The organism is Streptosporangium sp. NPDC000396 (genome assembly GCF_042898655.1).
Lineage (GTDB): Bacteria > Actinomycetota > Actinomycetes > Streptosporangiales > Streptosporangiaceae > Streptosporangium.
Window position 1 is genome coordinate 1 of sequence record NZ_JBIAZA010000012.1, and the last position, 56,211, is coordinate 56,211.

The following is a 56,211-nucleotide window of genomic DNA, read 5'->3' on the forward strand; positions in this document are numbered from 1 at the left end:
TGCTTTCGACACGTCATCAGTGGTTCACTCGCGTTCGCCTTCCCGGTCCCCACCTGACGCCTCGCGGGCGCCTTTTCCTCATCGCTCACCACGACAGTCTTCAGCCAACGCAGCATGAGGCGGTTTGAAGCCTCCCTCCGCAGGGCGGCTCCGAAGGGCCACAACCTTCATCGTTCGAGCAGCATCGCTCCAGATCATTCGCCTACATCGAACTCTCCTTCACGTTCAGGACACACGAATACGGCAGATTGACTCTCGGGGAGGGACGGAACGATCAGTGGCGCCAGCGTGTGCAGGAAACTGCGCGCTCGTTTGCGTCCGGTCGCGGCTATCCGTCCAGGATCTTCAGCATGGCGGGCAGCGGATGCCGGACAGGACCCCGGCCGCCCATAGCGAGGCTATGGGCGGCTCCTCCTTACGGGGTGTCTTCTGTGGTCATCACCCGCGACGGACCAGCCCTCGGGACACTGTTCAGGTCAGAAACACGATCAGACCGATCACGAGCAGCACGGCGACTGCCAGGATCGCCACGATAAGGCCGGTCCGACCGAACCTCCGGCGGATCAGGCGAGGGTTGTGTGCCATGGTCGCTCTCCTTTCTCATGTACGGCTTTCGCGGACGGCGTTCTCATGGACGGTGTTCTCATGGACGGTGTTCTCATGGACGGTGTTCTCGTGGACGGTGTTCTCGTGAGCGGCTTTCGGGGACGGCTCTCGCGGATGGCGGCGGGCGCCGGAAGGTTTCAGCGGTCGGGATGACCCGCGTTCATGGCGCTCCCCGCTCGCTCAACTCCCGCTTGCGCCGCAGCAGGGCCGCGCGCCGGGCATGAGCGCGTACGGCGAGCACCACCGCCACCACGACGAACACGGCGTTGACCGCCAGGATCGGGAACACGCCGGTGCCCCGGGTGGCGGCGATCACCACCATGACCACCGTCATCAGCAGTGCGGCGGCCAGGGCGAGCCAGGCGGCGATCACCCGGTCCAGAGCGAACAGCGGCGCCCGCCGCGTGATCGCCCAGGCGCCGTAGCCGGTCCACGCCAGGCAGAACAGTGTGAGCAGTGCGAAGGCCAGATGAGTACGGCCCGGCAGCGGCCCGGGCTCGGTGGACCACAGGGCCGTCACGAAGATCGATCCGGTCAGCCCGGTCAGCAGGGCCGCGACGGCGCGGATCCGCCGCCGGGGGGACAGGATCGGTGACAGCCGACCGATCATCTCCTCCGCCCGTGGGCGAGGCTCCTCATTCACGGCCGTATCCCCTCTCCGTCAGATGGTCGTACAGCAGGCGACGGGCCCGGTTGAGCCGGGACTTGACGGTGCCGACCGGGATCGCGCAGATCTCGGCGCAGTCCTCGAGGGAGAGATCCTCCAGGTAGAACAGGACGAGGATCTCCCGTTCCCGCACCGGCAGACCGGCCAGCCCGGCGATCAGCTCAGCACGGTCCACCACGGCTCCGGCCGGGTCCTCGGCGACCGGTTCGTCGTCCGGCCGGATCTCGGCCCTGCCGTACTCCTCACGCAGCCGGTTGGTCACCGCGCGTCTGGCGATGGTGAACAGCCAGGGCGCGAACCGGCCGGGTTCCGTCAGCCGGGGCAGCCCCCGGAACACGGCGAGCCAGATCTCCTGGGTCACGTCGTCGGCTCGTTCGCCGTCCAACATGCGCCGCACGTACGTCCACACCGGTTCGTGCCAGGCCCGGACCAACTCGGCGAACGCCTCGCGCTCACCGAGCTGGCAGCGGACCACAAGCAGCTCGTCGGTCATCCCGGCCTCCCGTCACCCCATACAGTCGGAGAACACGACCACCAGGTTCACGACATCGGCGCGAAACATCTGTCAGGCGAACACGATGTTCCGTTCGGGCGCGTCCGGGGCGACGAAGGCGAGCAGGTGCTCGGCTTCTTCCCGCACCGCCGTGGCGGTCGCGGCGGTCAGCGGCCGGAACGGGGAGATGAGCAGCGTCGAGTTCTTCACCGACCAGGTTCCGTGGACGAACCCGTCGACGAGGAAGGTGGGCAGCACCATCGCGCCGCCGGGCATCACCTTCTTGCGGTCCTCGTCGCTGATCACCCGGGTCCGGTCGGCGTGCCCGAGGAGGATGTTGTCGAAAGCGGGCAGAAAACGCACCGGAACGGGCATGCCCGCCTCGGCGAGCGGCGCGCCGGGCAGGTCGAAGAGCTCCTTGCCCCGCTCGTCACGGAAAACGCGCAGCTGGGAACGCATTCCGTCGACCACCTCGCGCAGCCGGGTGAGCCCGGACCAGGCCTGGATGTCCATGACACCGGCCGGGCCGAAAGCCGCCAGATAGCGGCGGATCATCGTTTCGACGTGCGACGACGCCTCCAGAGCCCGGCCGAGCCACTCCTCCGCGAGGGTGACGGAGATGGCGCGGTTGCCCCAGCCGCCCCAGGCACCGGTCTCCGGCGGGTGCACCATCGGCACCTGGAGCTCCACCGTCCCGGCGAGCACGCGCCCGTCACGGCCCGGGTAGCGCTCGGTGAGCAGCTTCGCGAGCTGTCGGCGGGGAAGCGTCTGGCCCGCCACCAGTTCCCGCCCGGCGCCGGCGATCTCGGCGAGGTCCAGCCCGGCGGCCTCCCGGGTGAAGTACGCCGCCCGCGCGGTGCGGTTCAGGACGGGCTGAACCGTCGGGCGCAGCCAGCGGTAGTCGTCGCCACCGGCCAGATGCTGGGTGCTGCGCAGCATCGTGGAACGCACCACGCGACGCTCACGGAGCAGGACCTCCAGATCGTCGTGCCGGAAACCGGCCAGCCGGGTCCACAGTCCCACATACGGCCAGTTGGGCTCCTGCCCCTGCAACGCGACCAGATGCTCGACGGCCTGGAGCGCGGAGTGGGAGGTACGGCGCGTCAGCAGCTGGCGTTCGAGCAGGGTGCGGTTGAGGGCTCGCTGGGAAAGCACGGGCACGTCAGTCACTGTCGGCAGACTCCTTCGATAACGTTCGACCAGCGCCGGGCGGCGGCCCGGGGCCTTCATCACCGGGGACCAGCGCCGGGCAACCCGGGCCTCCTCACCGGAGGCCGGCGCCAGTCGGCCCAGGCCCTCCATCGCCCGAGACGGATACCAGGCCCGCGCTGTCCGGGTCCTTCATCGCCGGGGAGGAATGCGGGCCCGCGCTGCCCGCGCCCGTTCCTCCCCGCCGAATCCACCGAATCCACCGAATCCACCGAGTCCACCGAGTCCACCGAGTCCACCGATGTTCGTCGCTCTCCTCATGTCGATCGGCTCAGCGAGGTGTTTCCGGACTTCGCTTCGTCCCGAGATCACTCTATGCCTGATATAGGTCACTTTCTGACCTTAATTTCCGGCATGCTGAAGATATGGCGAACACGAGCTCACGAACGCTGCGGCTGCTCTCCCTGCTGCAGAATCACCGCTACTGGCCGGGCGCGGAGCTGGCCGAGAAGCTCGGGATCTCCGCCCGCACCCTGCGCCGCGACATCGACCGGCTGCGCGAGCTGGGTTACCCGGTCGAGGCCCACCGCGGCGTCGACGGCGGCTACCAGCTCGCCGCCGGCGCCGCCATGCCCCCGCTGGTGCTCGACGACGAGGAGGCGGTCGCGCTGGCCATCGGGCTGCGAGCGGCCGCCCAGGGCGCGATCGCCGGCATCGAGGAGTCCTCGATCCGCGCGCTCACCAAGGTCGTGCAGGTCATGCCGCCGCGGCTGCGCCGGCGGGTCGACGCGCTGCGGGCGGTGAGCGTGGCGTGGGACACCGGGCCGACCGTCGACGCCGGAGTCCTGGCCTCCATCGCGCAGGCCTGCCGGGACGAGGAGCGGCTGCGGTTCTCCTACACGGCGCGTGGCGGCGAGCAGACCTCCCGCCACGTCGAGCCCCATAGGCTGGTGGCGCTCGGGCGCCGCTGGTACCTGGTCGCCTACGACCTGACCCGGCACGACTGGCGCAGCTTCCGGCTCGACCGCCTCAGCGACCCGCGCAGCACCGGGGCACGCTTCCACCCGCGCGAGCTGCCCGGCGGCGACGCGGCGGCGTTCGTCCAGGCCGGCAGCGACAAGCTCGCTCCGATGTACACCGTCGAGGCGCTGGTGCACGCCCCCGCGGCGACGGTCCGCTCCGTGGTCGGCCAGTGGGGAGAGGTCGAGGAAACCGGCGACGACCGGTGCCTGCTGCGGATGACCTCGGCCGCGCTGGACTGGCCGGCGCTGGCTCTGGGCGGCATGGGCGCGGAGTTCGAGGTGCTCGGCCCGCCCGAGTTCGCCGACTACATCCGCGAGTGGGGCACCCGCTTCACCCGCGCGGCCGACGGGTGAGCGGACGCGACGCACCTGACCGGCATCCGCGCGATGAGGGTCCCGCCTCCCGACAGTCTCCGTCCTGACAGTCCCGCCTACCGGCGGCCCCCGTCCTGACGGTCCATCGTCCTGAGGGTCCCGCCTCCTGACGGTCCCGCGTCAGACCACGCGATGGCCGCGCTGCCAGACCGCGGAGACCAGCGGGACGCCGGGACGGTAGGCCAGGTGAACGTGGGAGGGCGCGTCCAGCAGCACGAGGTCGGCACGGGCGCCCGGGGCGATCCGGCCCACATCCGTACGGCGAAGCGCGCGGGCACCGCCGAGGGTGGCCGCCCTGACCGCCTCGTCGGGGGTCATGCCCATCTCCCGCACCGCGACGGCGATGCAGAACGGCATGCTCGTGGTGAAGCTGGACCCCGGGTTGCAGTCCGTGGACAGGGCCACCGTCACCCCCGCGTCCAGCAGGCGCCGGGCGTCGGGGTAGGTGGCCCGTGTGGAGAACTCCGCGCCGGGCAGCAGCGTGGCGACCGTGTCTCCCGAGGCCAGGGCGTCCACGTCCGCGTCGGTGAGGTGGGTGCAGTGGTCGGCGGAGGCGGCCCCGAGCTCCACGGCGATCCGCACCCCGGGTCCGTGCCCCAGCTGGTTGGCGTGAATCCGGGGAGCGAGGCCCTTCTTGATGCCCGCCTCCAGGACGGCCCGCGCCTGGTCGCCGTCGAAGGCGCCCCGCTCGCAGAAAACGTCCACCCACCGGGCGTGCGGGGCGCACCTGTCCAGCATCGGGCCGGTGACGAGGTCCACATAGGCGTCGGCGTCCAGCTCCGGGGGAACCACGTGAGCGCCGAGATAGGTCACCTCGTCGGTGTGCTCGCCGGCGATGCGGAGCGCGCGAGCCTCGTCCTCCACGGTGAGCCCGTAACCGGACTTGCACTCGATGACCGTGGTTCCCTGGCGCAGCGCCTCCGCCACCAGCCGGGCGACGCCCGCCGACAGCTCCGCGTCGCTCGCCGCGCGGGTGGCCGCCACCGTCGTACGAATCCCCCCGGCGGTGTACGGCACGCCCGACATCCGGGCGTTGAACTCGGCCGTGCGGTCTCCGGCGAAGACCAGGTGGGCGTGCGAGTCGACGAATCCGGGGATCGCGGCCCGGCCTCCGGCCTGGTGGACCTGGTCGGCGTCGGGCGCCTGGGAGGCCTCCCCCACCCACGCGACCGAGGATCCCTCGAAGACGACGGCGGCGTCCCGGATCACTCCGAGCGGGCCCTCGCCCAGCGACGGGTCGTTGGTGACCAGGCTGGACAGGCCGGTGACGAGCAGGCTCACGATTCCTCCAGTCGGGCGATGGCCGTGCGCAACGCCGATGGCACGTCGGGCACGAGCTGGTGGACGCCGTGCCGTACGATCATCCGGCCTGCGGCGACGACGTCGCGGACGTCGGCGGCGGTGGCCGCGAAGACGGCGGTCTCCGCGCCGGTCAGCGGGCCCGCCGTACGGACCGAGTCGAGCGAGACGGTCACCAGGTCGGCGATCGCCCCCACCTCCAGGCGCCCCGCCTCCGGCCAGCCGAGCGAGGCGTGCCCGTCACCGGTCGCGGCGCGGAGCAGCTCGGCGGCGCTCCAGTGACCGCGGCGGCGGGTGCGCAGCCGCTCGTCCAGCTCCATCCCGCGCGCCTCCTCGAACAGGTCGATGACGGCGTGGCTGTCGCTGCCCAGCGTGAGCCGCGATCCGGCTTCCTGGAGGTCCTTCGCGGGCCCGATGCCGTCGGCGAGATCGCGTTCGGTGGTGGGGCACATGCAGACGGTGGTGGCGGTGCCGCCGAGCAGGGCGATGTCGCCGCCGGTGAGGTGGGTGGCGTGCACGGCGGTGGCGCGGGGGCCGAGAACACCGTGGTCGGCCAGGAGCCCGGTGGGCGTCACGCCGTACGCCTCCACGCATCCCTCGTTCTCCGCGGGCTGCTCGGACAGGTGCACGTGGATCGGGGCCTGCCGCGCGTCCGCCCACGCGGCGACCGTGCCGAGCTGGGCGGCGGGGACGGCGCGGACCGAGTGGATCGCGGCGCCGACGCGGGCGTGGTCGCGCTCCTTCAGGGACTCCACGCGTTCGGCCCAGGCCGAGGCGGAGCCGTCGCTGAAGCGGATCTGGGTGCTGTCGGGCTCCGCGCCGAACCCGGACGACAGGTAACAGGTGTCCAGCAGCGTGATCCGGATGCCCGCCTGGGCGGCGGCCTCGATCAGCGCCTCGCCCATCGCGTTGGGGTCGGCGTAGGGCACGCCGCCGGGAGCGTGGTGAAGGTAGTGGAACTCGCCCACGCAGGTGATCCCGGCGAGGGCCATCTCGGCGTAGACGGCCCGCGCGAGGTCGAGGTAGCCGTCCGGGTCCAGGGCGGAGGCGACCCGGTACATGGTCTCCCGCCAGGTCCAGAAGGTGCCGCTGCCGACCTGGGTGGCACCGCGCAGCGCCCGGTGGAAGGCGTGCGAGTGCGCGTTGGCCAGGCCCGGGACCACCAGGCCGTCGAGGATGACGGCGTCCGCCGGAGCGCTGCCCGCTCGCAGCGACACGATGCGGCCCGAGGCCACCTCGATGAGGACACCTGACTCCAGGGTGCCCGTCCAGGCGTGACGGGCCCAGAAACGACCGTTCACAGCAGATCTTCCAGGACGTCGGTCAGGGCGGCGACCCCGGCCAGGCAGTCGGCCTCCTCGGCGTGCTCGGCTGGAGAGTGCGAGACGCCCGTGGGGTTGCGCACGAAGAGCATGGCGGTGGGGACGGCCGAGGCGAGGATGCCCGCGTCGTGCCCGGCCCCGGTCGGCAGCACGGGGGGTCCGCCGAGCACCCGGGAGAGGCGGTCCCTGAGCGGCACGTCGAAGTCGACGACCGGCGTGTAGGACTCGCGGGTGACCTCCGCTCCCTCGGCCGCCTGAATGATCTCCTTCACCAGGGTGTCCAAGGTGCCCGAGTCCGCGGCCCGGGAGTCGAGCCAGGCGGTCACCAGGGAGGCGATCGCGTTGGTCCCGTTGGGTTCGACGCGGATCTTGCCGAAGGTGGCGAGGGCCCCGGCGATCCGGGCCCGCTCGCGGGCGGCCAGGACGGTGGCCGCGTAGCTCAGCATGGGGTCGTGGCGGTCCTCCAGGCGGGTGGTGCCCGCGTGGTTGGCCTCGCCCCGGAAGTCGAACCGCCAGCGGCCGTGCGGCCAGATGGCGGAGGCGACGCCCACCGGGTGCGGCGTGTCCGCGAGGTGACGGCCCTGCTCGACGTGGAGCTCGACGTAGGCGCCGATGCGGGCGAGTCGCTCGTCGTCGCGGCCGACGGCCAGGGGGTCGTGCCCCGCCCGTTCCATCGCGTCGGCGAGGGTGACGCCGTCGCCGTCCCGCAGCGTCCTCGCGTGCTCGGGCGACAGGGCGCCCGTCATCAGCCGCGATCCGACACAGGCGACACCGAACCTGGCGCCCTCCTCGTCGCCGAAGTTGACGATCGCGAGCGGGCGCTCCGGTCTGACGCCCCGCTCGCGCAGCGCGTCCAGTGCCGCGAAGGAGGCCACGACGCCCAGCGGTCCGTCGTAGGCTCCGCCGTCGGGCACCGAGTCCAGGTGGGAGCCGGTGACGATCGCGTCACCGGCGGCGGGGTCGCCGAGCCAGGCCCACTGGTTGCCGTTCCGGTCGACCTCGTAGGTCAGGCCCCGCAGCCGCGCCTGCTCGGCGAACCAGGCGCGGCACTCGCCGTCGGCGGCCGTCCAGGCGTGGCGCCGGTAGCCGCCGGTGGCGTCGTAACGGCCCGCCGGGAGCAGCTCCCGCCACATCCGGCGGAAGCCGTCCTCGACCTGTTCCGGGGTGACGGTCATGAGGCCGCCTCCGCCCTTCCCGGGATCGGCGGCCACGTGACCGGGATGCCGCGTTCGCCGATTCCCGCGCTCCGCTCGGTCATTTGTCGCCTTCGCGCATCGGGATGCGCACCGCGCGCTCCTGCGCGACCTCGGACGCCCGGTCGTATCCGGCGTCGACGTGCCGGATGACCCCCATGCCGGGGTCGTTGGTCAGCACGCGGCGGATCTTCTCCCCGGCCAGCGCCGTACCGTCGGCGACGGACACCTGACCGGCGTGGATGGAACGCCCGATGCCGACGCCGCCACCGTGGTGGATCGAGACCCAGGACGCCCCGGAGGCGACGTTGACCATGGCGTTGAGCAGCGGCCAGTCGGCGATCGCGTCGGAGCCGTCCAGCATCGCCTCGGTCTCCCGGTACGGCGAGGCGACCGATCCGCAGTCGAGGTGGTCACGGCCGATCGCGACCGGGGCCGAGAGCTCGCCGCTGGCCACCATGTCGTTGAAACGCTCGCCCGCCCGGTCGCGCTCGCCGTACCCGAGCCAGCAGATGCGCGCGGGAAGGCCCTGGAAGTGGACCTTCTCACCCGCCATCTTGATCCAGCGGGCCAGGGACTCGTTCTCCGGGAACAGCTCCAGGATCGCCTTGTCGGTCTTGGCGATGTCAGCCGGGTCGCCGGACAGGGCCGCCCAGCGGAAGGGGCCCTTGCCCTCGCAGAACAGCGGCCGGATGTAGGCGGGGACGAAACCGGGGAAGTCGAAGGCACGGGCGTAGCCGGCCAGCTCGGCCTCGCCGCGGATCGAGTTGCCGTAGTCGAAGACCTCCGCTCCGGCGTCCTGGAAGCCGACCATGGCCTCGACGTGCCTGGCCATGGACTCACGGGCGCGCTGGGTGAACCCCTCGGGGTCCTTGGCGGCCTCGGCGGCCATGTCCTCGAAGGCGACGCCGAGCGGAAGGTAGGCGAGGGGGTCGTGCGCCGACGTCTGGTCGGTGACGATGTCGATCTCCGCACCGCGTGCCAGCAGGTCGGGTACGGCCTGCGCCGCGTTGGCCTCGACGCCGATGGACAGGGGCCTGCGGGCGTCGCGCGCCTCGTAGGCCAGGCGCAGGGCCTCGTCGAGGTCCTTGGCCTTCACGTCGAGATAGCGGTGCTCGATCCGCCGGTCGATGCTGCGGGGGTCGCAGTCGATGCAGATCGCGACGCCGCCGTTCATGGTGACCGCGAGGGGCTGGGCGCCACCCATGCCGCCGAGGCCGGCGGTGAGCGTGATCGTCCCGGCCAGGGTGCCGCCGAACCTCTTGGCGGCCACGGCGCCGAAGGTCTCGTAGGTGCCCTGGAGGATGCCCTGGGTGCCGATGTAGATCCATGATCCGGCGGTCATCTGCCCGTACATGGTGAGCCCGAGCTGCTCCAGGCGCCGGAACTCCGGCCAGGTGGCCCAGTCGCCGACCAGGTTGGAGTTGGCGATCAGCACCCGCGGCGCCCACTCGTGGGTGGTCATCACGCCGACCGGGCGGCCCGACTGCACCAGGAGGGTCTCGTCGCCCTTCAGCGTGGTCAGCGTGCGGACGATGGCATCGTAGGAACGCCAGTCGCGGGCGGCCTTGCCGGTGCCGCCGTAGACGACGAGCTTGTCCGGATGCTCGGCGACCTCGGGGTCGAGGTTGTTCATCAGCATCCGCAGCGCGGCTTCCTGCTGCCATCCCTGCGTGTTCAGCCCCGCACCTCGCGGCGCCCGGATCGGACCCCGGCCATTCTCCTGAGTCACGCTTCCGCCCTCCCGTGCATCGGCCGCCACCGGCGTGTCAAATAGATATATTCATCTCTATCTCGAATGAATAGTTTTAGTCAATAGCTCTACTCCCTGAAGAGCTCCCTGGACGCGGCCGACACCTCGAAGGCCTCCAGCCGAGCCTCCGCGCCGGGGATCTCGTCACACATCGCCTCCAGCAGGACCCGGCCGAGCATCATGGGCGCGCAGGCGGTGTCGAAGACCAGGTGGGTGCCCACCGCGGCGGTGAGCAGCACGTCGGACAGCTCGGCCACCGGTGTGAAGGCGCTGTCGGCCACGGTGACCACGCTCAGCCCGGCCTCCCTGGCGACGGCGAGGGCGTCCAGCAGCTCGGCCGGATAGCGGGGCAGGGCGAAGCAGAGCAGGGCGCTCGCCCCGGCCGCGACGGCCTGCTCGATCCGGTCGGCGAGCATGGAGCCGCCCTCGTCGAGCAGGCGCACGTCGGAGTGGACCTTGGAGGCGAAGTAGACGAAACCCGTCGCCTGCGCCGCGGCCGCGCGCAGGCCGAGGACGAGCAGCGGCCGTGAGGCCGCCAGCAGCCGCGCGGCCTTGGTGACCGGCTCCGGATCGGCCAGCATCCCGGCGAGGCGCTGGAGGTTGGCGATCTCGGCGAGGATGGCCCGCTGATGCTCGTTCGGCGCCGTGTCCTCGGTCTCCTCCTCCCGCGTGCCCGGGGAGCCGCCCTCGGGGAGACCCAGCTCGCGCAGCTGTTTGCGCAGCGCCGGATATCCGTCGAAGCCCAGGGCCATCGCGAAGCGGGTCACCGACGGCTGGCTGACCCCGGCCAGCTCGGCGACCTCGACGCTGGACAGGAAGGCCGCCTCGGCGGCGTGCTGGACCAGGCAGTGCGCGATCCGGCGCTGCGCCGGGGTCAGCCGGTGCCCTTCGAACAGACGCAGTAGGCGAGGCCCGGCGTCGTCAGGGTTCATGGGTCTCCTCGGAAAGGTCGGGAAGGGACCTTGTAGATGTGTTCGCCACTTCGGTGTCACAGGTCGGCGAGCTGGTCGAGCAGCGTAGCCGCGACGGCGACGTCGGCGGTGAGCGGACGATCCTCCATGGACCGGTCGAGCGTGGCGTCGGCGAGGGAGTAGGCGCGGCCGACCGGCAGGGACACGTCCCGCCACGCCGCCCCGCCGCCACCCCGCCCACCTCGCGCGTCACGCTGCCGCAGGGCCCGGACCGCCGAGACCAGCTCGCAGCCGAGGACGAGGCGGTAGGCCGCGACCGCCCGCAGGGTCTGGCGCGCGGCCTGCGAGGCGAAGCTCGCCGACTCCTCCACGCCCCGCGACAGTACGGCGTGGCCCAGCGACGCGGGATCGGCGGTGTTCCGCAGCTCGGCGAGGGCGGCGTTCATGCTGTATTCGAGAATGAGCACGCCCGATCCCGCGGACGCCTCATCGGCGAGGAACGGGCGAAGACCGGTGATCTCGGGCTCCACCAAAGCCGCGAGCCGCGCGGTGGACAGCTGGGCCGTCTGCAGCAGCGCCAGCCGCACATGGTCGAGCACGAGCGCCAGGTGTCCCGAGTAGAAACCTCCGTGGTGATAGGCGGCCGGGCCTCCGCCGGGACCGTCCGGGCTGATCAGAGGGTTTTCCGCGGCGGCGTTGAGCTCGACGGCGAGCACGCGTTCCAGCTCGTCGCGGGCCTCCAGCACCGGGCCGTGAACCTGCGGGAAGCACCGCAGGCCGTACGGGTCCTGAATGCGCCCGGCCGGCGGGGCGGGCCTGGCGGGGGCCCCGATCAACCGGCGGATCTCGGCGGCGGCCCGGACATTGCCCGGGTGCGGGCGCGCGGAGTGGACCGGCTCGGCGAAGGCCTCATGGGAGCCGCCCACGGCGAGCAGGGATAGCGCGGTGACCACGCACGACGCGTGGAGAAGGCGTCCCAGGTCGTGCCCGGCCAGCGCCGCCTGACCCAGGGTCAGGGCGTTGCTGCTGATCAGGGCCAGGGCGTCCCCGGTCTCCAGCTTCAGCGCGGGCGGCGCCGCCGTACCCCCGTGCCAGGGGTGCTCGCCGGCGAGGGCCAGCCCCAGCTGGGACAGTGCGGACAGGTCGCCGGTGCCGACGGCGCCGTACTCGTTGACGGCGGGGTGCACCCCGGCGTCCAGTGCCGCGGCCAGAGCGCCGACGACGGCGGGCCGCAGACCGGAGCCGCCGGCCAGTAGCTGGTTCAGCCGGATCGCCAGCATGGCCCGGACCTGCCGGGCGGGGAGCAGCTCACCGATACCGCCCGCGTGACTGCGCAGCAGCCGCAGGCCGTGCAGGTCGGCGTCGGCCGGATCGACGTCGACCGTGCGGTTGGCGCCCACGCCGGTGCTGCGCCCGTAGACCCTGCCCGCGGCGACCAGCTCACCGGCTCGGCGCCAGGAGTCCCTCACCTCGTCGAGCGCCCGCGGATCGATGACGACCCGTGCGGCACCGTCGGCGAGGAGCGCCACCGCCCGGCTGTCGAGGCTCCGCCCGTCAAGGCGGAGACCCGGCTCGGTGAGCTCGGCCGCCGGAATTCTCTCTCCCGCCATCTGAGACGTCATGGCGCCCCAACCTTCCCGAGCCGCGCATACCCGAGTAACCACCGGTCAATCGGTGACTATCGGCATATCTTCATTCATCAAGAAGAATGCATGACTACATGCAGAGCGGCAAGAGAGGGGCCGACAAGCCGATGCGGTCACCTCACCGAACGGGCCAGCGCATCGGCGATCACGTCGACGGACGGGATGACCGCCTGCGCCAGCGCCGGTGCGGCCGGGATGCGCGCCGGTGGGGCTCCGACCCTGATCGGGGGGCGGCGCAGCGGTATCCCGGCTTCGGCGACGGCCGCGAGGACCTCGCCGCCGACCCCTCCGGTGGTGTGCGCCTCGTGCACCACGACAAGCCGTCCGGTGCGCTCGACACTGGCCAGCACCGCGTCGATGTCGAACGGCTGGATCCATCGGGCGTCGACGACCTCCGCCTCGACTCCCCGGAGGGAAAGGCGATCCGCCGCCTCCAGCACGCGCTGCTGTATCGCCCCCCAGGTCACCACGGTCACATCCGTGCCCGGCCGGCGCACCTGCGCGCCCCCGATGGGCCGCACCTCACCGCCGAGCCGCACGTCCTGCCTGCCCGCGTGATAAAGGGTCCGGTTCTCGATCACGATCACCGGGTCGTCGCACCAGATCGCCGACAGCAGCAGGTCGTAGGCGTCCTGGTGGGTGGCCGGCATGCACACCCGCAGCCCGGGCACGTGCGCGAGGAACGCCTCAAGGCTCTGCGAATGCTGCGCGCAGGAACCGGGAGCCTGGCCCTGCTGCGTGCGTACGGTGATCGGCGCGGTCACCGTACCGCGCGAGATGTAACGGACGTTGGCCGCCTGGTTGACCAGCTGGTCCAGCGCGACCAGTGAGAAGTCCGCCCACATGATCTCGGCGATGGGCCTGGCTCCGAACATCGCGGCGCCGATGGCCCCGCCGAGAATCGCCGACTCGGAGATGGGCGTGTCGAACACCCGCTCGCCGAACCGCTGGCGCAGTCCCTTGGTCACGCCGAAGACGCCGCCCGGGACGCCGACGTCCTCACCGAACAGCAGGGCCTCCGGCCGTTCTTCCAGCGTGCGGTGCAAGGCCGCGTTGACGGCCTCGGCGTAGGAGAGCCGCTTGGTCAGCTCAGGCATGGAGATGCTCCAGTACAGTCGTCGGATCGGCCGGTGGATCGGAGAGGGCTCGTCGAGACGCCTCCGCGATCTCCGCACGTATTCGGCCGGTGCACTCGTCCAGCTCGGCTTCGGTCACGCCGACCCGCCTGAGCACCTCCAGCAGCCGGGTGATCGGCTCCTCGGCGAGCGCGCGATCGAGCTCTCCCGCCGGCCGGTAGAGCTGCGCGTCGCCGATGTAGTGCCCGACGATCCGTTGCGTCATGGCCTCCAGCAGCACCGGGCCCCGGCCGGCCCGTGCGCGGTCGGCCGCCTGGGCGACCGCCTGCTGGACCGCGTGGGGGTCGTTGCCGTCGATCCGCGCACCCGGCATGCCATAGGCCGCCGCGCGCTTGAACAGTTTGTCCACGCGCACCATGTCGGCGATCGGTGTCAGCTCCGAGTAGTGGTTGTTCTCCACCAGGAAGATCACCGGAAGCCCGCGCACCGCGGCGAAGTTCATCGCCTCGTGCACCGCCCCCTGGTTCATGGCGCCGTCGCCGAAGGCGGCGAGAGCGACGCGACCGGACCCGTCGAAGGTGGCGGCCAGCGCGGCACCGGCCGCGATCGGCGCGCCCGCGCCCACGATGGAGTTCTCGCCGTACATGCCGTGATCCGGAGCCGTCAGGTACGCCGACCCTCCGCGGCCGCCGTTGATCCCGGTCTCGCGCCCGAGCAGCTCGGCGAACAGCCGGTATGGGGGCGCGCCGCAGGCCAGCGTCCATCCGTGCCCGCGATAGGTGGGGAAGACCGCGTCCCGGCTCAGGTCGAGCGCCGCGCAGGCCCCGGCGTAGACGGCCTCCTGGCCGTTGCAGAGATGGACCGAGCCGACCACGTCGCCCGACACCCGCAACCGGGTGACTTCCTCCTCGAAGAGCCTGATCCGCTGCATCGTCTCGAAAAAGCCGAGCAGGGCGGCTGTTTCAGGCATGGGGATACCCACGCTCCTTTCCGGTGAAGAGATCTCGCCGCCGTTCAGGCGGTGTTCGTGACGCCTCAGGTGGTGTTCGTGACGCCTCAGGTGGTGTTCGCGGCGCTCAGTCCGAGGCGGAGGGCACCGTCAACCGGCCGGTGCGCAGCAGACCGGTCGCCATCGAGGAGGCCTCACGCACTTCGGTGGTCAGCCATGCCTGCCGCTCCCGGAAGCGGGTCGCCGGGACCGACACCGTGAACGCGCCGACCGGCGAGCCGGAATCATCGAAGAACGGCGCGGACACGCAGGACACGCCCTCGTCGAACTCCTCCTGATCCAGGGCATATCCCTGCCTGCGCACCCGTGCCAGCTCCGCGACGAACTCGTCGTAGTCGGTGATCGTTCTCGACGTGACGGGCGCGAGCTCCACGCCCTCGAACATGGCGGCCACCTGCTCCTCGGGAAGAAAGGCCAGTACGGCCTTGCACGAGGCCCGCGCGTGCATGTGCCCGGTGTAGCCGACGTCGAGGTTGCCGACACTGACCGCGTGCAGGCCCGAAAGGTAGTGCTGCAGGATGAGCGTGCCGTGGTACCAGCCGGACACGTATGACGTCTCCTTGGTCTTGTTGTGCAGCCTGGTCAGGATCACCGCCAGCTCCGGCGACGGCCCCGACCGCCGCTGCAGGTGACGGCTCAGCGAGGCCGCGCGAGGACCGACGTCATAGCGGCCGCCGGGAAGACGGACCACGTGCCCGGTCGCCAGCAGCGTGCGCAGCAGGTGGTAGCAGGTTCCGATCTTGATGTCGAGTTTGCGGCTGAGCACCTTCGCCGTGGCCGCGCCATCGGCCGTCGCCACGGCCTCCAGCACCAGCAGACCACGCTCCAGCGTGTGCAACACGGTCTTCGTTTCCGTGTTCTCGCCGCCCCTTCCGGCATCACCCAGCGGCTCGGACATCTGTCACCTCCCTCGGCTGACCAGCACCCCGGTAGGCAAGAACTGTGCGGCACCAACTCGATCCGCGCAGCAGAATGAACTGATTTTTCGATTATCTGAAATTTGGTGGGGGAGCCGGTCGGGCGGTCGCCGCAGGCGCCTAACGTAGGCCGAGTCAGGCCGCCGAAGGGAAGCCCGCGGCGCGTGGGCGCCGATCCCGGCAGGCGGACCCGCCTAAGTGCTCGTAGGTGAAGGAGAAGCCGATGATCCGCCGCTGGAACCCGGACACCGTCGCACCGCCGATCGGCCGGTACAGCCACCTGGCGTCCGTGCCGGAGGGCCACGAGCTGGTGTTCATCGCCGGTCAGGTCGGCGCGCTGGAAGACGGCACCCTCGCGGGCCCGGACGCGGAGTCGCAGACGCGGCAGATCTTCGCCAACATCGAGAGGTTGCTCGAATCCCTCGGCGCCGGGCCGGAGCACCTGGTGAAGCTGCTGACCATGGTCGCGGGCACCGAGCACCTCGGCGGCTTCCGCGCCGCGGTGCAGGACGTGTTCCCCAAGTGGTACCCGGACGGCGACTGGCCCACCAATTCGCTCCTGGTGGCCGCCGCGCTGGCCACCCCCGAGCTGGCGGTCGAGATCGAGGCCGTGGTCGCGGTGCCACGCCGATGACCTCCCGGCCACTGGACCCGGCGCGGTTCCGCGAGCTCTTCCCGGCACTGCGCTCGACGGTCTGGCTCGACACCCCCGGTGCCCCGCCCGGAGCGCGGCCGGTCACGGACGCGCTGCACGAGGCGGTGTCGGCGTGGTCCTCCGGCGAGTTCGACTGGCTCGCCTGGGACTCGGCCACCGACGAGGCCCGCGTCCTGTTCGCGCGGCTGACCGGGGTGGATCCCGCGACGGTGTCGACGCTCGGCTCGCTCGCCGAGGCCGCGGCCACGGTCGCCGCGTCCCTGCCGCCCGGCCGGATCGTGGTGCCCGCCCAGGAGTTCCGCAGCAACCTCTTCCCCTGGTCGGCGCGCCACGAGGTGGTGACCGTACCGGCGCGCGGCGGGACGACCCGGGTGGAGGACCTGATCGAGGCCCTGGACGAGCGCGTCTCCCTCCTGGCGGTGAGCGAGGTGACCAGCCGGGAGGGCCAGCGGCTCGACCTGGCCGCACTGCGGGCCGCCACCGACCGGGTGGGCGCGCGGCTGTTCGTCAATCTGACGCAGTCGCTCGGCGCGCTGCGCTTCGACGCGGCCGGGATACGCCCCGACTATTTCGCCGTGCACGGCTACAAGTGGCTGCTGTGCCCGCGCGGCGCGGCCTGGCTCGTCACCAGGCCCGACCGGCTCGACGAGTTGACGCCCATCGCGCCGAACTGGAAGTCGACGAGCCCGCCGCACGGATACTTCGGCGGCCCGGCGGATCTCGCGGCCGACGCGGGGCGGTGCGACACCTCCCCGGCCTGGTTCTCCTGGGTCGGCGCCCGCGCGGCGCTGCGGCTGCTCGGCGCGCTGGACGCCGAGCAGGTCGAACGGCACTGCCTCGGCCTGGCGGGGCAGCTGACCGAGCAGGCGCGGGCGCTCGGCCTGCGGCGGGTGACGGACGGACCGGCCTCCCACATCGTCGCCCTCCACACCGGCCAGGCGGATCGCGTCGCCGTACGGCTGCGCGAATGCGGCGTGCGGGCCACCGCCCTGGGCGACCGGGTCCGTTTCGGCTTCCACTACTTCAACGACGAACACGACGTCCAGGCGGCCGTCCGCGCGCTCACCTGAGGCGTCCCGGCCCTTCCGGCGCAGCGGATCCCTCCGATCGCACCCCCGGCCGCGTCACCCGGGCTCACCGGCCCGGGCGACGCGGCACCCCCTACAGTCCCGCCCCGTAGTCGAAGGCGATGAGAGCGCCACCGGTGAGCGGGTGCGCGGTCACGGTCGCCCGGACCCCGAACACCTCCTCCAGCAGCGACGGCGTCAGCACCTGGTCCGGCGGGCCGGAGGCGACGATGTGACCGGCCTTCATCACGTGGAGCCGGTCGCACACGGCGACGGCGGCGTTCAGATCGTGCAGCGCGACCAGCGTCGTCGCCCGCTGCTCGCGCAGCAGCGCGAGCAGCTCGATCTGGTGGCGGACGTCGAGGTGGTTGGTGGGCTCGTCCAGGACCAGCACCTGGGGTTCCTGCGCCAGGGCGCGGGCCAGGAGCACCCGCTGGCGCTCGCCGCCGGACAGCGTCGCGAACCGGCGATCGGCCAGCCCCGCCATCCCGACACGCCGTAGCGCCTCCTCGATCACGTTCTCGTCGTGCCGGTCGTCACGGGCGAAGGCACGCTTGTACGGCGTGCGCCCCATGGCCACGACCTCGCGGACGACCAGCTCGAAGTCGGTACCGCGTTCCTGGGGCAGCGCCGCGACCGCTCGCGCGGTCACCTCGGGCCGCTGCCGCCACAGGTCCTGCCCGTCGAGGAGAATCCGGCCCGCGGCCGGGCGCAGGTGCCGGTAGACCGTGCGGAGCATCGTGGACTTCCCGCTGCCGTTCGGCCCCACCACTCCGGCGATCTCCCCGGCCTCGACCAGGAGGTTCACCCCGGACACCACCTCGCGCCCGGACAGTTCCACGGACAGATCGTCGATGGCGATTCTCATGCCCGCTCCAATCTGCGATCCAGCAGGTAGAGGAAGAGCGGCGCGCCCAGCAGGGCGGTGACGACGCCGATCGGGATCTCCTCGGGTTCCAGCGCGGTCCTCGCCACGATGTCGACCACGACCAGCAGCAGGGCTCCGGCGAGCGCCGACAGCGGCAGCAGGCGCCGGTGTTCGGCGCCGGCGAGCAGCCGGACGACGTGGGGCACCATCAGGCCGACGAAGCCGATCGCGCCGGAGACCGACACCATGAGCGCGGTCATGGCGCTGGTCACGACGAACAGTTCCCGCCGCAGCCGCGCGACGTCGATGCCCAGGCTGGCCGCGGTCTCGTCGCCGACGAGCAACGCGTTGAGCGCCCTGGCCCGGGCGAGCAGCAGCACCAGGCCGAGGAGAAGGCCGGTCGCGGGCACCGGCAGCAGCCGCCATTCGGCTCCGCCCAGGCTCCCGAGCATCCAGAACAGCACGCCGTTGGTCTGCTGCTGGTCGTCGGCCTGCAGGATGACGTAACTCGTCAGGCCGGACAGCAGGTGCCCGACCGCGACACCGCCGAGCACCAGGCGCATCGGGGCGAAGCCGCCCCCGCGCCGCGCGATCGCCCATACGGCCACGAACGCGACGAGCGCGCCGAGGAAGGCCGCCGTGGGCAGGCCGAGGCCGAGCAGGGCGCCGGCTCCGCCGTACACGATGATCGTCACCGCGCCCAGGGACGCCCCCGAGGAGATGCCGAGCAGGTAGGGATCGGCGAGCGGATTGCGCACCAGCGCCTGCACGACGGCGCCGACCACGCCGAGCCCGGCCCCCACGACGAGGGCGAGCAGCGCGCGCGGCAGCCGTACCTGCCACACGATGATCTCCTCGTTGATCGGCCAGCCCGCGGGGTCGCCCAGCCCGAACAGCCTGTGCGCCACGATCCCCCAGACCGTGGAGAACGGGATGTCGAGCGGGCCGAGGGAGACGGCAAGGGTCAACGCCGCGAGAAGGGCGACGATCAGGACGGCGCCGACCGAGTACGGCCGCGACCGGGCGGTCGCGGGGCCTCGCGTGGCCTCCCGCGCCGCCGTCGTCACGCTCACTGCCCGGCCGGCACGCGGCCGGGATAGACGACCGAGGCGATCTTCTCGACGGCGTCGGCGTTGCGGACGCCGCCGGTCGTCGTCACCTCCGAGCGGACGCGGATGAACTTCCTGTTCTTAACGGCTCTCAGATCACGCGTCGCGGCGAAGGTGCTCAGGAACCGCTCGGCCTCGGCGAACGCCTTCTCGTCGGCCTCGGCGCCACCGTGGTTGCGGATGCCGATCTGGATCCAGTCGGGGTCGCGCTTGACCACGTCCTCCCAGCCGATCTTCTTGAAGTCGTCGGCGCAGTCGGCGAAGGCGTTGCGGGCGCCGGCGAGTGTGTAGACGGCATTGGCGATCTGGCGGTTGCACGGCACCGTCGGCGCGTCGGTTCCCGCGTCGTAGTCGAAGAAGAACACGCTCGGCCGGTCGCCCTCGGGCACGCCGGCCACGGCCCGCCCGACCTTCGCCAGCGTGGCGTCCATCTGGGAGACGACCTGCGCGGCCTGCGCCGCCCTGCCGGTCAGAGCGCCGAGCCGGGTGACGTCGGCCCGCACGGACGACAGGTCGGTGAGAGGCTTCGAGAGCAGGCCCGCGCAGGCCGTGGAATGCAGCAGGACCCTCTTGATGCCGACCTGGGCGAGTTGCTCGGGAGTGGCGACATCGGCCATGCCGGCCAGCGCGCCCCACGCCTCGATGTAGGTGTCGGCCCCGGAACCGAGCAACTGCTCGCGGCTGATTCCTCTCATCGCACCGCCTGTCGCGTCCCCGCCGAGCGGGGCCACCTTGGCGGCGGCGTCGGCGAACCGATCGGGCAGGTCGCCCTTGGCGGGCGGGAAGCCGGTGCCGACGACCAGGTCCTGGGCGCCGAGCCAGAACAGGATCTCCAGGCTGGTGGCGTTGCTGGTGACGATCTTCGTCGCGGGCCGGTCGAACGTCGTCGTCCTGCCCTCACAGTCGGGTACCTGGATCGGGAAACCGGCGGCCGGAGCCGCGGGCTTCGCCGCGGGGGCGGTGGTCTGGCCGCAGGCGGCCGTCACGGCGAAGGCCAGCAGGGCGAGGCCCAGGGTCATGGGCCGGGAAAACGTGAACACGGGTGGTGACTCCACGGTCGTGACATGAGACAGGGATCGTGCGGCCCTTCGGAGGGACGCGCGGGCATGACCGGGGAACGGCAGGACAGGCCGGACGCTCGAAGGCGCCGGCGAGCACGCTCCGTCGGCCCACGCGGATACACGGCCGGCCCGCCGTGACGCCGCACGTGTCCGGGTCAGCCGCCTGAGGTCACGATCCGAAGGGGAGGGCCGCGCCGCGTCACGGCGTGACGGAGCATCGCCGGGCGGAGAAGCCAGGTCTGGCCGCCGTCCGCCCGGACACCCGCCGGGCCGTGGGCCGGGACCGGGCCGAGGAGAAGCAGTCGCAGCACGCGGACCGCCCAGGCGGCCAGCACACGCAGCAGGCTCCACAGCGCCCGCTCCCCACGTTCCAGCCACCACGCGGTCAGCCACACCGCCCAGGCGTGCATCAGCAGCATGCCGAGTCCGGGACCGCCGGACAGGTGGGCGTCGTGCGGCCCCGGCACCGGGGCGGCCGGAACCTCGGCGGAGCACAGCGCCGAGAAGAGCAGGTGCAGCCCCAACTGCGCGATGACGAGTCCGGCCAGGATCGGGGCGAACGAGCGTTCACGCGCGGCCAGCGGCAGGGCGAGCCCGAAGACCGGCAGCAGGCCCAGGGGGAGGGCGCGGATCTCGACGTGACCGCCGCCCAGCGTGTGCGCCACGGCGGCGAGCCCGACGCACACCATGGCGAACACCGCCGCGCGCGCCGTACGCAACCCCCAGGACCCGAACATGACAGGCGCATGCTTTCACACCCTCCCCACCCTTCCCGACGCGGGTTGCCGATCTTTCCCTCGGCGGGCGGGAGACGCGTTCAGATCTCCTTGAGGATCCGCCGGAGGATCTCGACCGTCGCGTCCGGCCGCTCGGCCTCGATGACCATGCGGTTCATGACGTGCCAGTAGCGCTCGACGTCGGCCGGCTTGTCGAGGTAGAGGGCGCCGGCGAGCTGTTCGAGATAGACCACGTCGGTGAGCTCCCCCTCCGGGAAGCGCAGGATGGTGACGGGCCCGGCCGCCCCGGCGTGACCGCCCGCGTTGAACGACATGATCTGGATGGTGACGTTGGGGAGCTGGGCGATCTCGATGAGGTGCTCGATCTGGGCGCGCATCGTCTCGGGGCCGCCGATGAGACGGCGCAGCGCCGCCTCGTCGATCACGGTCCACAGCTTGGGGGCTCCCGGCTGGTGCAGCAGCCGCTGGCGTCGCATCCGCAGGTCGGTCCGGCGCTCGACGTCGACGTCGGGGGCGTCGCCCCTGCCGAACCGGATGACGGCGCGGGTGTAGTCCGCGGTCTGCAGCAGGCCCGGGACGAACTGGACCTCGTAGGTGCGGATGACGCAGGCCGCCTGCTCCAGGCCGAGGTAGGCCTCGAACCAGTCGGGCACCACGTCGCCGTAGGCGTGCCACCAGCCCGGCTGGTTGGCCTGCTCGGCCAGCGACAGCAGGGTCGCGCGCTCGGCCTCGCCGGTGACGCCGTAGAGGGTGAGGAGGTCGGCCACATCGCGCTGTTTGAAGCCGGTACGGCCCAGCTCCAAACGGCTGATCTTGGAGTGGGACGCCCTGATCGCCTCTCCCGCGTCCTCGCGCGTGATGCCGCGGGCCTCGCGGAGCCGGCGGAGCTGCGCGCCCACCAGCATCCGCAACACCGTGGGTCCGGCCTGCCGGTAATCCGGGACAAGGCTTTCAGCCGGTTCGCTTACCGTCCGCACAGTGCGCAAACTTGCCCCCTATATATAGCGACCCGCCGGCGTGCGACCGGGTTCGGCTTTCCGTGCCAGCCGAGCTTCGCACAGCGAGCTTGATTTCCTAAGTGGAGAATTCACTACCATTCTCATGGTCTCATCACAGAATTCGCCATACCCAAGCTTGCCAAGCCGTATAAGCCGAAGGCCCAAAACCCAGGAGAACAGGTGAAAGACCAGCAGAACTCTCCCGAGCCGAGCAAGCTGAACCCTGACGTCGCGCACAATGCCAGGGTCTGGAACCACTGGCTGGGTGGTAAGGATCACTATCCGGTCGATCGTCAGGTCGGTGACCGGGTCTTCGGGATGTATCCGAACATCGTCCATGTGGCCCGCGCCGACCGCGCGTTCCTGGGCCGCGCGGTCCGGTACCTGGCCGGCGAGGCCGGGATCCGGCAGTTCCTGGACATCGGCACCGGCCTGCCCACCGTGGACAACACCCACGAGGTCGCCCAGCGGGTGGCCCCGGAGTCACGGATCGTCTACGTCGACAACGACCCCCTCGTGCTGGTGCACGCCCGTGCCCTGCTCACCAGCACGCCCGAGGGCGTCACCGACTACATCGACGCCGACGCGCACGACCCCGACAAGATCCTGCGGGCCGCCGCGAAAACGCTGGACCTCACCCGGCCCGTGGCCGTCATGCTGCTGGGAATCCTGAACTTCATCCTCGACACCGGCAAGGCGCAGGAGATCGTGAAGCGGCTGATCGACGCCGTGCCCTCCGGCAGCTACCTGGTGCTCACCCATCCCACCCTGGAGCTCGGCGGCGAGGGGAACATCGAGGCCATGCGGTTCTGGAACGAGAACGCCACGCCTCCGATAACCGCTCGCACCGGTCAGGAGATCGCTCGTTTCCTCGACGGCCTGGAGGTGCTGGAGCCCGGAATGGTGTCGTGCTCACGCTGGCGACCCGAGCTGGTCGACATCGACGACGCTCCCGCCGAGGTGGCCCAGTTCGGTGCCGTCGCCCGGAAACCGTGACGCGACGGCACCGTTCGTTCCTCACGTGTTCGAAACGTGGCCGGAACACGGCAGGCCGTGGCCGGCGGCCACCGGTCAGGAACCGCTTGTGGCCGCCCGCCTGGTGTTCAGCTGGTCGAACCCGACCGCGACGAGGATGAGCACGCCGATGGCGATCTGGAGGTAGAAGGCGTTGATCGCCAGGAGGTTGCCCCCGTTGTTGAGGACACCCATGATCAGCGCTCCGGTGAAGGCGCCGATCGCGCTGCCCTTCGCACCGAAGAGGCTCGCACCGCCGATCACGCAGGCCGCGATCGCGCTGAGCTCGAAGCCCGTCCCGGCTGTGGGGATGCCCGCTCCCAGCCGGGAGGCGAGCAGCACCCCGCCAAGGCCGGCGAGCAGACCCGAGATCAGGTAGACCGAGACCGTCACCAGGCGAACGGGCACACCCGCGAGGCGAGCCGACTCGGGGTTCGAGCCGACGGCGTAGATGTAACGGCCGAAGACCGTCCGGGTGAGCACGAACCACATCACCGCGGTGACCGCGACGGCGATGATGAGAAGGTTGGGAATACCGAGGATCGTGCCGTTGGCGATGACCTGGAATGACTCCGGCACGCCCTGGATGGTCTGGGCGTCGGTGGTGAGCAGGACCATTCCGCGGGCGATGCCGAGCATGCCCAGGGTCGCGATGAACGGCGGCAGCAGGGCGCGGGTCACCAGCAGGCCGTTGACGATCCCGAGCGCGGTGCCGATTCCCACCCCCAGCAGGATCGCGGGCCAGACCGGCATCCCGGCGACCAGGAACTGCGCGGTGGACGCGCCGGCCAGGCCGAGGACCGACCCGACCGACAGGTCGATTCCGGCGGTCAGGATGACCACGAGCTGGCCGACCGCGATGATCCCGAAGATCGCGACCTGCCGGGCGAGGTTCGCCAGGTTGTTGCCGGTGAGGAACTCGTCACTGGCGAGCGTGAGGGCGCCGACCGCCACGAGCAGCACGACGAGACCTCCACTTTCCCGTCCCGCGATGTCTCCCAGCGTGAGGACCCGCCGCCGGGGCTCGGCCCTCGCCTCGGTCGGCTCGGCCGTCTCGGGCGCCTCCCTGGCTCTCGGCACCGCCTCCACTCCCGGGCCGCTCGGTGGCCTGTTGACGATCGTCGTGGTCTCGATCGGCTCACGCCAGATCAGCTTAGGCATCTCGGCTCACCCCTCCTGGATCATCTGGGGTCGGTGGAGTCGCGGCTCCCGTGCCGCCGGTGGTCGGTGAGGTCCCGCTCCGAGGTGCCGGGATCTCATCCGGGAGTGACGGGGTCTCGCCCGGGGTCATCAGGGGCTCGGCCGGGGGCGCCGTGGTCGCTTCGTGTCCCACCGGAGTCTCCTGCCGGGTCTGCGAGGGTTCGGCGCCTCCGGTACCGCTTGCCAGGTGGAGCACGTCCTCCTCGGTGGCGGATCCGGGAAGCTCCCCCGCGACCGCCCCGTCGCGCAGCACGAGGATGCGATCCGCGAGACCCAGCAGCTCCGGTAGATACGACGAGACCACGATGATCCCCAGCCCCTTCGCGGCCAGGTTTCCGATGATCGTGTAGATCTCGCCCTTGGCGCCGACGTCGATGCCCTTCGTGGGCTCGTCGAACATCAGTATTTTCGGCTTGGTGAGCAGCCACCGGGCGAGCAGGACCTTCTGCTGGTTGCCTCCCGACAGCGTCGACACCGGCTGGGCGTAGGAGCCGGCCCGCAGCCGCAGGCTGTCGAGCAGCCGGTCCGCCTCCTCGACCTGCTCGCTGCCGGGCAGGAGACCGCGCCGGGAGCCGGACCGCAGGCTGGCGATGGTGACGTTCTCCCGGATCGACAGCTCCGGCAGCAGCCCCAGCACCTTGCGGTCCTCGGTGAGCAGCCCCACCCCGGCGTTCATCATCGTGCGCGGCCCGGACGGTTTCACGGGCCTGCCCTCGATCTCCACCTCGCCCGCCACGACAGGGGTCGCGCCGAAGATGGACATCAGCAACCCGCTCCGTCCCGACCCCAGCAGCCCTCCTATGCCGAGGATCTCTCCGGATCCGACATGGAGGTCGATGGCCGGCGAGCTGTCGAAGCGGCGCAGTCCCCGCACCCGCAGCACGGGCGTTCCGGCGTGCCGGTGGGTCTCCGGGTAGAGCGAGCTGATCTCCCGGCCGACCATCGCGGTGATCAGGCGATCCTCGTCGTAGTTGCTGATCGGCCCTTCCTCCGACAGGCCCCCGTCCCGCAGGACGGTCACCCAGTCACCGATCTCGAACATCTCCTCAAGCCGGTGGGTCACGTAGAGCATCGCTATACCGCGCTCACGCAGCCGCCTGATGTGCTCCAGAAGCCGCTCCGACTCCGCCTCGGTGAGCGCCGTCGTCGGCTCGTCGAACACGATCACCTTGACGGACTCCGCGGTCAGCACCTTGGCGATCTCCACGAGCTGGCGCGTGGCCGCCGGGAGCCGCTCCACGATCGCGTCCGGACTGAGGTCCGTCAGGCCGACCTCGTCGAGGGCCTCCCTGGCATGGTCGTGCAACCGCCCCCTGGCGATGACCCCGCTGCGCGCGGGGAGGCGGCCCATGAACAGGTTCTCCGCGACCGACAGGTGCGGGAGGAGGCTGAGCTCCTGGTAGACGGCCTGGATACCGGCCGCGCGCATATGCGCCGGGGTCGGCGTGGTGACCGGCCGGCCGTCGATCTCGTAGGTGCCGCTGTCCCGGCGCAGCGCGCCCGTCAGCACCCGGATCAGGGTCGACTTCCCCGCGCCGTTCTCCCCGGCGAGGCAGTTCACCTGGCCGGGGACGAGGCGGAGCGAGACATTGCTGAGCGCCTGGACGGGGCCGAAGGCCTTGGAGACGTCGCGTAGCTCGACGACAGGAGTGACCATCATTCCGCCTTCATCGTGGGCGGGTTGAGCAGTTGCTTCACATCGGGCTCGTTCATGTTCTTCTTGTCCGCCACGACCGCGCCGGGATCGATGTCCCGCGGCGGGATGCGGTCGACGGTGGCCATTCCGGCCGCCAGGACGCCCTGGTAACCGAAGAAGTACGGGTTCTGCACCACCAGCGCGTCGATGGTTCCGGCGGCCAGCGCGGCGTTCTCCTGCGGGTCGGAGTCGAACGCCACGACGGGGACGGTGTCAGCCACCTTGTTGTCCTGGATCGCCCGCGCCGCGCCGACTCCCGAGGTGTTGTTGTCCGCGAACACCCCGGCCAGGTCCGGGTTGGCGGTCAGCGCGTCGTTGACCTGCGACGCCGCGGTGTTGATGTCGTTGTTGTTGTAGCGCTGAAGCGTCACCTTGACCTGGGGGCAGTTGAGCGCGAGGCCCTGCTTGAAGCCGGCGTCCCGGTCGACCAGCGACTGGATGCCGGCCACGGAGGACTCGATCATGACGCTGCCGCTCGTCTTGTTCTGCGCCTTGAGCAGCTCGCACATGCGCTTGCCGGCCTGCATTCCGGCCTTGACGTTGTCGGTGCCGATGAACCCCTCCGAGGGGGTGGTCACGCGGCTGTCCACAGTGATCACCTTGAGGCCCGCCTTACGCGCCCGGTCGATCGCCGAGTTCAGGGCGCTGGAGGAGTTGGGCGCGATGACGAGCCCGCTGACACCCCGGGAGATGGAGTTCTCCACCAGCTGCACCTGCTGGTCGATGTTCGTCTCCGACGTGGGGCCGAAGGTGCTCACGACGAGGCCGAAATCCCCACCCGCCTGCTTGGCCCCCGCGATCATCGTCTGCCAGAACGAGGAGTCGCTCGCCTTGATGATCACGTCGATTTTCTTGCCACTTGCCGCTCCGCCCGCGCCCCCGCCCGCCGCCTGACCGGCCGAGCTTGTCGCCCGGCCTCCCACCACTCCGAGCACCAGCGCCACCAGCGCGATGGCGGCGACGAGCGAAAGAGAGAAAACGATACGTGAGCGAGCCATGACGGCCTCCTGAAATTTCTCAGGGGGGATCTGGGATCTCGACAGGCGTCTCAGGCGGCTGCCGCGAAGGGACTATGGATGATGGACGAGTGTCGGCGACGATGAGATATGCACATGACGGGTTCTTCGTTCAACAAGGTCATTCAACAAGGGTCATGACGGTCGGTTGCTTCCAGCAAAGCTCTGGAAGCAACCTGGTTGAAACTAGTAAAAAGAAAAGAAGTCATTACTTACTTGACTTGTCCGTGGATGTCGTGTTCCGAGAGATGCTTGTCCACGGCGCGCCCGCCGCCCACCGGCCCCGCCCGTCGCCGGGTGCTCCCCGGCCGTCCGACGTGCCCGCGCCGCGGCCGGCGGGCACGTGCGAACTCGGCGGGCGGGTGCCGGTTCAGGGAACGGCGTTCCCTGGCGGCGGGACGCCGTCATCCGGTCTTGCTGATCATCCCGTGCGGGTCCAGCACATACTTGCGTGCGGCACCGTGGTCGAACTCCTCGTACCCCCGAGGTGCCTCGTCGAGCGGGATCGGCGTGGCGTTGACCGCCTTCGCGATCTGCACCCGGTCGTGCAGGATCGCCATCATCAACTTGCGGTTGTACCGCATGACGGGGCACTGGCCGGTGACGAAGCTGTGCGACTTGGCCCAGCCCAGACCGAGCCGGATGGACAGTGACCCCACCTTGGCGGCGTCGTCCACACCTCCCGGGTCTCCCGTCACGTACAGGCCCGGGATGCCGAGCGCGCCACCCGCCCGAGTGAGGTCCATGAGCGAGTTGAGCACGGTGGCGGGACGTTCGGTCTCCGCGTCGCGCCCGTGGCCGCGGGCCTCGAAGCCGACGGCGTCGACGCCGCAGTCCACCTCGGGTTCACCGAGGATCTGCTCGATCTGGTCCTTCGGCTCGCCCTCCGCCACGTTGACGGTCTCGCAGCCGAAGCTGCGGGCCTGCTCCAGGCGGTCCTTGTTCAGATCGCCGACGATGACCACGGCGGCTCCGAGGAGGAACGCCGAGGCGGCCGCGGCGAGCCCGACCGGGCCGGCGCCCGCGACGTAGACGGTGGATCCCGTCGTCACCCCGGCCGAGACGCAACCGTGGTAGCCGGTCGGGAAGATGTCCGAGAGCATGGCCAGGTCGAGGATCTTCTCCATCGCCTGGTCCTTGTCCGGGAACTTGAGCAGATTCCAGTCGGCGTAGGGAACGAGGACGTACTCGGCCTGTCCTCCGACCCAGCCGCCCATGTCGACGTAGCCGTACGCCGAACCGGGCCGGTCCGGGTTGACGTTCTCGCAGACGCCCGTCTTGCCCTCCTTGCAGTTGCGGCAGCGTCCGCAGGCGATGTTGAACGGTACGGACACGAGATCGCCGACCTTGATGAACTCCACGTCGGAGCCGGTCTCCACGACCTCACCGGTGATCTCGTGACCGAGGACGAGACCGGCCGGCGCGGTGGTCCGGCCGCGGACCATGTGCTGGTCGCTGCCGCAGATGTTCGTCGCGACGGCCTTGAGGACCACGCCGTGCGGGACCTTGCGTCCCACGTTGAGCGGGTTGACTCCCGGGCCCTCCTTGAGCTCGAATTCGGGGTAGGCGGTGTCCTGGACCTCGACCCTGCCCGGCCCCTGGTAGGAGACGGCCTTGTTGCCAGGCATGGTGTTTCCTTCCTAGTCGAAGTGCCGATGAAACAGGCGTGAAGCGGCCGTTCAGCCGCCGTCACGTGGTCGTGCGGTCACCTCCCCTGGTCCGGCGCCACCGGGGTGTGGAAGCGTTCCGGACTCAACGTGATCAGGAGATTGGCGGGTCGGGTTCGGGCCGGAAGGCGCCGCCTCACGGCGAGCACGATGATCACGGCCAGGTCGGGGCATGTCGCGGATGCCGCCGGACACGTGGATGACGGTCGCGGCGAACGGCGAGCGCGAGATGGGCCCGGAGCCGGTGCGGTCCGAACGGCCGTTGCCCATGAAGGAGGAGATGATCGAAACCGGGCTGGAGGCGACGAGCCATATCGTCCCGATGGCTCCCGCGAGCGGTCCGCGCGGTAGATGACCAACCATCGCTACCCCCGAAAACGATGGTGTTCCCCCAGTTCAAACATATACCCGCTGGTCACATCGGCGACGACGCCCGGCACCGGCGGTGGACCTCGTCCACCCTCTCGGTGAGCCCTCTCCGGTCAAGGTGCTCCAGCAGTGGCACCGCGACCCTGCGGCTGGTGTTCAGGGCCTGCCTGGCCTGGCTGACCGTGAACGGCTGCGGCAGGCGGGCCAGCAGTTCCGCCGCCCGGGTGTCCGCGCCGGGAAGCAGGACGATCCCGTCGGTCACGCGTAGCAGGGCCCCCGCCGACACGGCCGCCGCCAGCTCCCGGTGGCCCAGCCCCAGCTCGGCCAGCCGCCAGGCCTCCGGTGCCAGGAAGGGCCGGGCGGACAGCTCGGCGCCGAGCCGGTCGACCGCCCGGGCCACCGGCGCGGGCAGGCCTCGCGGCCCCTCGGTGATCCGCCCGTCGGCCACCGTGAACGGCGGCCGCACGAGTGCCGTCACCAGCCGCCGGTCGGGCAGGCCGAGCTCGTGGCGGGCCGCCTCGACCGGCATGCCGGGCTCCAGCGGATGCTCCGCCCGATGGCGCAGGACGGCATCGGCCAGCCGCTCCCCCATCCGGGACCAGTACGCCGGATCCGCGTGCCAGTCTCCGCACACCGGTCCGCTTCCGGGGGCGCATCCCATGGCCAGCAGATCACCCGTGCGCAGCAGCCGGTGCGTGCCCAGCAGGGAGGCCGCATCCGGTACGGCGGCCGCCAGTTCGGCCGCGCGGTCCCGCGCCGCGCCCCGGCGGCGCAGCGCGGGCGGTCGCACGTCGAGCACGCTCGCCGCGGCGAGCACCCGCACCTCGCCGCGGCCCCGGCCGGGGTCACGCAGCAGCAGCACATCGCCCACATGCAGCGGAAGCGGCCGGGCCAGGCGCAGCCGTACGATCCGGTCACCGAGCGGGCGCACCGCACACGCCACCGCCGCCGACCCGATGTGCGCGGTCAGCCGCTCCGGCAGACGGCCCTCGCCCCGACCGCCGTCCGGCACCCCGGCCCGCTCGGACTTCCCCCGGCCCGGCCGACCGCTACCCGGCTGATCCGGCGAACCACCGCCAGGCTGACCCAGCCGATCACCACCCGGAAGGCCACCGCCCGGTGATCCGGCCGGGCGGAGCCGTACGTCCACCAGGTCGGTGAACGTCCACGCGCCAGGTGTGACCAGGGCCTGGCCTCGCTCGGGGACGCCCCGGCCGCGGAGGTTGACGGCCACCCGCGCCACACCGGTCACCGAGGTCACCGGCTCCTTCAGGCACTCCAGGGCCCGGACTCGCGCCGGCCCGCCGGGAAGCGCCAGTTCGTTCCCCGCCGTGATCCTGCCTTCTGACAGCGTCCCGGTCACGACCGTGCCGCTGCCGCGCACGCTGAAGACCCGGTCGATCCACAGCCTCACCGGGGCCTCGGGGTCGGGTACGGGCAACCCCGCCACCAGCCGGTCCAGCGCCCCTCGCAGCTCGCCGAGCCCCTGGCCGGTGCGCCCGCTCACCGCCAAGGCCTCGGCCCTGTCCAGGCCGCTCGCGGCCAGCCGGGTCCGTGCCTGCCCGATCACCGGCGCGGGGTCGGCGAGATCGGCGCGGGTCACCGCGAGCAGGCCGTGCCGTACCCCAAGAGTCTCAAGCGCCACCAGGTGCTCCTCCGACTGCGGCATCCAGCCCTCGTCGGCCGCCACCACGAACATGACGGCGGGCGCGGGGCCGACTCCGGCCAGCATCGTGCCGAGGAACCGCTCGTGCCCGGGTACGTCGACGAAGGCCAGCCGCTCGCCCGAGGGCAGCGTCGTCCAGGCGTAGCCGAGCTCGATCGTCAGCCCTCGCCGCCGTTCCTCCGCCAGCCGGTCGGGTTCCATCCCGGTGAGCGCCCGCACCAGCGTGGACTTCCCGTGGTCGACGTGACCGGCCGTGGCGACGACGTGCATCAGCCGCTCACCCCGAGAACCGCACGCACCACGACGTCGTCCCGCTCCGGGAGGACGGCCCGCAGGTCGAGCAGGAGCCGTCCCCCCTCGATCCGGCCGACGACCGGGGGCTCGCCGGTCCGCAGCGGTACGGCGAGCCGCTCGGGCAGGCTCACCGCGGCACTCGGCAGCCTCACGCCGGGCGCCCCGCCGCCGCCCACGGTGGCCTCGGTCGATACGGCCCTGGCGTCGACCCCGGCCTCGGCCAGCGTCCCGGCGAGTGCCTCGGCGCGCTCGCGCAGCACCGCCGGATCGGCGTGCAGCGCCCGGTGGACGGGGGTGTCGGGTCCGCGCAGCGTCGCCTCCAGGGCGGCCAGCGTCAGCTTGTCCACCCGCAGGGCGCGGGCGAGCGGGTGCCGCCTGCATTGTTCGACCAGGTCACGGCGGCCGAGCAGGAGTCCCGCCTGCGGCCCGCCGAGCAGCTTGTCACCACTGGCGGTGACGAGGTCGGCTCCGGCCGCCAGCGTGCTCGCCGCATCGGGCTCGCCGGGCAGCGACGGCTCCCTCATGAGCAGACCCGAGCCGATGTCTGCCACGACGGGCACGCCGAGCCCGGCGAGCTCCGCGACCCCGGCCGAACCGGTGAAGCCCTCGACCCGGAAGTTCGACGGGTGCACCTTGAGCACGAACCCGGTCTCCGGTCCCACGGCCGCCGCGTAGTCCGCGTAGCAGGTGCGGTTGGTGGTGCCGACCTCGCACAGCCTCGCACCGGTGGAGACGAGCAGGTCGGGGATGCGGAACCCGTCTCCGATCTCCACCAGCTCGCCCCGGCTGATCACGATCTGCCGCCCGGCGGCGAGCGCGGTGGCCACCAGCACGAGCGCGGCGGCGTTGTTGTTGACCACGTGCACGTCCTCGGCGGCGGGCACGGCCCGCGCGAGCGCGTCCATCGCCCCCCGCCCGCGACGGGCTCGGGCTCCGGTGACCAGGTCGAACTCCACGTCGGCGGAACCCGCCGCGGCGGCCATCGCCTCTGTCGCGGCGGATGACAGAGGGGCCCGGCCGAGGTTGGTGTGGACGAGCACGCCGGTCATGTTGATCACTGGCCGCAGGCTCGTGGCATAGGGCGGAAGCGCCGCCACGGCCGCGTCGGCGACCTCCCCGGGACCGATGCCGCCCCGCCGTGCCTGCCACTGGGCCTGCGTCACCGCGTCTTTGACGACGGCCCGCCCCAGCCGTCCCGCCGCCGCGACCAGCCGCGGATCAGCGAGAACGACGTCGGTGCGTGGCACACGCCTTCGTGGATCCACACTTCGAAAATAGAGCGGAGGCGGACGGGAATCGAACCCGCCAGGCCGAGAGACCCGGCCTCGTCGGTTTTGAAGACCGCGGGGGCCACCAGGCGCCCGGACGCCTCCGATGAAGAACCTACCCGCGAACGGACGCGGCCTTCGGACAGGCGCGGCTTTCGGGCGGGGACGCGTCGTGAACCGGCGCCCGGACCGCCCGCCTACGGGTCCGCCGGACCCACACCCCGGACCGCCCCCTACGGTCCGCCGGGACCCGCGCCCCGGACCGCCCGCCCTACAGTCGTGCCGGGACCGATGCGTGTTCCCCGGCGTCGAGACGCCGCCGCTGAGGCACCACCGTGTACTTCGGATCGGCGGCCGACGCCCTGCCGGCCTCCAGGACGCCGAAACGCGTGCACAGGGCGCCGGCGGTGAGGGCGAGGCCGGACAGCGCGGTGAGCACGCGGCTGCGCCCGGCCATCGTGGCGAGCAGGGCGCCACCGGCGGTGAGGGCTCGGGCCGCGCGCATCAGCCTGCCTCCCCTGCCCTGCCGGTACGGCTCGCCGACCAGCCCCAGACGGCGTTCCATCACCTCGCCGGCGACCGTCTCCACGGCGGCTCCCACGATCGCGACGGCACGGGCCGGGCCCGCCTGCGCGCGAGGAGTGGCCAGCATGCCGATGGCGCCCGCGCTGGCCAGCGCGCTCCCGGCGAACAGGAACGGCAGCTCCCGGTGCGCCTCGTGCCAGGCGGGCACGGCGGTGTCGGCCACGAGCACGGCGGTGTAGGTGGACATCAGCGGGCCGGTCACCGCGGCGGCCAGAGCCGCCGCGTCGCCGACGGCGGGCAGGACCGCGGAGATCCCGGCGGGCAGGGCCGCGGCAGCCTTGGAGCCGGGCAGGGTGGCGACGGCCGCGGCGGCCGCGACCGCCGTCAGGCCGCCGTGGGTGGCCAGGGTCCAGGAGCCGACGCTCATCGGCGAGGTGAGCTTGAACACGCGCAGCATGTTGAGGAACCGCTCGGGCCGGCCGAGCTCGGCGATCAGGAAACCGGCGCCGACGGCGGCCCCGGTGGCCGCCGTGACCCTGGCGGTGAGCGCGAGCCGGTCGTGTCCGGTGAGCCCGGCCATGGCCGACATCACCGACGCGGCCCCCGACAGGCCGCCCAGATAGAGGTACAGGGGCATGTGCGGCTCGTGCCAGACCGGAGCCTTGATCACCGGTTGCCCGTAGTAGGACCGGAACTCCGCCTCCGGCACCATCGACTCTTCCCGCCTCACCGCCACCCCCGGGGACGCTCGCGGACCTCGGCTCGGCGCATCATCGTTTGCTCCTCAGGAAGGACATCGCCACGACCCCGGTCAGGGAGAGTGCCGCCCCTGCGGCCCACCGCCACATCCCGGGCAGGTCCCGGGTGGTGACCACCGGGTCGGGCGGCAGGCCGTACACCTCGGGCTCGTCCAGCAGCAGGAAGAACGCCCCGTCGCCGCCCACGCCGTCGCCGGGGTCCGCACCGTACAACCGGGCCTCCGGCATGCCCTCCGCGTGCAGCCGTTCCACCCGCTCCTCGGCGCGGGCACGCAGTTCGTCCAGCGGCCCGAACTGGATGGAGTCGGTCGGGCACGCCTTGGCGCAGGCCGGCTCCAGCCCGCCGAGCTGGCGGTCGTAGCACATCGTGCACTTGAACGCCCGCCCGTCGCGCTCCCTGCGGTCGATCACGCCGTAGGGGCAGGCCGGCACGCAGTACCCGCATCCGTTGCAGATGTCCGCCTGCACCACCACCGAGCCGAACTCGGTGCGGAACAGCGCCCCCGTCGGGCAGACGTCCAGGCAGGCGGCATGCGTGCAGTGCTTGCACACGTCGGACGACATCAGCCAGCGGTCGATCGAGCCGGTTTCCTGGTCGTCTGCCTGCTCCTCGCCCGCCCGCACCAGGCTCCGCTCCTCGATGAAGGCCACGTGGCGCCAGGTGCTCGCCCCCAGGCTTCCCGTGTTGTCGTAGGAGGTCGCCCGGAAGACGAACCCGTCGTCGGGGATGTCGTTCCACTCCTTGCAGGCGACCTCGCACGCCTTGCACCCGATGCAGATGCTCGTGTCGGTGAAGAACCCCATTCGCTCAGCCACGGCGATACTCCTCGATCAGATCGAGCAGTGCCTTCCCTCTGGGGCGCCTGCCGGGCCGCAGATCACAGGTCACGGCCTTGCACTCCTGGATGTAGGCGTTCGGATCGAGCACGACGGGCATCAGGTCGTTGGCGACGTCGCCGGTCACCAGGCCGCTCCACCCCCAGTGGAACGGCAGGCCGACCTGGTGCACCTCGCGTCCTTGCAGGCGCAGCGGGCGGACGCGTCCGGTCACGAGAACGCGGGCCTCGATCGCGGTGCGCGTCGTCACGATCGTCGCCCAGTCGCCGTTGACCAGCCCAAGCTGTTCTGCGAGCTGCGGGGACACCTCGCAGAACAGCTCGGGCTGCAGCTCGGCGAGGTAGGCCAGCGGCCGGCTCATCCCGCCTGCCGTGTGGTGCTCGGTGAGCCGGTAGGTCGTCAGCACGTAGGGGAAGCGCGGTGACTCCGGCGGGTTGTACGGGGTCTCGGCACGATGGTAGATCCGGCGGACGGGGTTGGCCTGCTGGCCGTACAGCGGATTGTGCATCGGCGACTCGTGCGACTCGTAGTGCGCCGGCATCGGCCCGTCCACCAGGCCCACCGGGGCGAACAGCCAGCCCTTGCCGTCGGCCTGCATGATGAACGGGTCGGTTCCGGCCAGCGCCGCCTCGGCCGTGGCTCCCTCCGGGGGCCGGTAGTCCGGTGGCTTGTCCGCCTCGAAGTCCGGCACGTCGTGCCCGGTCCACTCGCCCTTGTCCGGGTCCCACCAGACGTAGGCCTTGCGCTCGCTCCACGGCCGGCCCTCGGGGTCGGCGGAGGCGCGGTTGTACAGCATGCGCCGGTTGGCCGGCCACGCCCAGCCCCATTCGGGCGCGACCTCGCTCTGCTCGCGTCCCGGCCTGCGCCGGGCCGCCTGGTTGACCTCGTCGGCGTAGACCCCGCAGTAGATCCAGCAGCCGCACCGGGTCGACCCGTCGGGCCGCAGATCGATGTAGCCCGACAGCGCCCGCCCGTCGGGACCGGTGCCGTTGATCTCGCGCAGCACAGCCTCCGCCGAGGGCTCCCGGTGCTCGCCGTGCTCGGGATAGTCCCAGGTCAGCTCGCGCACCGGACGGTCGATCTCATCGTCGCCCAGCCGTTGCCGGATCCGCTTGCCCAGGTGGTAGTAGAACCACAGTTCGCTGCGGCAGTCGCCCGGCGGATCGAGCGCCTTCTCCCGCCACTGCAGCAGCCGCTGGGTGTTGGTGAAGGTGCCGTCCTTCTCCACGTGGCTCGCGGCGGGCAGGAAGAAGACCTCGGTGGCGATGTCCTCGGTGCGCATCTCCCCGGTCTCAAGCTCCGGGCCTTCCTTCCAGAACGTGGCCGTCTCCACCAGGGTCAGGTCGCGCACCACCAGCCAGTCGAGATTGGCCAGTCCGAGACGCTGCGCCTTGCCGCCGGAGGAGCCGACCGCGGGGTTCTCCCCCACCACGAAGTAGCCCTTCACGGTGCCGTCGAGTTGTCCCATGACGGTCGTGAAGTGGCTGTGGTCACCGGTGAGGCGCGGCAGGTGGCCGAAGCAGAAGTCGTTGTCCTCCGTGGCCGCCTCGCCCCACCACGCCTTGAGCAGGCTCACCAGGTAGGAGCGTTTCCTGCCCCAGAATCCGGTGTCGGGCCCCGCCTTGGCGAGGTAGTCGTCCAGACTCTCGTGCCGGTGGGCGTGAGGCATCGGCAGGTATCCCGGCAGGATGTTGAACAGCGTCGGGATGTCGGTGGAGCCCTGGATGCTGGCGTGCCCGCGCAGCACCAGAATGCCGCCGCCGGGACGGCCCATGTTGCCGAGCAGCAGCTGCAGGATCGCGGCCGTGCGGATGTACTGCACGCCCACCGTGTGCTGGGTCCAGCCGACCGAGTACACCCAGGCGGTGGTGCGTTCCCGGCCGGAGTTCGCCGTGATCGCCTCGGCGAGCTCGGCGAACTCCGGCCGGGAGATGCCGCACAGCTCGGCCACAAGCTCGGGGGTGTAGCGGGCGAAGTGCCGTTTGAGGATCTGGTAGACGCAGCGCGGGTGGCGCAGCGTCGGATCGGTGGGCGGCCCGGCGTGCGTCGCGGGGCCGCCCGCGCCGTACTGCTCCGGCCCCGCGACCTCGGCGTGCTGCGGGCCGCCCTCCAGCCGCTCGCCCGCCGCCTCCGCCTCCGCCTCCGCCTCCGCGCTCTCGTACGACCAGCTCGACGGGTCGTAGCTGCGCTTCTCCGGATCGAAGCCGGAGAACAGCCCGTCCAGGTCTTCGGTGTCCTTGAAGCGTTCGGAGATGATCGACGAGGCGTTGGTGTAGGCCAGCACGTAGTCGCGGAAGTCCAGCTCGTTCGTGAGCACGTGGTTGACCAGCGCACCGAGCAGGACGATGTCACTCCCGGCGCGGATCGACAGGTGCCGGTCGGCGAGCGCGCTGGTCCGCGAGAAGCGCGGGTCGACGTGGAAGACCTTCGCCCCCCGGGCCCTGGCCTCCACCACCCATTGGAACCCCACCGGGTGGCATTCGGCCACGTTGGAGCCCTGGATGACGATGCAGTCGGAGTTCGCCAGGTCCTGCTGGAAGTCCGTGGCAGCGCCACGCCCGAAGCTGGTCCCCAGACCGGGGACGGTGGCGGAGTGTCAAATACGGGCCTGGTTCTCCACCTGGATGGCGCCCAAGGCGGTGTAGAGCTTCTTCATCAGATAGTTCTCTTCGTCGTCGAGCGTCGCTCCGCCCAGGCTCGCGATGCCCAGGGTGCGCCGGACGACCTTGCCCCCGTCCTCCTGCTGCCAGGTCTCCCGCCGGGTCCGCAGCACCCGGTCGGTGATCATGTCCATCGCGGTCTCGAGGTCGAGGCTCTCCCACTCGGTGCCGTGCGGGCGCCGGTAGAGCACGCGCGTCGGCCGGCCGGGATGGGTGACGAGTTGCTTGCTCGCCGCCCCCTTGGGGCACAGCCGGCCGCGGGAGACGGGCGAGTCGGGATCGCCCTCGATCTGGGTGACCCTGCCGTCCTTGACGTAGACGAGCTGGCCGCACCCGACCGCGCAGTACGGGCAGACCGATCGCGCGACCGTGTCCGCTTCCTCGGTGCGGGGCCTCAGCGCGTCGGTGCGCGCCGAACGCGCGGCGTCACCCCTGGCGTCCTCTCCCCTGAGCTGCCGGATCACCGGCCAGCGGGAGAACCGTCCTCCCCGTGCCATGGTGCGGTCGTACCCGAGCCCATCTGGTCTAATCGCTCAAAAAGGACGAACGACCGATTACCACCGTTCAAGCATGACGGCGGCACGAAACCCCACTCCTCAAGCGGCCGATCCGCTGTCTCCCACCCCTCGGCCACAACCCCGGGACCGTCAGACCAGGTCACGGAGCGTGGGGTAGTCGGTATAGCCCTTCGGGCCTCCGCCGTACACGCCGTCGGGGATGGGGGCGAGGTGGTTCAGGGGCGCTCCGATACGGAGCCGTTCGACCAGGTCGGGATTGGCGATGAAGGCGCTCCCGAAGGCGATCATGTCCGCCCCGCGCTCCAGCCACCATGCAGCCGAGTCGGTCTTGGTCAGGTCGGACGGGCTGTTCAGCGGCGTGACCACCAGGGCGGTCGGCCACAGCTCGCGGATCAGTCCGTCCAGCGGGACGTCCCCGCTCTCCTTCAGGTGAAGGTAGACGATCGGATCATCGGCCAGCTCGCGGACCAGCGCGGCGTACACCTCGTGCGGATTCCGCTCGGCCAGATCGCCGAAACGGTTACCCGGCGAGATCCGCAGGCCCACCCGGTCCGGTCCGACGGCCTCGGCGACGACGCGCACGACCTCGGCGACCACCCGTATCCTCCCGGCGGTGTCACCGCCCCACGCGTCGGTGCGCAGATTGCTGCTGTCGCCGAGGAACTGGTGCAGCAGATAGCCGTTGGCGGCGTGGATCTCCACACCGTCCAGGCCCGCCGCGATCGCACGCCGGGACGCCCGGGCGAAGTCGTCGACGATCTGACGGATCTGCGCGTCCGTCAGCTCGCGGGGCGTGACCGCGTCCACCCGCCCGTCCGGGGTGTAGACGGAGGTGTTGGCGCGGACCGGAGACGGCGCGACGGGATGCAGGCCGTCGAGGAAGCCGGGATGAGCGAGCCGGCCGGCGTGCATCAGCTGGACGAAGACGTGCCCGCCCGCCTCGTGCACCGCGTCCGCGATCCGAGCCCAGCCACGCTGGTGCTCGTCGGTGTGCAGGCCGGGAACGGCGGGGCCGATACGGCCCGCGGGGCTGGGATGGGTGCCCTCGGTGATGATGAGGCCCGCGGAGGCCCGCTGAGCGTAGTAGGTGGCCATGAGCGGGGTGGGCGTGCCGTCGGCGGCGGCTCTCGATCGGGTCATCGGCGCCATGACGATGCGATTGGGAAGGGTCAGGGCACCCAGCTCGACGGGCCGGAAAAGCGCGGGCGTTGCGTTCATGGTGCGCTACCTCGCTGGTGAAGGGCGACCTTCGGATGCGGTCGGGCTCTCGCGAGATCGGCGAGGGGTTCGTGCGAACGCACCTCCACCGGGCGCCACCGATGACGATCTTCCTGGGTTCAGTTTACGCCTCGCCCTGATCCGGAGCCTCGCCCCGGTCCGGGGCCTCGCCCTGATCCGGCCGAGGCTCCGGACCGGGGTCCGACGCGGGGTCATCGGTCCCCTGCGAAGCCCCGGCCGGGCGTCCGGGCCCTGCGGGCAGGGCTCAGCCGGCGTCCCCCTTGATCGAGGCGAAGAGCCGGTCGGCGGCGGGGCGGTCCCATTCGAGCCGATTGAGATCGGCGGCGAAAGGGCGGACGGGGACCGTGGCGAACACCACGGCGTCCGGCGCGGTCTTCTCCACGCTGCGGGCGACGGCGTACATCGTCGACAGGTCGAGCCCGGCATCGGTCTTGATCCACTTGGTGGCCTCGCCGAGGAAGGAGGAGAGCCTGGCGGGATCGGTGAGCGACTTCATCGCCTTCTTCGCCATGGCGCTCATGAACTGCTGCTGAAGTTTGATCCGCCCCAGGTCGGACCCGTCGCCAAGCGAGTGTCGGGTCCGTACGTAGGCGAGCGCCACTTCTCCGTTGACGACATGCCTGCCGGCGGCCAGCCTCAGCTTCGACTTGGGGTCGTACACGGCCTTCGGCAGTGTGACCTCCACCCCGCCGAGTGCGTTCACCATGCCCTTGAACCCGGAGAACTCGATCTCCATCGCGTGATCGACGCGGACTCCCGTCTCCGCCTCGACCGTCTTCCAGGCGCAGGCCAGCCCGCCCTCGAAGAACGCCGAGTTGATCATGCCGACATGGGCGGGAACGGTCTTCCCCGCCGGGGACTCGCAGGCGGGGATCCGGACCATCGAATCCCGGGGGATGCTGATGACCTTGACGTTCTTACGGTCGACCGGCAGGTGCAACAGGATCATCATGTCGCTGCGCGCGCCCGCGGAGCGAAAGCGAGGCGTGCCCACCTGGCTGTCGGTCCCGACCACCAGCACGTTGAGCGCCTTGTCCTGTTTGGCCGGCCGATCTCCCGGCGGGCTCGGCACGGTGGAACGTCCGTTCAGGAGCACGGCGGGGATGACGGCGATGGCGGCGGTGGCCGCGGCGGCCAGTCCCAGCGCCATCCAGCCGCGCGGCCGAGGCAGGCGGAGCCGGGGGCGCGGGCGGGCCGACGCGTCGAGCAGGCGCTGCCGCTGGCGCACGAGCGTGGCCGGTGGTTCGTGCTCCAGATCGCGGCCGAGGTCGCGGAGCATCGTCAGGTCGTCCATGGTCACTCCTCCTCATGCATCGGGCTGGTGTCACCGAGCACGGCGCGGACCTTCCGCCGGGCCCTGTTCAGGCGGGACCGTACGGTCCCGACCGGGATGCCGAGAGCCTGCGCGGCCTCCTCGTACGACAGGTCGCCCCAGGCGATCAGCAACAGGACGTCGCGGTCCCTGCGCGGGAGCCCGGCCAGTGCCTGGACGAGCATCGGCCGGGACGCCTGGGCGGTCACCCGCGCGGCCACCGGGTCGGCGGGGGATTCGGCGGTGTCATCGGCGGAAACGCGCTGCAACGCCCGGTAGCGGGCGCCCTCGGTGCGGTGATGCCGGGAGATGAGCTTGGTGACGATGCCGAACAGCCATGGACGGGCTTCGGCATAAGCCAGGTCGTAGCGCTCCCGGCGGGCGAAGGCGATCAGGAACGTCTCGCCGACCAGATCCTCCGCGACCTCGGGGCCCAGCCGCCGGGAGACATATCGGTAGAGCATGTCGCCGTAGCGGTCGAACAACGCGGCGAACGCCTCCGGGCGGGACCGGGACTCCCTGAGGAGATCCGCGTCAGAGGACCGGATGGCGGATGGTGCGGTCATTGCGGGCACCATGGCATGGAGGCCGGCCTTTCCGTGGGGAAAAGTGGTCAGCCATGTCTCGCCACAAACCCTCGTCCGGGTTCACGCCCGCGTGTGCCGGGGACTCGGCCATCCCACGCGCCGCGGGAAGCGGCCACGGATTCAGCGCCCAGGCGCGGCGGCGACGGCTCGCATGCCCGCGAGGGCGATCTCGGCTGCCCGGATGCTGTCTTCCAGAACCCGCTCAAGCGGGTCACCGCGGTTCATGCTGACGAACCCCGCCAGCTTGGCCGCGCCCGCCACCGCGCCGACGACCGCGGCGGCCTCGGTGCGGCCCAGCTCGTCGGGACATGCCTCGTGCAGGGCTTCGGCCAGCTCGCGCTGGGTGTCGAAGAGGAGCAGCAGGGCACGCGCCCGGAGCGAGGGGACCGTCATGACCAGATGGTTGATGGTGGTCATCTCGTCCCGGGACCCGGCGTCCTGGGGAAGCCCGGCCAGACTGCTCCTGACGGCGCGGGCCAGGAGGTCGACCGCGCCTTCGCCGTGCCGGCGCTCGGCGACCGTCCGCAGCGCGAGGTCGAGACCGGCCCGCGAGTTGTGGAAGAGCACATCTTCTTTGCTCGCGAAGTAACTGAAGAAGGTCCGCGTCGACACCTCCACCGCCGCGGCGATCTCCGAGACGGTCGTCTGGTCGTAGCCCTTCTCCATGAACAGGCGCAGGGCCGCCGCGACCAGGGCATGCCGGGTGCGGAGCTTCTTGCGCTCGCGCAGTCCCGGAACCTCGGCCATGCGGGCAGCTTAGTGCATGCGACCATCTTCTGCATTCGTTGAAAAATTGCATCTCATGTAGTTTTCTAGCCAGTGATGGATCGCATCGACGCATAGGAGCATGGAGATGACAGAGTCCCGCCCTGAGCCGATCACCTTTCCCACCGGCCGCCCCGGTCCCTTCGACCCGCCGGAGCAGCTGCGCTCCCTGCGCGAGGAGCGGCCCATCACGCCGATGACCTACCCCGACGGCCACGTGGGGTGGCTCGCCACCGGCTTCTCGGCCGTGCGGTCCATCCTCGCCGACCCCCGCTTCAGCGCCCGGCGCGAGCTGCTCCACATCCCGATCGCCCATCCGCTGGCACAGGAAATGCGCAGCCCGGCCGAACCGGGCCAGTTCGCGCGCATGGACCCGCCGGAGCACACCCGCTATCGAAGACTGCTCACCGCCCAGTTCACGGTGCGGCGGATGAAGCAGCTCGAACCCAGGGTGCGGGAGATCACCGAGGAGCGGCTCGCCGCGATGGAGAAGGCCGGGCCGCCCCAGGACCTGGTGCGGGAGTTCGCCCTCCCCATCCCCTCGCTGGTGATCTGCGAGCTGCTCGGCGTTCCCTACGCCGAGCGCGAGGAGTTCCAGCACGCCACGGCGGTGCTCGTGAACCTGGAATCCTCCACGGAGGACATGCGGGCCGCGTTCACCACCATCAGCGGCTTCCTCTCCGGACTCGTCACGCGCAAGCGTGCCGAGCCCGCCGACGACCTGCTCGGCGGGCTGGTCGCGAGCGGGGAGCTGACCGACGAGGAACTGACCAACATCGGGATCATCCTGCTCACCGCCGGGCACGAGACGACGGCGAACATGCTCGGGCTCGGCACGTTCGCCCTGCTGCGGCACCCGGAGCAGCTCACCGCGCTGCGCACGGACCCCTCGCTGATCGACAACACGGTCGAGGAGCTGATGCGCTATCTCAGCGTCATCCATGTCGGCCCCGTGCGCTCGGCTCTGGAAGACATCGAGGTCGAAGGCACGCTCATCAGAGCCGGCGACTCGGTGGCCATCTCGATACCCGCGGCCAACCGCGACCCTTCACGCTTCGCCGACCCCGAGCACCTCGACATCACCAACCCCGCGGGCGGCCACGTGAGCTTCGGGCACGGGCTGCACCAATGCCTCGGGCAGCAGCTCGCCCGCGTCGAGATGCGCATCGCCTTCCCGATGCTGTTCGACCGGTTCCCCGGGCTGCGCCTGGCCGTACCGGCCGACGAGGTCCCCATACGCGACGCCATGGCCGTCTACGGCGTGCACGCGCTTCCGATCAGCTGGTAGAAGAGCTGGAAGAAGACTGGTAGAAGACTGGTAGAAGACGCCGTGGAAGCCGGAACGGACACCCGGCGGGGCCGCGCTCACCGGGCGCGACCCCGGCCCGGCGCCCAACCGGCAGGCTTGATCATCTTCGACGGCCCCTGCTAGCTTTCCTAACGAACGGGTGCATTCCTCCATCAACCTAAACACCCGCGCATCAACCTGAACACTCACGCGGAGGCGAGCCCGCTGCCGCCCATGCGTGACCTGATGTGACTCATCACACGACGGGGGACCGATGGAGCGACGACTGACGCAGTACGCCCAGGGCGGCGGATGCGCCTGCAAGATCCCGCCAGGCGAGCTGGAGCAGACCCTCGCCGGGCTCGGCGTCACACCGCCCCGGCACTCCTCCGGTGAGCTGCTGGTCGGCCTGGAGACCGGCGACGACGCCGCCGTGGTCCGCATCCACGACGGCACCGCCGTCGTGAGCACCGTCGACTTCTTCACCCCCGTCGTCGACGATCCCTTCGACTGGGGCAGGATCGCCGCCGCCAACGCGCTCTCCGACGTCTACGCGATGGGCGGGCGTCCGCTGATCGCGCTCAACCTGCTCTGCTGGCCCACCGGCACCCTCCCCTACGACCTCGCCCGCGAGGTGCTCCGCGGCGGCGCGACCGTCGCCGCGGAGGCCGGATGCCATCTCGCCGGAGGACACAGCATCACCGATCCCGAGCCCAAGTACGGCATGGCGGTGACCGGCACCGCCGACCCCGCCCACCTGCTCCGCAACGACGCCGGGCGCCCCGGCCTGCCGCTCAGCCTGTCCAAGCCGCTCGGTCTCGGCGTGCTCAACAACCGGCACAAGGCCACCGGGGAGAACTTTCCCGAGGCGATAGCGACGATGACCGCACTGAACGCCGCCGCCGGCCAGGCCGCCCTCGAGGCGGGCGTCACGTGTGCCACCGACGTGACCGGTTTCGGACTGCTCGGCCATCTCTACAAGCTGGCGCGGGCCTCCGGGGTGACGGCGATCGTCGACACGGCGGCCGTGCCGTACCTGGCCGGGGCACGCGAAGCCGTGCGGGACGGTTACGTCCCCGGCGGGTCGCGCCGGAACCTGGACTGGGTCGCGCCGCACACCGACTTCGGCGGCACCGACGAGACGACCCGCCTGCTGCTCGCCGACGCGCAGACGTCGGGCGGGCTGCTCGTCGCCGGGGAGATCCCCGGCGCCCCGGTGATCGGCGAGCTCGTCCCCCGCGCCGAGAGCGTGCTCGTCCTCCGCTGACCCCGGGCCCTACGGGAGGGTCGCGCAGAGACGGGGGACGGCGACACCGCCTCCCCGGGTGCGACCTGGTCGGCATCGGTGGACGAAGTTCAACCGGGGAGCGTCTCACCGCCGATCGGGGCGAGGATTTCGCCGGTGTAATAGGACGAAAGCCGCTCAGAGGCAAAGAAAACATACGACGGCGCGATCTCGTCGGGATGGGCGGCCCGCTGCATCGGTGCCTGCTCGCCGAACTTCTCGACCTTCTCCTCGGGGAAGGTCGCGGGGATCAGCGGCGTCCACACCGGGCCGGGCGCCACCGCGTTCACCCGGATCCCCCGGTCGAGAAGGGTCTGCGCGAGCGAATAGGTGAAGGCGTTGATCGCGCCCTTGGTCGCGGAGTAGTCGATCAACGTCTTGTTGCCGCGCAACCCGTTGATCGAGGAGGTGTTGACGATGGCACCGCCCTCCGGCATGTGCGGAAGCGCGGCCTTGGTGACCCGGAAGTAGGAGTTGATGTTGACTTCGAACGTGCGCTCCCACTGCTCGTCGGAGAGCTCCTCAAGCGACTCCACCGGCGACTGCGTGGCGACGTTGTTGACCAGGAGGTCGATCCCTCCGAACGCGGCGACCGTCGACTCGACCACCTCCCGGCAGTGATCCGCCCTGGCGAGATCACCCGGCAGCAGGACGCAGCGCCGTCCCTCTTTTTCGACCAGGCTTCTGGTGTGCTCGGCGTCGCGGTGCTCGGACAGGTAGGCGACGGCGACGTCGGCGCCCTCTTTGGCGAAGGCCACGGCCACCGCCCGCCCGATGCCGGAATCGCCCCCGGTGATCAGCGCGCGTTTGCCGGCGAGAAGGTCGCGGCCGACGTAGTCGCGCATCTCGTCCCTGGGCGCGGGGGTCATCGCCCCGCTCTCACCCGGATAGGGCTGGGTCTGGGGTGGAGGTGTGCTGTTCTCTTGCTGTGACATACGGTCCGCCTACCCGGCGGCCTGTGCCGCATTCACCGGAGCGCGCAGAGGTCCCCCGCTCGGACGGCCGCAGACCCGGCCTGCCTCCCGGTGGCTGACCAGCCATTTCGTGGAGAGTGATCCGGCGAAATCCGGTGAGGTAACCCCGTAACGCGACGAGCGAGGGGGAACCATGGGAACCGTTGCCGAGCAGTTCATCGAGGTTCTGCGCCAGATCGGGGTGGAACGGGTCTACGGGGTGGTGGGCGACAGCCTGAACCCTGTGGTGGACGCGATCCGCAGGACCGGCGGCATCGACTGGGTGCACGTGCGCAACGAGGAGGCCGGCGCGTTCGCCGCCTCCGCCGAGGCGCAGGTGACCGGCCGTCTGGCGGTCTGCGCCGGAAGCTGCGGGCCCGGCAACACCCACCTGATCCAGGGACTCTACGACGCCCACCGCAGCGGTGCCCCGGTGCTCGCGCTGGCCTCGCACATCCCCAGCCCGCAGATCGGCACCACGTTCTTCCAGGAGACCCATCCCGGGCGCCTGTTCGCGGACTGCAGCGGCTTCTGCGAGATGATCAGTACGGCCGAGCAGATGCCCCGGGTGCTGCGCATCGCCATCCAGCACGCGATCGGCCACAACGGCGTCGCGGTCGTGGTGCTTCCGGGCGACGTGGCGGACCTTCCGGCCGCGAGCGCCACCGGCACCCACGAGTTCCTCACCCGGCGCGGCACGCTCCGGCCTCCGGCCGACCAGGTGGAGGAGCTGGCGGAGGCGCTGAACGGCGCGGAGAAGGTGATGCTGTTCTGCGGCGCGGGGGTGCGTCACGCGCACGAGGAGGTCATGTCGCTGGCCGCGCGCACGCTGGCGCCGGTCGGGCACGCACTGCGCGGCAAGGAGTGGATCCAGTACGACAACCCCTATGACGTGGGGATGAGCGGGCTGCTGGGATACGGCGCCTGCTACGAGGCCATGCACGAGGCCGACCTGGTGGTGCTGGTCGGCACCGACTTCCCCTACCCCGACTTCCTGCCGGGCGGGAACACCGTCCAGATCGATCACGATCCCGCGCGGCTGGGCCGCAGGACACCGCTGGAGCTGGCCGTGCACGGCGACGTCGGGGAGACGCTGCGCGCGGTGCTGCCCAAGGTCACACAGAAGACGGACCGCCGCTATCTCGACAGGATGCTCACCAAGCACCTCAAGGCGCTGACCAACGTCGTGGAGGCCTACACCCACGACATCGAGCACCATGTCCCCATCCATCCCGAATATGTGGCGGACCTCGTGGACGAGCTCGCCGACGACGACGCGGTGTTCACCGTGGACACCGGCATGTGCAACGTCTGGGCCGCCCGCTACCTGTCGCCCAACGGCCGCCGCCGCGTCATCGGCTCCTTCTCGCACGGGAGCATGGCCAACGCGCTTCCGCACGCCATCGGCGCGCAGTTCGCCGCCCCGGGCAGGCAGGTCGTCTCGATGTCGGGTGACGGCGGGCTGGGCATGCTGCTCGGCGAGCTGCTGACCGTGCGGATGCACGACTTGCCGGTGAAGATCGTGGTGTTCAACAACTCCTCGCTCGGCATGGTCAAGCTGGAGATGCTGGTCGACGGGCTGCCCGACTTCGGCACCGACTACACGCCCGTCGACTACGCGGCGATCGCCGCCGCGATGGGCATCCCGTCCGTGAGCGTGGAGCATCCCTCGGATGTCCGCAAGACGCTGACCGCGGCCTTCGGGACGGCCGGGCCGTACCTCGTGAACGTCGTCACCGACCCCGACGCGCTGTCCATCCCGCCGCGCATCACCCGGGAGCAGGTGAAGGGGTTCGCTCTGGCGGCCGGGAAGGTGGTGCTGACGGGCGGCGTGGGACGCATGATCAACCTGGCCAGGGCGAACCTGCGTAACATTCCGCGTCCCTGAGCGAGCCCGGATACGGCAAGCTGGCGGGGTGAGCAAACTGGAACGCCGGATCGTGGAGGCGGCGGAGGCCGCGCTCGCACAGCGCAGGTTCGTCACCGCGATCGACGTGCTGACCGGGGTGCGCTGGCTGCACGCCCGGCACGTGGACACCTGGCGGCAGGGCCGGGCGTCCACGCTGGAGGAGCTTTCGGCCGTCGACGGCGTCAAGATGGCCGAGGCGGTCGCCCTGCTCCGGCGCTGGGCGCTGGCCAAGGGGCTCACCCCGGGTCAGGTCGCCTATGTGTCCGCCGGCCGTGACCGCGGGGAACTGCGGTTCGTCGCCGACGGCGATGACAGCGCCTTCCGGGTCCACTGGATCTCGCCGGACATGAGCGAGGCCCGCCGACGGCAGCTCGCCGAGCGGCAGAGCAAGGCTCCCGATCTGACGGTGGTGGAGTCGCAGAAGGCCTGGGAGTGCGCAGGCTGTGGCGGCACGGGCCCCTATCTGATCATGGAGAACGCCGGGCCACACTGCCTGACCTGCGCGGACATGGATCATCTCGTCTTCGTGCCCGCGGGGAACGCCGCGCTCAGCCGCCGGGCGAAGAAGGAGAGCGGGCTGGCCGCCGTGGTGGTCAGGTTCAACACGCGGCGCAAGCGCTACGAGCGGCTGGGCATCCTGGTCGAGGAGGCCGCCCTGGCGCTGGCCGAGGAGCAGTGCCTGGCCGACGAGGAAGTACGGCTGCGCCGCCGGGAGCGCGACAGGGAGCGGCGGGCCGGCGAGGATGTGGAGTTCCAGGCCGCGATGGCCAAGGAGATCGTCCGCCTGTTCCCCGGCTGCCCGCCCGAGCGGGCCGAGGAGATCGCCCGGCACGCCGGGCAGCGAGGCAGCGGCCGGGTCGGCCGCACCGCCGCCGCCAAGGTGTTCGACGAGAACGCCGTCACGCTGGCCGTGGTCGCCTCGGTGCGGCATCTCGACACCGACTACGACCGGCTGCTGATGGCGGGGGTGCCTCGCGCCGAGGCCAGGGACCGGATCCGGACGGCCATCGACGGGGTGCTCGAAAGCTGGCGCACGACTGTCGGTGCCCCCGGCCACAATGACCTCCATGGAGAAGTGGCGTGAGGTCCGCCAGACGCTGCGTGAGTTCGCGCTGCGCCTGCCGGAGGCCTACGAGGACTACCCGTGGGGCGAGACCGTCATCAAGGCCAACAAGAAGATCTTCGTCTTCCTCGGCGTCGAGGAGCCGACCGAGAAGTGGAGCCCGGGTGTCGGGGTGAAGCTGCCGGAGTCGAACGGCCACGCGCTGGCGGTGGAGGGTGCGAAGCCTTCCGGATACGGGCTCGGCAGGGCGGGCTGGGTGACGATCTCGCTCATGGGCGAGTTGCCGGAGACCGAGGTGCTGCTCGACTGGGTCGAGGAGAGCTATCGGGCCGTCGCACCCAAGAAGCTCGTCGCCAGGCTCGACCTTCCCGGCTGATCGGCAGGCGCCCCTCGGATGATCCGAGGGGCGCCTGCCGGGGAGAGGCCCGATCGTCCGGCGGGCTCGTGACGGCGCCGCCTATCGGTCAGTAGTCGATGCCGCCGCTGCCGCCACCACTGGGGCTGAGGCCGCCGCTGTAGATGCTGCCGGTGCCGGTGATGTTCTGGCGCTGGCCACCGCCACCGCCACCACCGCCGCGCCCGTGCCCCGCACCGCGACGGGCCCGGCACCTGGCCGGGTTCTTGTGCAGCCGGCAGGGCTTCTGGACAGAAGTGGGAACGGACGTGGTGGAGGTGATCCCGGCCACGGTGCCGGTGTCGGCGGCCTGGGCCGGTGTCGTCATGGGCACGATGAGGGCGGAGGCCACCATCGCCCCGGCCGCGAGAGCGTTCCTGACCTTGATCATGACGGATCACTCCATCTCGAATCAGTTGCGCCCTGGGCGATGCCCAGGGCGAAATGACGCCGGATCGGTATCGGACGCGACGCCGACGCGACGTGGAACCTGACTCCACGCTAGATGGCGAGAACTTCGGCGGTCGTCCAAAGAAGCCCAAAGCCTTGAGCCTGTTGAATTACCCTCCCATCACAGAATGCGATCAAAAGAGAAATATCAGTCACACTCCGTTACTTCCCTTTTCGGAACCCGTATCCCAAAAAGATGCCGCAAGACCCCGATCGCAATGGTCGAGTAAGCCGCCACGGCGCGAGCGGCCTTCTCCACGGCGGACCGCTGGCCGTGAGCCGCGAATTCGGGGCGGGCGGTACGGCATGACCACGCCTGGGCGCCTTCGCGGCACCGAGCCCTGGCCGCCAAAAAGTGACTGGTAAAACGACCACTAATCGGGCAGGCACCTTTTTCACCCACACTTTCCCTGTTCAGGGGAATCCGCGTCGGCGTGGCGCCACGAGGTCACTCCGTACCTGTAAGCATCCTTAATGTCACGTTGAGTCACTCAGCGGATGGACATGGGCCGTATTCCGGCCAGCGAGCTAGTCGCGGCCGCGGGCCGCGTTCCGAAAGGAACAGTATCTCTATGTTCACGCCCGATCCCCGCACGGACGCCACAACCACTCACACCCGACCGAAGCGAGTCCGGCCGATGAGCGGGCTGGCCCTGGCGACCCTGGCCGGATCCCTCTCCATGGCTCTTGCGGCCACCCTCTCCGCACCCGCCATCGCCGAGCCACCGCCGGCCGACAGGGAGGATGCCCTCGAAGACACCTCCGACGTGCTGTCGACCACGACCACCACCACCGACCCCAAGCGGCCCTTCGCCCTCGGCCCGCACATCTGCAAGCCCAGGTCCTACTTCAGGGTCGACTCCCTCTCGCCCAGGAACTTCTTCGTTCCCCGCACCCGCTTCATCGACGGCCCCGGCGGCACGATGACGGCCTCGGTCACGCGGCAGCACCGCGTGTACTCCGAGATCGAAATCGAAAGGGAGAAGGGGCTGGAGATCACCATCAACAACCTGATCCGCCGGCTGCGGAACAACTTCAACCCGCTGCTCGCCGAGGAACACCTCGTCACGGCGGGCCACGAGTTCACCCAGGAGATCAGCGACGGGATGTACGGCAACCTGTGGTACCGGGTCTTCGGCTACCGGGTCGGCTTCTCTGCGTGGAGGGAACTCGGCACCTGCCGCCGGCTCAAGGTCACCGCCGGAATAGCCAACATCCCCGCGAGGGTGGAAGGCTGGAGATACTGGGAGACCTCGAAGCCGATCTTCCACGGGCACGTCCTGTCCCCCAAGTAGGGCGCCGGCCGTGACGACACGGCATGGCGGCTGACCGACCTCCGCCGGTGACCTTGACACCGGCGGGTCCGGTAGCGCGTTCCCCTGCGGCAGACGGCCGGCGAGGGTCACTCAAGCAGGGACCCGAGGCGGGACATGCCCGAACGTGTCCCGCCTCATCGCTTTCGCGTGCGGGAAGACGACCTTCTGGCGGCGTTGACGCCCGGAGGTCCCGCCGGAGGCAGGGGAAGGCGCGGCCGACGATCAGGAGACCCCGGTGGAGAGGGCCGCGAGGAGGGCGTCGACCTCGCGGACGACGACCGGCAGGTCCTCCTCCACGTCCGTCGAGCGGGCCAGAAGCATGGCCGCCTCGCAGAGGGTGCCGATGATCAGGTGAGTTCTGATCCTCGTGTCACCCGGGCGGATGCGCCCCTCCTGCTCCGCGCGGACGAGCCCCCGGCTGAGCAGGGCCATGACATGCTCGCTCTCGATCCGCCGGCCCTGTTCCCACCCCAGGACGGCCGGGCCGTCGAGAACCACGATCTGGCGCACCACCGGATCCATGCAGACGCGCAGGAAGGTGTGGCAGCCCTCGCGGACCGCGCTCCAGGCGTCCGGCTGATCCTTCGCCGCGAGCGCGAGGATCTCGGCCAGGCGCTGCTGCTGCCGTACGAACACCGCCAGGAACAGCCCGGCCTTGCCGTCGAAGTGGTGGTAGACCGCGCCCTTGGTGACACCGGCGACCTGCGCTACCTCGTCGATCGAGGTCGCCGCGTATCCGTCGCGGCCGAAGAGCGCCGTCGCCGCCTCGACCAGCTCGCCGGTGGTCTCCTCGGACCTGTCCGCCTGCCTGCGTCTGCCCATCCGCTCTCCATTCCCTTGACCTACATACTAGAGGTATGTAATTTACATACTTGTAGTACGTACTGTGAGTATGGAAATGGAGACAGTCATGTCCGACGACTTCGTGACGCGATGGGCCGCCTTCTGGAACGCGCCCGACCCCGCCAGGCTCGACACCCTCACCGACCCCGACATCGTGCTGCGCTGGCCCGGGCAGCCCGAACCGATCCGGGGCAGGCAGGCCTGGTCCGCCCAGGTCGCCGGGGCCCTCCAGCGCTTTCCCGACCTCAGGCTGGAGGTCACCGGGCACGCGTTCAACGACGACCTGAGCTTCATCAGCTGGCGCGCGACGGCCACCGCGAACGGGGAGGTCATCTCCTGGGAGGGAATCGACCGGATGCGGTTGAAGAACGGGGTCGTGGTCGACTCGATGGTCGCGTTCGACACCGCGGGCCTGCGCCCCGCCGGCGGCTGAGCCCGCGGGGCGCCGGCTGTCAGGTGACGGCCAGCCGCTGCTGGTACCGCTCGTCGCGCCAGAGCTCCTTCTGGAGCACCTCGGCCATGGTGGCGGCCGCGTCATAGACGTCGGCGAAGCCGATGTAGAGCGGGGCGAAACCGAAACGCAGGATCTCCGGGGCTCGGAAGTCGCCGTGGACGCCACGGTCGATCAGGGCGCGCATGACCGGGTAGCCGTCGGGGTGACTGAAGCTGACCTGGCTGCCGCGCCGCTCCGGGTCCCGGGGAGAGGCCAGCCGGAGACCGTACGGCGCGCAGGACTCCTCGACCAGGTCGATGAAGAGCGAGGTCAGCGCGACGCTCTTGGCCCTGACCTCGCCCAGGTCCACCCGCTCCCAGATGTCCAGCGACGCGTTGAGCGGGGCGAAGGACAGCACGTGCGGGGTGCTCACGGTGAAGCGCCGGATGCCCTCGGCCGGGCGGAAGCCCGGTTCGAACGCGAACGGCGCCGCATGGCCGTGCCAGCCGGTCAGCAGGTGTTCTGCCGTGGTCTGGTGCCGGGGGTGAACGTAGACGAAGGCCGGGGACCCCGGGCCGCCGTTGAGGTACTTGTAGGTGCATCCGACCGCGAAGTCGGCCCGCGACACGTCCACCTGGAAGGCGCCGACGCTGTGGCACAGGTCCCAGATCATCAGGGCGCCGGCCGCCTGGACCCGCGCGGTCACCTCGGCGGTGTCGTGGCGCGCTCCGGTCCGGTAGTCCACCTCCGACAGCAGGACGCACGCCACGTCGTCCGACAGCGCGTCGTCGAGGACCCCGATGTCGCGAATCTCGTAACCGCCCAGGGCCTTGGCCAGCCCCTCGACCACGTAACGGTCGGTCGGGAAGTTGGCCAGGTCGGAGATGATCACTCGGCGCTCGGGGCGGAGACCGAGGGCGGCCGAGACGGCCTTGACGATCGCGATCGAGGTGGTCTCGCCGACCACGACCTGGCCGGGGCCCGCACCGATCAGCGGGGCCAGACGGTCACCGGTGGTCAACGGCAGGTCGTACCAGCCCGAGGTGTTCCAACCTCCGACCAGCTGGCCGCCCCACTCCTCGTTCACGACGCGCGCCGTCGCGGTCGAGGCGGCCCTGGGCAGGGCCCCGAGCGAGTTTCCGACCAGGTAGATCGTTTTTTCGGGCAGGACGAACTCGTCCCTGAAGTGCTTTAGGGGGTCGTCTGCGTCGAGCGCGACGCAGTCCGCGCGGCTGATGGTCACGAATCATCTCCGGGTTAGGTGCTTACTAGCTCCTCTATCATCCGGCACCGGCAAATGTCACGACCTCGGCCGGCGAGCCGGACCCCGCGTGACCGGGCAGAATGCCGGAAGGAGCGTCGACTCCGGTGATTCCCCGATTCAACCGTGCGATTCTCTGATTCTTCACGGACGGCCTCAGGAGGAGCCCGATGAAAACTCGCACCGAGACGGTCACCGTCGCCGACGGCTCGTTCGACATGGACCTGTGGCTGCCCGAGAACGGCAGCGGCCCGGTCGTCCTGGTGATCCAGGAGATCTACGGGGTCGGCCCGTACATCCGGAAGGTCGCCGAGGACCTGGCCGCGCTCGGCTACGTCGTCGGCGCGCCGGACCTGTTCTGGCGGATCCAGCGGCACTGGGAATCCGACCACAGCGAGGCCGGGACGGCCGCGTCACTGGAGATGGTCTCCAGGTTCGACGCCCCCCAGGGGGTCGCGGACTCCGCCGCGGCGCTGGCGCACCTGCGGGCGCTGCCCGAGGCGACCGGCGGGACCGGGATGGTCGGGTTCTGCCTGGGCGGGTCGATCGCCTACTTCCTCGCGGCGGACGCCGAGGTCGACGCGGTGCTGTCGTTCTACGGCTCCGCCGTACCGGACGCCGTCGAGCTGATGGACAGGATCACCTGCCCGGTGTTGTTCGTCTTCGGCGGCTCGGACCCCTACATTCCCCGCGATCAGGTCGCCAGGGTCGAGCAGGCGGCGGCGGGGCGGCCGAACATCGAGATGCACGTCGCGGAGCAGGCCGGGCACGCCTTCCACAACCACGAGGCCCCCCAGTTCCACGACCCCGAGGCCGCGCCGGTCGCATGGGCTCGTGCCGTGGAGTTTCTCAGGCGTCATCTCGGGTGAGCTCGGTGGCGACGACGGCGCTAATCATGATCAGGGCGATCAGCTCCAGCGGCACGGGCGTGAACGGGGCGAGCAGCACCAGCGGGGCCGCCACCAGGTAGGAGGCGCTGCAGGCGGGGCCGGGGCGGTGAGGCCGAATATGGACGAACCAGACGCTAAGCAGGAAACAGGCGACCGGAACGGCGACGGCCCCGCCCAGGACCAGCGTGCTCACGTCCGTCACCCTGCCGACCTTGTGGTCGACGATCGCCGCCAGCCCGGCACCGAAGGCCGCGATCGAGGAGAAGACGACGTAGTGGCCGTAACCCCAGGAGAAGGCGTAGCGGTTGTCGTGCAGGAAACGGTGGGCGGGCCGGGCGGTGTAAAGCCACCACATCGAGCAGACGACGGCGAACCCGCTGACGCCCACGAGGGCCAGGCTGAGAGCGGGAGCTCCCGCCGTCATCCCCGACTTGATCGCGAGCGTCGAGGCGAGCACCGCCTCCCCCAGCACGATCAGGGTGAAGAGCGTGTAACGCTCGGCGATGTGGTGCGGGTGCCAGGACGTGGGCCGCACGCGCTCGACCCACCACGGGAGGGTGAGTTCCGCCACGACGAGCACGACGAACGCGGTCCAGGCCCACGCCCCTGTGATCGCGAGGCGAGCGATCCAGAGGATCTGGAGGGCGGTGATGCCCGCGGCGTAACGCAGGGCGGCGGGGCGCACGCCGGGGTTGGAGAGCGCCGCACGCAGCCACTGGCCGACCATGGCGAAGCGCATGATCGCGTAGCCGATCACGACGATGCCGAAACGCCCCTCGAAGGCCTCCGACACTCCCGCGGCGAGAACGAGGGCCCCGAACATCTGCGTGAAGGTGGAGATCCGGTAGATCGGGTCGTCGTTGTCGAAGGCGCTCGCGAACCATGTCCAGTTGACCCAGGCCCACCAGACGGCGAAGAACACCGCCGCGTAGCCGGCCACGCCTTCCAGCACGTGGTGCCCGACGATCGCGTGGTGCAGGCTCGCCGCCGCCTGCCCCACCGCGACCACGAAGACGAGATCGAAGAAGAGTTCCAGCGTGGTGGCGACCCGATGAGGTTCGTGAGGGTCGCGGGCGGACATCGTGCCGAAGCGCCAGACCTGTCTGATGGGTTGATCACTCATGACGTAAATCCCCTGGACACATGGCGTCCATAGCGACTCCCTCGCAACAGCTGGCAAACCCCCATTTTTGGCAATATGGGGATCAGTGGACCGGGCGGCGCCGCGGTCGAGGCCCCTTGCTTGAGGGTCATCTTCTCGTAACCCGGAGAGCCGTCCGGCCCAGCCCGAACCCCGGCATCATTTCCCCATGCAACAGGTGTGGCACGCATGGGGAAATGTCATCATCGCCGCGGTTTTAGCCGTCCCGCTGGTCGTCATCGCCATCCGCCTCCTCGCCCTCCGCCGCACCCGCGACGGCCACCCGTTCCCCGTCCGTACGGCCGTCGCCGACGTCGTCATGACCGCCGGGACCGCCCCCTGGATCTGGATGATCCTCACCCCGAGGGCGGGCGACAGCAGCGTCAGCCTCATCCCCCTCGCAGACCTGTGGATGGTACTCCACGGGTCGGGCGAGACATCGTTTGTGCAGGTCGGAGGCAATCTACTGGTCTTCGCCGCGCTCGGCGCGATGCTCCCGGTCCGCTCGGCACGGTTCGCCTCGCTCGCCAGGGTCGCGGCCGTGGCGGCCACCGCTTCACTCTCCGTCGAGCTCCTCCAGTACGGCCTGCGCCTGGGCCGGGTGAGCTCCGTCGACGACGTGCTGATCAACACGGCGGGTGCCGTACTGGCCGCGGCCGTCACGCGGCGGTGGTGGGCTTCCCAAATAGCGGATGGGATCGTTCCGCGGTAACGGACCGGGAAAACTCCCGAAGATCGCCACACAGGCACGTTCCTCCCAAAAGAAGCACGGGACCAACGCCTGTATCTGTGCGATCGTGGACAAGGCGGGGCAAGTTCTCTGGAGACGCCAAACCCGGTTGGTGACAGAGGGTGATTAAACGTGCAGCAGTCCCCGGTACCTCCCGAGCCCCCGATCTATCGCCGCATCGCCGACAGGCTTCGCGAAGCGATCCTCTCCGGCGACCTCCGAGACGGGGATCGGCTTCCGGGCGAGAACGCCCTCATGGGGCAGTACGGCATAGCCCGTGCGACCGCCAGACAAGCTCTGTCCGTGCTCATCAACGAAGGACTGGCCGTGCCCCGGCGCGGCTCGGGAGTGTACGTCCGGCAGTTCCGGCCGATCAGGCGGCACGGCTCGCGACGGCTCTCCCGTGAACAGTGGGGACAGGGACAGGCGATCTGGGACTCCGACACCAGAGGCCGTCCCTACACCGTGGACGACATGAACATCGACAAGGAGATCGCCGAGGACGCCGTGGCCCGCGTCCTCAACAGCACGGAGGTGTGGGTGCGACGGCGACGCTACTCGGTCGACGGCAGGCCGGTGCAGTTGTCCGTCTCGCACTTCCCCGCCGCCCTGGTGGAGGACACCGCGATCACCCGGGAGGACACCGGGCCAGGTGGCGCCTACGCGCGCCTGGGCGACCTTGGCCACACTCCCGTGCACTTCAGCGAGGAGGTGCGCGCCCGCATGCCCCATCCTCATGAGACCGTCCAGCTGGACCTGCCGGCCGGGACTCCGGTCCTGGTGATCTGGCGGATCGCCTACACGGCGGCCGGCATTCCGGTTGAGGTCAACGAAATGATCCTTGATTCCGCATCTTATGTACTTCAGTACGACTTCAACTCATAGATCAAGGCCATCTGTCAACCGATAGGTTGACCTGTCCCCTGCGATC

At 70.6% G+C, this 56,211-nt stretch carries 50 protein-coding genes and 1 tRNA gene; 15 read left to right on the forward strand and 36 right to left on the reverse strand.

Features of this window, described 5'->3' with window-relative positions; translation table 11 throughout:
- Nucleotides 1–766 precede the first annotated feature (766 nt).
- The 3 genes from ACFY2X_RS20240 to ACFY2X_RS20250 all read right to left on the reverse strand — a co-directional run bounded on the left by ACFY2X_RS20240 (nt 767) and on the right by ACFY2X_RS20250 (nt 2,936).
- The gene (locus ACFY2X_RS20240; protein ID WP_389940013.1) at nt 767–1,216 is read right to left on the reverse strand and encodes a hypothetical protein; all 450 of its coding nucleotides are present in this window, start codon (nt 1,214–1,216) and stop codon (nt 767–769) included.
- Nucleotides 1,217–1,241: 25 nt separating this feature from the next.
- The gene (locus ACFY2X_RS20245; RefSeq protein ID WP_389940014.1) at nt 1,242–1,766 is read right to left on the reverse strand and encodes an RNA polymerase sigma factor; all 525 of its coding nucleotides are present in this window, start codon (nt 1,764–1,766) and stop codon (nt 1,242–1,244) included.
- Nucleotides 1,767–1,838: 72 nt separating this feature from the next.
- Nucleotides 1,839–2,936: a winged helix DNA-binding domain-containing protein gene (locus ACFY2X_RS20250; RefSeq protein ID WP_389940015.1), complete on the reverse strand. Its 1,098-nt coding sequence runs from the start codon at nt 2,934–2,936 to the stop codon at nt 1,839–1,841.
- 404 nt (nt 2,937–3,340) lie between these two features.
- Here ACFY2X_RS20250 and ACFY2X_RS20255 point away from each other — a divergent pair, with 404 nt between their 5' ends.
- Nucleotides 3,341–4,291 carry a helix-turn-helix transcriptional regulator gene (locus ACFY2X_RS20255; protein WP_389940016.1) on the forward strand — a complete coding sequence of 317 codons (951 nt, stop codon included), beginning with the start codon at nt 3,341–3,343 and terminating at the stop codon, nt 4,289–4,291.
- A gap of 141 nt (nt 4,292–4,432) precedes the next feature.
- Here the strand turns inward: ACFY2X_RS20255 and hutI are convergent, their stop codons facing one another.
- The 9 genes from hutI to ACFY2X_RS20300 all read right to left on the reverse strand — a co-directional run bounded on the left by hutI (nt 4,433) and on the right by ACFY2X_RS20300 (nt 15,419).
- Nucleotides 4,433–5,593 (reverse strand): imidazolonepropionase, encoded by a 1,161-nt coding sequence (gene hutI, locus ACFY2X_RS20260; RefSeq protein WP_389940017.1) that lies wholly within the window; start codon nt 5,591–5,593, stop codon nt 4,433–4,435.
- Nucleotides 5,590–6,912: a formimidoylglutamate deiminase gene (locus ACFY2X_RS20265; RefSeq protein ID WP_389940018.1), complete on the reverse strand. Its 1,323-nt coding sequence runs from the start codon at nt 6,910–6,912 to the stop codon at nt 5,590–5,592. Before ACFY2X_RS20265 ends, hutI begins: the two co-directional genes overlap by 4 nt.
- Nucleotides 6,909–8,108 (reverse strand): allantoate amidohydrolase, encoded by a 1,200-nt coding sequence (locus ACFY2X_RS20270; RefSeq protein ID WP_389940019.1) that lies wholly within the window; start codon nt 8,106–8,108, stop codon nt 6,909–6,911. Before ACFY2X_RS20270 ends, ACFY2X_RS20265 begins: the two co-directional genes overlap by 4 nt.
- A 79-nt stretch (nt 8,109–8,187) precedes the next feature.
- Nucleotides 8,188–9,858: a urocanate hydratase gene (gene hutU / locus ACFY2X_RS20275; protein ID WP_389940020.1), complete on the reverse strand. Its 1,671-nt coding sequence runs from the start codon at nt 9,856–9,858 to the stop codon at nt 8,188–8,190.
- Nucleotides 9,859–9,947: 89 nt separating this feature from the next.
- Entirely contained in the window at nt 9,948–10,811 is an 864-nt protein-coding gene (locus ACFY2X_RS20280; protein WP_389940021.1) for a MurR/RpiR family transcriptional regulator, read from the reverse strand.
- 56 nt (nt 10,812–10,867) lie between these two features.
- Nucleotides 10,868–12,412, reverse strand: coding sequence for an aromatic amino acid ammonia-lyase (locus ACFY2X_RS20285; RefSeq protein WP_389940022.1), 1,545 nt, complete (start codon nt 12,410–12,412; stop codon nt 10,868–10,870).
- 137 nt (nt 12,413–12,549) lie between these two features.
- On the reverse strand, nt 12,550–13,533 hold the full coding sequence (locus tag ACFY2X_RS20290; RefSeq protein ID WP_389940023.1) for an alpha-ketoacid dehydrogenase subunit beta: 984 nt from the start codon (nt 13,531–13,533) through the stop codon (nt 12,550–12,552).
- Nucleotides 13,526–14,482, reverse strand: coding sequence for a thiamine pyrophosphate-dependent dehydrogenase E1 component subunit alpha (locus tag ACFY2X_RS20295; protein ID WP_389940024.1), 957 nt, complete (start codon nt 14,480–14,482; stop codon nt 13,526–13,528). The genes ACFY2X_RS20290 and ACFY2X_RS20295 overlap by 8 nt, the downstream gene beginning before the upstream one ends.
- A gap of 106 nt (nt 14,483–14,588) precedes the next feature.
- Entirely contained in the window at nt 14,589–15,419 is an 831-nt protein-coding gene (locus tag ACFY2X_RS20300; RefSeq protein ID WP_389940025.1) for an IclR family transcriptional regulator, read from the reverse strand.
- A 242-nt stretch (nt 15,420–15,661) separates the two neighbouring features.
- Here ACFY2X_RS20300 and ACFY2X_RS20305 point away from each other — a divergent pair, with 242 nt between their 5' ends.
- Both ACFY2X_RS20305 and ACFY2X_RS20310 read left to right on the forward strand, forming a co-directional pair.
- On the forward strand, nt 15,662–16,072 hold the full coding sequence (locus ACFY2X_RS20305) for a RidA family protein (protein WP_389940026.1): 411 nt from the start codon (nt 15,662–15,664) through the stop codon (nt 16,070–16,072).
- Entirely contained in the window at nt 16,069–17,163 is a 1,095-nt protein-coding gene (locus ACFY2X_RS20310) for an aminotransferase class V-fold PLP-dependent enzyme (RefSeq protein ID WP_389940027.1), read from the forward strand. The genes ACFY2X_RS20305 and ACFY2X_RS20310 overlap by 4 nt, the downstream gene beginning before the upstream one ends.
- Nucleotides 17,164–17,254: 91 nt before the next feature.
- On the opposite strand, the gene ACFY2X_RS20315 is transcribed toward ACFY2X_RS20310, so the two are convergent.
- The 5 genes from ACFY2X_RS20315 to ACFY2X_RS20335 form a co-directional block, all read right to left on the reverse strand.
- Nucleotides 17,255–18,028: an ABC transporter ATP-binding protein gene (locus ACFY2X_RS20315; RefSeq protein ID WP_389940028.1), complete on the reverse strand. Its 774-nt coding sequence runs from the start codon at nt 18,026–18,028 to the stop codon at nt 17,255–17,257.
- On the reverse strand, nt 18,025–19,095 hold the full coding sequence (locus tag ACFY2X_RS20320; protein WP_389940029.1) for a FecCD family ABC transporter permease: 1,071 nt from the start codon (nt 19,093–19,095) through the stop codon (nt 18,025–18,027). Before ACFY2X_RS20320 ends, ACFY2X_RS20315 begins: the two co-directional genes overlap by 4 nt.
- Before the next feature lie 2 nt (nt 19,096–19,097).
- Nucleotides 19,098–20,177, reverse strand: a complete 1,080-nt coding sequence (locus ACFY2X_RS20325; RefSeq protein WP_389940030.1) for an ABC transporter substrate-binding protein — start codon at nt 20,175–20,177, stop codon at nt 19,098–19,100.
- Between the two features lie 176 nt (nt 20,178–20,353).
- Nucleotides 20,354–20,935, reverse strand: a complete 582-nt coding sequence (locus ACFY2X_RS20330) for an MFS transporter (RefSeq protein ID WP_389940031.1) — start codon at nt 20,933–20,935, stop codon at nt 20,354–20,356.
- 80 nt (nt 20,936–21,015) lie between these two features.
- Nucleotides 21,016–21,840 (reverse strand): helix-turn-helix domain-containing protein, encoded by an 825-nt coding sequence (locus tag ACFY2X_RS20335; protein WP_389940032.1) that lies wholly within the window; start codon nt 21,838–21,840, stop codon nt 21,016–21,018.
- Between the two features lie 273 nt (nt 21,841–22,113).
- Here ACFY2X_RS20335 and ACFY2X_RS20340 point away from each other — a divergent pair, with 273 nt between their 5' ends.
- Nucleotides 22,114–22,929, forward strand: coding sequence for an SAM-dependent methyltransferase (locus ACFY2X_RS20340; RefSeq protein ID WP_389940033.1), 816 nt, complete (start codon nt 22,114–22,116; stop codon nt 22,927–22,929).
- Nucleotides 22,930–23,004: 75 nt separating this feature from the next.
- Here ACFY2X_RS20340 and ACFY2X_RS20345 read toward each other — a convergent pair whose 3' ends face one another.
- The 4 genes from ACFY2X_RS20345 to fdhA form a co-directional block, all read right to left on the reverse strand.
- The gene (locus ACFY2X_RS20345; protein WP_389940034.1) at nt 23,005–24,108 is read right to left on the reverse strand and encodes an ABC transporter permease; all 1,104 of its coding nucleotides are present in this window, start codon (nt 24,106–24,108) and stop codon (nt 23,005–23,007) included.
- Nucleotides 24,101–25,804, reverse strand: a complete 1,704-nt coding sequence (locus ACFY2X_RS20350) for a sugar ABC transporter ATP-binding protein (protein ID WP_389940035.1) — start codon at nt 25,802–25,804, stop codon at nt 24,101–24,103. The genes ACFY2X_RS20345 and ACFY2X_RS20350 overlap by 8 nt, the downstream gene beginning before the upstream one ends.
- Entirely contained in the window at nt 25,804–26,841 is a 1,038-nt protein-coding gene (locus ACFY2X_RS20355) for an ABC transporter substrate-binding protein (protein ID WP_389940036.1), read from the reverse strand. The genes ACFY2X_RS20350 and ACFY2X_RS20355 overlap by 1 nt, the downstream gene beginning before the upstream one ends.
- A gap of 422 nt (nt 26,842–27,263) precedes the next feature.
- Nucleotides 27,264–28,487, reverse strand: a complete 1,224-nt coding sequence (fdhA, locus tag ACFY2X_RS20360; protein ID WP_389940037.1) for a formaldehyde dehydrogenase, glutathione-independent — start codon at nt 28,485–28,487, stop codon at nt 27,264–27,266.
- 211 nt (nt 28,488–28,698) lie between these two features.
- Between fdhA and ACFY2X_RS20365 the strand changes: the two genes are divergently transcribed.
- A complete protein-coding gene (locus tag ACFY2X_RS20365; RefSeq protein WP_389940038.1) occupies nt 28,699–28,881 on the forward strand; it encodes a hypothetical protein in 183 nt (60 codons plus the stop codon).
- A gap of 60 nt (nt 28,882–28,941) precedes the next feature.
- Here the strand turns inward: ACFY2X_RS20365 and ACFY2X_RS20370 are convergent, their stop codons facing one another.
- The 10 genes from ACFY2X_RS20370 to ACFY2X_RS20415 form a co-directional block, all read right to left on the reverse strand.
- Nucleotides 28,942–30,831 (reverse strand): SelB C-terminal domain-containing protein, encoded by a 1,890-nt coding sequence (locus tag ACFY2X_RS20370; protein WP_389940039.1) that lies wholly within the window; start codon nt 30,829–30,831, stop codon nt 28,942–28,944.
- Nucleotides 30,831–32,102 carry an L-seryl-tRNA(Sec) selenium transferase gene (selA, locus tag ACFY2X_RS20375; RefSeq protein ID WP_389940040.1) on the reverse strand — a complete coding sequence of 424 codons (1,272 nt, stop codon included), beginning with the start codon at nt 32,100–32,102 and terminating at the stop codon, nt 30,831–30,833. The genes ACFY2X_RS20370 and selA overlap by 1 nt, the downstream gene beginning before the upstream one ends.
- A 33-nt stretch (nt 32,103–32,135) precedes the next feature.
- Nucleotides 32,136–32,228: transfer RNA gene (locus tag ACFY2X_RS20380), tRNA-Sec, on the reverse strand.
- 166 nt (nt 32,229–32,394) lie between these two features.
- Nucleotides 32,395–33,378, reverse strand: a complete 984-nt coding sequence (gene nrfD, locus ACFY2X_RS20385) for an NrfD/PsrC family molybdoenzyme membrane anchor subunit (RefSeq protein WP_389940041.1) — start codon at nt 33,376–33,378, stop codon at nt 32,395–32,397.
- Between the two features lie 40 nt (nt 33,379–33,418).
- Nucleotides 33,419–34,210: a 4Fe-4S dicluster domain-containing protein gene (locus tag ACFY2X_RS20390; RefSeq protein ID WP_389940293.1), complete on the reverse strand. Its 792-nt coding sequence runs from the start codon at nt 34,208–34,210 to the stop codon at nt 33,419–33,421.
- Nucleotides 34,211–34,214: 4 nt separating this feature from the next.
- Complete coding sequence (gene fdh, locus ACFY2X_RS20395; protein WP_389940042.1) at nt 34,215–37,400, reverse strand: formate dehydrogenase; 3,186 nt, start codon at nt 37,398–37,400, stop codon at nt 34,215–34,217.
- Between the two features lie 150 nt (nt 37,401–37,550).
- The gene (locus ACFY2X_RS20400; RefSeq protein WP_389940043.1) at nt 37,551–38,639 is read right to left on the reverse strand and encodes an alkene reductase; all 1,089 of its coding nucleotides are present in this window, start codon (nt 38,637–38,639) and stop codon (nt 37,551–37,553) included.
- A gap of 265 nt (nt 38,640–38,904) precedes the next feature.
- Complete coding sequence (locus ACFY2X_RS20405; protein ID WP_389940044.1) at nt 38,905–39,954, reverse strand: LCP family protein; 1,050 nt, start codon at nt 39,952–39,954, stop codon at nt 38,905–38,907.
- Between the two features lie 2 nt (nt 39,955–39,956).
- On the reverse strand, nt 39,957–40,538 hold the full coding sequence (locus ACFY2X_RS20410) for an RNA polymerase sigma factor (protein WP_389940045.1): 582 nt from the start codon (nt 40,536–40,538) through the stop codon (nt 39,957–39,959).
- 141 nt (nt 40,539–40,679) lie between these two features.
- On the reverse strand, nt 40,680–41,306 hold the full coding sequence (locus ACFY2X_RS20415; protein ID WP_389940046.1) for a TetR/AcrR family transcriptional regulator: 627 nt from the start codon (nt 41,304–41,306) through the stop codon (nt 40,680–40,682).
- A 106-nt stretch (nt 41,307–41,412) separates the two neighbouring features.
- Between ACFY2X_RS20415 and ACFY2X_RS20420 the strand changes: the two genes are divergently transcribed.
- Entirely contained in the window at nt 41,413–42,612 is a 1,200-nt protein-coding gene (locus ACFY2X_RS20420) for a cytochrome P450 (RefSeq protein WP_389940047.1), read from the forward strand.
- Nucleotides 42,613–42,886: 274 nt separating this feature from the next.
- Nucleotides 42,887–43,879 carry a selenide, water dikinase SelD gene (gene selD, locus ACFY2X_RS20425; RefSeq protein ID WP_389940048.1) on the forward strand — a complete coding sequence of 331 codons (993 nt, stop codon included), beginning with the start codon at nt 42,887–42,889 and terminating at the stop codon, nt 43,877–43,879.
- Nucleotides 43,880–43,968: 89 nt separating this feature from the next.
- On the opposite strand, the gene ACFY2X_RS20430 is transcribed toward selD, so the two are convergent.
- A complete protein-coding gene (locus ACFY2X_RS20430; protein WP_389940049.1) occupies nt 43,969–44,832 on the reverse strand; it encodes an SDR family oxidoreductase in 864 nt (287 codons plus the stop codon).
- Nucleotides 44,833–45,004: 172 nt separating this feature from the next.
- Here ACFY2X_RS20430 and ACFY2X_RS20435 point away from each other — a divergent pair, with 172 nt between their 5' ends.
- Genes ACFY2X_RS20435 through ACFY2X_RS20445 form a run of 3 tightly spaced genes read left to right on the forward strand, consistent with a single transcriptional unit; the run spans nt 45,005 to nt 48,198 of the window.
- Nucleotides 45,005–46,738: a pyruvate dehydrogenase gene (locus ACFY2X_RS20435; protein ID WP_389940050.1), complete on the forward strand. Its 1,734-nt coding sequence runs from the start codon at nt 45,005–45,007 to the stop codon at nt 46,736–46,738.
- 28 nt (nt 46,739–46,766) lie between these two features.
- Nucleotides 46,767–47,843: a DUF2293 domain-containing protein gene (locus ACFY2X_RS20440; RefSeq protein ID WP_389940051.1), complete on the forward strand. Its 1,077-nt coding sequence runs from the start codon at nt 46,767–46,769 to the stop codon at nt 47,841–47,843.
- Complete coding sequence (locus tag ACFY2X_RS20445) at nt 47,827–48,198, forward strand: MmcQ/YjbR family DNA-binding protein (RefSeq protein ID WP_389940052.1); 372 nt, start codon at nt 47,827–47,829, stop codon at nt 48,196–48,198. The genes ACFY2X_RS20440 and ACFY2X_RS20445 overlap by 17 nt, the downstream gene beginning before the upstream one ends.
- Nucleotides 48,199–48,286: 88 nt before the next feature.
- Here ACFY2X_RS20445 and ACFY2X_RS20450 read toward each other — a convergent pair whose 3' ends face one another.
- A complete protein-coding gene (locus ACFY2X_RS20450; RefSeq protein WP_389940053.1) occupies nt 48,287–48,607 on the reverse strand; it encodes a hypothetical protein in 321 nt (106 codons plus the stop codon).
- 697 nt (nt 48,608–49,304) lie between these two features.
- Here ACFY2X_RS20450 and ACFY2X_RS20455 point away from each other — a divergent pair.
- Complete coding sequence (locus ACFY2X_RS20455; RefSeq protein ID WP_389940054.1) at nt 49,305–49,961, forward strand: hypothetical protein; 657 nt, start codon at nt 49,305–49,307, stop codon at nt 49,959–49,961.
- A 243-nt stretch (nt 49,962–50,204) separates the two neighbouring features.
- Here ACFY2X_RS20455 and ACFY2X_RS20460 read toward each other — a convergent pair whose 3' ends face one another.
- The gene (locus ACFY2X_RS20460) at nt 50,205–50,804 is read right to left on the reverse strand and encodes a TetR/AcrR family transcriptional regulator (protein ID WP_389940055.1); all 600 of its coding nucleotides are present in this window, start codon (nt 50,802–50,804) and stop codon (nt 50,205–50,207) included.
- 88 nt (nt 50,805–50,892) lie between these two features.
- Between ACFY2X_RS20460 and ACFY2X_RS20465 the strand changes: the two genes are divergently transcribed.
- Nucleotides 50,893–51,258, forward strand: coding sequence for a nuclear transport factor 2 family protein (locus tag ACFY2X_RS20465; RefSeq protein ID WP_389940056.1), 366 nt, complete (start codon nt 50,893–50,895; stop codon nt 51,256–51,258).
- A 19-nt stretch (nt 51,259–51,277) separates the two neighbouring features.
- On the opposite strand, the gene kynU is transcribed toward ACFY2X_RS20465, so the two are convergent.
- Nucleotides 51,278–52,501, reverse strand: coding sequence for a kynureninase (gene kynU / locus ACFY2X_RS20470; RefSeq protein WP_389940057.1), 1,224 nt, complete (start codon nt 52,499–52,501; stop codon nt 51,278–51,280).
- Between the two features lie 188 nt (nt 52,502–52,689).
- On the opposite strand from kynU, the gene ACFY2X_RS20475 reads away from it, so the two are divergent.
- Nucleotides 52,690–53,388 (forward strand): dienelactone hydrolase family protein, encoded by a 699-nt coding sequence (locus ACFY2X_RS20475; protein ID WP_389940058.1) that lies wholly within the window; start codon nt 52,690–52,692, stop codon nt 53,386–53,388.
- Here the strand turns inward: ACFY2X_RS20475 and ACFY2X_RS20480 are convergent.
- Nucleotides 53,369–54,532 carry a low temperature requirement protein A gene (locus tag ACFY2X_RS20480; protein ID WP_389940059.1) on the reverse strand — a complete coding sequence of 388 codons (1,164 nt, stop codon included), beginning with the start codon at nt 54,530–54,532 and terminating at the stop codon, nt 53,369–53,371. The genes ACFY2X_RS20475 and ACFY2X_RS20480 overlap by 20 nt on opposite strands.
- A 187-nt stretch (nt 54,533–54,719) precedes the next feature.
- Here ACFY2X_RS20480 and ACFY2X_RS20485 point away from each other — a divergent pair, with 187 nt between their 5' ends.
- Together ACFY2X_RS20485 and ACFY2X_RS20490 are read left to right on the forward strand one after the other, a co-directional pair.
- On the forward strand, nt 54,720–55,262 hold the full coding sequence (locus ACFY2X_RS20485; RefSeq protein WP_389940060.1) for a VanZ family protein: 543 nt from the start codon (nt 54,720–54,722) through the stop codon (nt 55,260–55,262).
- 150 nt (nt 55,263–55,412) lie between these two features.
- Complete coding sequence (locus ACFY2X_RS20490) at nt 55,413–56,165, forward strand: GntR family transcriptional regulator (protein WP_389940061.1); 753 nt, start codon at nt 55,413–55,415, stop codon at nt 56,163–56,165.
- The last annotated feature ends 46 nt before the right edge of the window (nt 56,166–56,211 follow it).

What these genes read in the sequence shown, in the direction of transcription:
- ACFY2X_RS20240 (WP_389940013.1), bottom strand. Translation starts at nt 1,216, where the DNA reads ATGATCGGTCGGCTGTCACCGATCCTGTCCCCCCGGCGGCGGATCCGC.
- ACFY2X_RS20245 (WP_389940014.1), bottom strand. Translation starts at nt 1,766, where the DNA reads ATGACCGACGAGCTGCTTGTGGTCCGCTGCCAGCTCGGTGAGCGCGAG.
- ACFY2X_RS20255 (WP_389940016.1), top strand. Translation starts at nt 3,341, where the DNA reads ATGGCGAACACGAGCTCACGAACGCTGCGGCTGCTCTCCCTGCTGCAG.
- ACFY2X_RS20270 (WP_389940019.1), bottom strand. Translation starts at nt 8,108, where the DNA reads ATGACCGTCACCCCGGAACAGGTCGAGGACGGCTTCCGCCGGATGTGG.
- ACFY2X_RS20280 (WP_389940021.1), bottom strand. Translation starts at nt 10,811, where the DNA reads ATGAACCCTGACGACGCCGGGCCTCGCCTACTGCGTCTGTTCGAAGGG.
- ACFY2X_RS20285 (WP_389940022.1), bottom strand. Translation starts at nt 12,412, where the DNA reads ATGACGTCTCAGATGGCGGGAGAGAGAATTCCGGCGGCCGAGCTCACC.
- ACFY2X_RS20290 (WP_389940023.1), bottom strand. Translation starts at nt 13,533, where the DNA reads ATGCCTGAGCTGACCAAGCGGCTCTCCTACGCCGAGGCCGTCAACGCG.
- ACFY2X_RS20295 (WP_389940024.1), bottom strand. Translation starts at nt 14,482, where the DNA reads ATGCCTGAAACAGCCGCCCTGCTCGGCTTTTTCGAGACGATGCAGCGG.
- ACFY2X_RS20300 (WP_389940025.1), bottom strand. Translation starts at nt 15,419, where the DNA reads ATGTCCGAGCCGCTGGGTGATGCCGGAAGGGGCGGCGAGAACACGGAA.
- ACFY2X_RS20305 (WP_389940026.1), top strand. Translation starts at nt 15,662, where the DNA reads ATGATCCGCCGCTGGAACCCGGACACCGTCGCACCGCCGATCGGCCGG.
- ACFY2X_RS20310 (WP_389940027.1), top strand. Translation starts at nt 16,069, where the DNA reads ATGACCTCCCGGCCACTGGACCCGGCGCGGTTCCGCGAGCTCTTCCCG.
- ACFY2X_RS20315 (WP_389940028.1), bottom strand. Translation starts at nt 18,028, where the DNA reads ATGAGAATCGCCATCGACGATCTGTCCGTGGAACTGTCCGGGCGCGAG.
- ACFY2X_RS20330 (WP_389940031.1), bottom strand. Translation starts at nt 20,935, where the DNA reads ATGTTCGGGTCCTGGGGGTTGCGTACGGCGCGCGCGGCGGTGTTCGCC.
- ACFY2X_RS20335 (WP_389940032.1), bottom strand. Translation starts at nt 21,840, where the DNA reads ATGCTGGTGGGCGCGCAGCTCCGCCGGCTCCGCGAGGCCCGCGGCATC.
- ACFY2X_RS20345 (WP_389940034.1), bottom strand. Translation starts at nt 24,108, where the DNA reads ATGCCTAAGCTGATCTGGCGTGAGCCGATCGAGACCACGACGATCGTC.
- ACFY2X_RS20350 (WP_389940035.1), bottom strand. Translation starts at nt 25,804, where the DNA reads ATGGTCACTCCTGTCGTCGAGCTACGCGACGTCTCCAAGGCCTTCGGC.
- ACFY2X_RS20355 (WP_389940036.1), bottom strand. Translation starts at nt 26,841, where the DNA reads ATGGCTCGCTCACGTATCGTTTTCTCTCTTTCGCTCGTCGCCGCCATC.
- fdhA (WP_389940037.1), bottom strand. Translation starts at nt 28,487, where the DNA reads ATGCCTGGCAACAAGGCCGTCTCCTACCAGGGGCCGGGCAGGGTCGAG.
- ACFY2X_RS20365 (WP_389940038.1), top strand. Translation starts at nt 28,699, where the DNA reads ATGTCGCGGATGCCGCCGGACACGTGGATGACGGTCGCGGCGAACGGC.
- ACFY2X_RS20370 (WP_389940039.1), bottom strand. Translation starts at nt 30,831, where the DNA reads ATGCACGTCGTCGCCACGGCCGGTCACGTCGACCACGGGAAGTCCACG.
- ACFY2X_RS20390 (WP_389940293.1), bottom strand. Translation starts at nt 34,210, where the DNA reads ATGGGGTTCTTCACCGACACGAGCATCTGCATCGGGTGCAAGGCGTGC.
- ACFY2X_RS20400 (WP_389940043.1), bottom strand. Translation starts at nt 38,639, where the DNA reads ATGAACGCAACGCCCGCGCTTTTCCGGCCCGTCGAGCTGGGTGCCCTG.
- ACFY2X_RS20405 (WP_389940044.1), bottom strand. Translation starts at nt 39,954, where the DNA reads ATGGACGACCTGACGATGCTCCGCGACCTCGGCCGCGATCTGGAGCAC.
- ACFY2X_RS20410 (WP_389940045.1), bottom strand. Translation starts at nt 40,538, where the DNA reads ATGACCGCACCATCCGCCATCCGGTCCTCTGACGCGGATCTCCTCAGG.
- ACFY2X_RS20415 (WP_389940046.1), bottom strand. Translation starts at nt 41,306, where the DNA reads ATGGCCGAGGTTCCGGGACTGCGCGAGCGCAAGAAGCTCCGCACCCGG.
- ACFY2X_RS20420 (WP_389940047.1), top strand. Translation starts at nt 41,413, where the DNA reads ATGACAGAGTCCCGCCCTGAGCCGATCACCTTTCCCACCGGCCGCCCC.
- selD (WP_389940048.1), top strand. Translation starts at nt 42,887, where the DNA reads ATGGAGCGACGACTGACGCAGTACGCCCAGGGCGGCGGATGCGCCTGC.
- ACFY2X_RS20430 (WP_389940049.1), bottom strand. Translation starts at nt 44,832, where the DNA reads ATGTCACAGCAAGAGAACAGCACACCTCCACCCCAGACCCAGCCCTAT.
- ACFY2X_RS20435 (WP_389940050.1), top strand. Translation starts at nt 45,005, where the DNA reads ATGGGAACCGTTGCCGAGCAGTTCATCGAGGTTCTGCGCCAGATCGGG.
- ACFY2X_RS20445 (WP_389940052.1), top strand. Translation starts at nt 47,827, where the DNA reads ATGGAGAAGTGGCGTGAGGTCCGCCAGACGCTGCGTGAGTTCGCGCTG.
- ACFY2X_RS20450 (WP_389940053.1), bottom strand. Translation starts at nt 48,607, where the DNA reads ATGATCAAGGTCAGGAACGCTCTCGCGGCCGGGGCGATGGTGGCCTCC.
- ACFY2X_RS20455 (WP_389940054.1), top strand. Translation starts at nt 49,305, where the DNA reads ATGAGCGGGCTGGCCCTGGCGACCCTGGCCGGATCCCTCTCCATGGCT.
- ACFY2X_RS20460 (WP_389940055.1), bottom strand. Translation starts at nt 50,804, where the DNA reads ATGGGCAGACGCAGGCAGGCGGACAGGTCCGAGGAGACCACCGGCGAG.
- ACFY2X_RS20465 (WP_389940056.1), top strand. Translation starts at nt 50,893, where the DNA reads ATGTCCGACGACTTCGTGACGCGATGGGCCGCCTTCTGGAACGCGCCC.
- ACFY2X_RS20475 (WP_389940058.1), top strand. Translation starts at nt 52,690, where the DNA reads ATGAAAACTCGCACCGAGACGGTCACCGTCGCCGACGGCTCGTTCGAC.
- ACFY2X_RS20480 (WP_389940059.1), bottom strand. Translation starts at nt 54,532, where the DNA reads ATGAGTGATCAACCCATCAGACAGGTCTGGCGCTTCGGCACGATGTCC.
- ACFY2X_RS20485 (WP_389940060.1), top strand. Translation starts at nt 54,720, where the DNA reads ATGCAACAGGTGTGGCACGCATGGGGAAATGTCATCATCGCCGCGGTT.